The following is a 57,671-nucleotide window of genomic DNA, read 5'->3' as shown; positions in this document are numbered from 1 at the left end:
TTACCGTATAGCCTAGCCGTGATAGTATAGCCTATGTTTTGTGTTGTAATCATTAATAAAGCAGCACAACTAAAAATTAAGGAAAATTATGATTAAAACTACAGATACACAGTGCAGTACAACTAAAAATTCAGCACCACTTATTGTTCGCATTGGCGCTGAATTCATTGCTACAACTTTAGCAATGTTCACAATTTACACTTTTTATTCTTTCACTACCGTTATATGGGGTGTTAATGTTCTAACGATTGCTGCCGGCACGGGCTTTGCTTACGCTACTGCAGCATATATTACATCTAAAATTTCTGGAGGCCACCTTAACCCTGCAGTAACAGTTGCTTCAATGCTTACAGGACGCACTCCATACGCTGCAGGATTATGCTACATTGTCGCACAAGTTATTGGCTCTATCGTCGCTGCAGGATTATTTATTCTTACTATTCCTCATATGAATTCAAACGTCGATCCATCCCAACTTAATCAAGGTTCAGGCTTTGACAAAAAGAACTGGCTCACTTTAATAATAAACGGTTTTGAAAAGGGATCTCTTCTCTCGCGTCAAATAAAAGAAATAAACTTGTCCTTCGGAATAGTTTCTGCATTATTAGTTGAAGTTATTGCTGTTATTTTGATTGTTGCAACTGCATTGCGTAGCACAGACAATGAAGGTAATACTAAATGCGGTTATGCAACACACATTGGTATTGCATACGCAGCTGGATCCTTACTTACTTACCAGATTACAGGCGCTAGTTTGAATCCTGCTCGCTCTACTGGTATTGCGTTATTCGCAAACTTCTATGATTTTGAAGTTAATCCACTAACCCAACTTTGGTTATTCTGGGTTGCTCCAATTTTTGCTGCAGCAATTGTAAGTTTCGCTGTATTGCTTACTAAGTTATTACGTGAACCACATTCGCCTTCAGCTTTAACTAATAAGCATGGAAATCACAATGATTCGCGAATTTCTGCACAAAACAATAAAAGTGCAAACACAACCAATATGAATAATGCAACCAATGCGAATAATGCAGCTTATTTAACTAACTCTGTTAGAAATAAATAAAACCAATCATTATTCACAACATAACTAATAAATTTAGTTTTAATATTCTGGTTAAAATTTAAGTATTAAATGGATTGAATATTAAAACAGAAAAATAATTGAACAATATGTTATGAGCAATCCGATTCCAAGAGCTATGCTCACAAAAGAATCGAAAAATACTGTTCGAACTTTCCAAGGACTACGATCACGTAAAATAATGCGCATAACACCAATAACAATGGCCGTTGCAGATACAATAACTGTGGCGGCCATTGTGTATTCAAAGAACGCTAAAACCGCTGATATAAAAACAAGTATTGCTACAATCCACTCAGCATAAGGCTTACCCTCACGTTTTTCTGACACATAAGGATGCTCAGTTTTATTAGATTCAATCTGCTGCTCACTATTAGTCATACTTGTATCATACCTGCTTCGCGATAACTAGATAATAAGACATAAATTCTTTTAGGGCATAACGCAGAAAATGCAGCGCTTGAAGTTATCAAACACTGCATTTTAAGAATATTGATTTACTTATTTTACTTATTTCGCGGATTTACTTATTTCGCAAATTTACGAATTCCGGATTTAGTGGAAGAAGTGGCGAGTGCCGGTAGTGTACATCGTTACGCCGGCTGCGCGCGCAGCTTCAAACACTTCCTCATCGCGAATAGATCCACCAGGCTGTACGATTGCGCGAACGCCTGCATCAATCAGGATTTGTGGGCCATCAGCAAATGGGAAGAACGCGTCCGAAGCCGCAACAGCTCCGCGAGCACGCTCAACGCCATCAGCCAAAGTATTAGCACGTTCAACAGCTAAATGGCACGAATCCACGCGATTAACCTGTCCCATACCGATACCAACAGTAGCACTATTATTAGCAAGCAAAATAGCGTTAGACTTCACGCAACGAAGCGCACGCCAAGCAAATTGCAAATCTCTCATAGTGTCAACATCAGCAGGATCTCCTGAAACAAGCTTCCAATTTTCTGGACTATCCCCTTCAGCATCAATTAAATCTGCTGTTTGAACCAATGCACCACCATCAATTGGATGAAGCTGTAAACCAAAAACAGGAGGATTTGCAACTTTCAAAATCCTAAGATTCTTCTTCTTAGTGCGCAATAATTCCAAAGCTTCAGGCTCATAATCTGGGGCAACAATTACCTCAGTGAAAATTGGTCGAACACTTTCTGCCATTTCCAAAGTAACAGTAGTATTAGTTGCAATAACACCACCGTATGCACTTACTGGATCGCACGCATGAGCTTTCTTATGAGCTTCAGCAGCAGTAGCTCCAATAGCTAAACCGCATGGATTGTTATGCTTGCAAACAGCAACAGTAATTCTAGGAGCAAAATCCCAAACCGCACGCCAAGCAGCATCAGCATCAACATAATTGTTGTAGCTCATAGGTTTTCCACCAAGAAGTTCAGCCTGAGCTAGTCCACCCTTATGCAATGGGTCAACATACAAACCAGCCTGCTGATGAGGATTCTCACCATATCGCAATACTCGTTCCCTACGATAAGTACGAGTAAAATCTAATGGCATTGTTAAATCTTCTTCATGCTCCAAATCGCAATTTTGTACTTTATCTGAAGATTCCTCACATGCAGATGAGTTCAAAGACAAGCTTTCAGGTTTACTCCAATTATCACTAGTCCATTGAGAAATAGCAGCATCGTAAGCAGCAGTATGAGCAAAAGCCTTACGAGCTAAATATTTGCGCTCTTCAAGACTAAAACCTTCTCCCGAAAGAATTCTACTTGCAAGCAAACTGTAGTCATTTGGATCAGTAATAACTGCCACCGTAGCATGATTTTTAGCAGCAGCACGAATCATGGAAGGACCGCCAATATCAATTTTCTCGATAATCTGAGCTTCGTTTCCACCATTCATAACAGTGTCTACAAACGGATACAAATTTACTACTACAGCATCAAACGGAGCAATATTCAGATCTTTAAGCTGCTGAACATGCTCTGGATTATTCATATCAGCTAAAATACCAGCATGAATATGCGGATCTAGAGTTTTAACTCGTCCATCTAAACTTTCAGGGAAACCAGTAACTTCGGAAACCTCAGTAACATTTACACCTAATTTAGTAAGGAATGCTGCAGTTGAACCAGTTGATACAACTTGCGTTCCTTCCTTAATAAAAGCTTGTGCTAAAGTTTCAAGTCCTTCTTTACGAAATACTGAAACAAGCACCCTTTTAATTGACCGTTTGTCTGTGGTTATCAGCACGTTTGCACATGATTCTTGGCTCGTTGTCTGTTGCACGGCGGTCTTCCCTCCTTATAGTGGATGAGATTTATTTTTTTACTGCCTTCGATCGAATTGTTCTAGGAACATTTCGTTTCGAAGACAAAGTCTTATTTTTAGAATTCTTATCGCTAATATTTTCATCGGCGATTGATTTTCGTTCAAAAGATTCTTTATCAGGTTTTTCAGAAAATACTTCCTCAGAAAGTACTTCCTCAAAGTATTCTTCATCGTATTTATTACTATCAGAAGAATTAGCTCCAGATTTAGTAGCTACAGATCTATTAGCGCCAAATTTATTAGAAGTAGATTTATTTACAGAAGAATTATCTACAGCAGAATTATTAGCATCAGGTTTATTCGCAATTGTTCTTAACTTTGATTTACTCTTTTCAGAATCTTTATTATGAACAGAATCTTTATTATGAGCAAAATATTTATCCTTAATAACATTAAATAACCATAGAATTAAGTATGCTAAACAAATTCCAACTAATGAAACAAGCCATGCAGCTATAAAAGGCAATAACGTATAGTGCCCAACAGCCTGCACGCTCTCAACAGCTTTAACTCCAATGTTTTTAAGACGATACTGCCCCAAAGATCCATTACAACAATTAAATAGAATATTCATAACAATTGTTGAAAGTGAAGCAACACAAACTAATACAACAGCAGAAACGCCAAAATCAATAAGAGACTTCTTATAATCAATCTGCTTATCGCTAATATGAACTCTTATATTGCATCCCTTTTTAAGGAACAGTATTACAAGAGATAAAACAAACAAAGCCGCAGGAACAGCACTTAAAACTAACATTTGCTGCGAATGATTTGAAATAGCATGTGGGAATATTCCAAAAACAGGTACAGGCGGCATCTGCTTATATTTCGCTACACCAATAGCAAAATGAGCAACACTTCCTACAGAGAATCCAGCACCACAAATCCAAGACAAAGCCCATAAAGCTATATTCGGCAACCACGCTAAGCATGCAATTGTTGTTAAAATCCTGGAACCTTGTTGCATTCCTAATACAGTGAAAAACGACTCAACATTTTCATAACCAACAAACGACCAAACAATAACAGCAATACACGAAACAATCGTATAAACAATAACTGTTGATAAAGCACCAACAACCGATAGTTTTATAATTCTAGGAACAATCGGATTAATATATTGCTTGAATTTATTGTATAAAGAATTAATTAAATCACTATGAGGAATAACAGCAAAACAAATTGAAATTATGTATATTATTGATGTTTTTAAAAGAACTATCGGCAAAGAATCTAATAATTCAATAGAAGTATTTTGATAAATAATTACGTTTATAATAATCCAGCAAATAAAACCAATAATGTAAACAGGAATAGAGCCTTTAAATTTACGAATAAGATAAGCTAAAAATGCTATAAGAAGGAATGTTAACCCAAGAGGAGTAACAGTAATAACTAAACCTTCTAATCCAAGCCCAACGCCTTGTGCAAGCATTAAAGTTGCACACATAATAGACATAGCGGAATCAGAAAAACTTCCAGTTCCTTCTTCTATCGATATAACAAGCAAAGTAAGAGACAAGAACAATCCGATTGTTAATGCAAAAACGAAAATAGCAATAAGCGGAGATGCAATTCCTTTAAGGAATGTTATGACAGATTCTTTTAATCTTTTCATACATAACTCCTCATATAACTATTCGTATTATCACTAATACTTGTATCACACTTATATTTCAAAATAGAAACATAAACTCATCAATATTACCAATGCTTATTCGTACCATGTTAATACTCACAACACTCATTCGTACAAAGTTCATTCGTAATATCGATTTTGATTAGTCACGCTGGCATTGTCATCAAACTTGAGCAAGGGTATGAACTTAGTTCACTCATGCCACTTATTCCTGTAAGTTCCATAACAAAACTAAATCCGGCAACTTTTCCCTCAGAACGTTCAATTAACCGAGCAGCAGCTTTAGCAGTCCCTCCAGTAGCAATCAAATCATCTACAATCAAGACTCTCTGACCAGGCTTAATAGCACTTTTCTCGATTTCGATTTTAGCTTCGCCATATTCAAGTGAATAAGATTCACTAATAACTTCTGGAGGCAACTTACCAGCTTTGCGAACAGGAATAAATCCTTTTCCTAAGCGTTCAGCAAGAACAGGACCAAATAAGAATCCTCTTGCTTCTAGACCTGCAACTAAGTCAAAGGAATCAACTGAAACAGGCAAGCAATCAATCAGCGCATCAATAAGAATACCGAGACCGCGAGGTGAAGAGAATACTGGAAGAAAATCGCGGAATATGATATTTGGATTTGGAAATCCCGGTACGGTATTAATCAGAGAAGCTAAGTAATCAGCATCTTCTTTGCTTACTGTTTTAAATTGCTTTACTGTGATATCCGATTTTGCCATAATCCTACTATTCTTTTCTCCCGAATATTTCGACAAAACAATTGCATTTTTAATTATTCAAACATGAACACGTTGCAAGCGAATTCTTGTTTGAAATAAATAGCATTATTTTCACAACTTTCAGCATCTTCCTTCTTTTAAGCAAAGCTTAATAAGGCAAACATGAGTGAAAAATGCTATTAGATTAAATTATGCTTTTACAACTATTGTCGCGTTTATAAAATGCTGATCAACAATAGAACTGCTTTCAAAAAAGATTACTTACTATTCCTTGTTATCATCTTTATTGTCTTCAACTTTTGAAGATTCAGAAGTTTTATTTTCTTCAAGAGTTTCTGCAGACTTATCGGAATCAGATTCATTAGCTAATTCTTTAGCTTGATCCTTAGCTTGATCTTTTTCAGCATTTTCTGCTTCTTCATCGCTAATAAACGCTGGACGAATATATTCTTTACTCACAGCTCTGAAGGAAAATCGCAATAAACTTCCCTCAGAATCAATCACGATTTCTTCATACTTGGTATCTACGCTAACAACCTTACCGATAACACCACCAATAGTGATAACCTCAGTACCAGGTTTCAAAGAATCATAAAAAGAACGGACTTCAGCTTGACGCTTCTTAGCACTACGACTCTGGAAAATCATCATGAAAACCATCACTACAACGAGCACGATGAGTATGCCATATTGCTGGAAAAATTGAGGCACAATAAACTCCTTAAGTGTCCAACCCTAAGACGGCAAAACACCGTCCAAAATGAACATTTTATGCTATCTCACTGACATTACTAGGAGGCTCAAGACCCAAATGTTGCCAAGCTTTTGAAGTAGCAACACGACCTTTAGGTGTACGAATTAAGAATCCTTCACGTACTAAATAAGGCTCACAAACCGTTTCAACAGTTTCTGATTCTTCACCAACCATTGCAGCCAAATTATTAAGACCTACAGGCCCACCATTAAATTGACAAACAATAGCTTTAAGTACTGCAATATCTAATCGATCTAACCCTTGCGTATCAATTTGATACAAAGCTAATGCTTCTATTACAGATTCTTTATCTACTTCTTTAAGATTGTGAACAATAGCCCAATCTCTAACACGTCTTAACAAACGATTTGCTATACGCGGAGTACCTCTAGACCTAACAGCAAGTTCCTTAGCAGCTTGATCTACAAGTTTTATACCGAGAACATTTGATGATCTATTAACAAGTTTTTCTAGCTCTTCATGAGGATAAAAATCCAAATGAGCAGTAAAACCAAAACGCGCACGCAACGGAGAAGGTAGCATTCCCTCTCTAGTAGTAGCTCCAACTACGGTAAAACGAGGAAGAGTCAGAGGTATTGATGAAGCTCCAGGTCCCTTGCCAACCATAACATCAACTCGGAAATCTTCCATAGCGATATAAAGCAACTCTTCTGCAGCTCGAGGCAAACGATGAATCTCATCAATAAACAGTACTTCACCAGTATCAAGAGAACTCAAAATTGACGCTAAATCACCAGCATGCTGAATAGCAGGACCAGATGTAACTCTAATAGAAACACCAAGCTCGTTAGCTACAATCATCGCAAGAGTAGTCTTACCAAGACCTGGGGGACCAGCGAGAAGCATATGGTCAGGAGGAACGTCACGTAACTTTGCTGCATCCAAAAAAAGTTGTAACTGCGCTTTTAAAAGCGGCTGTCCAATAAACCCCTCTAATGCATTAGGCCTTAATTCTTCATCGCTAACCTGTTCATTTCCAATAGGTGAAGAAGACACTATTCTTAAAGAATCCTCAGATACGCCAGTATTTAAAGCTGGAATATTGTTAATAGTGCTATTAGAAGTACTGTTAAAAGCGGTATTAGTCATATTGTTAGAAGCACTATTAGAAATACCACTAGTATTAGAAATACCACTAGAAATATTTTCTTCAAAACTCATCTATATCACCTACCTCTATCAAGCGAAGACAATGCCATACGCAAAATATTCGGAATATCAGAATCGTTAATTGGCAAAGAAATATTATTTATATTGCAAACATTTTCTACAGCTTTTTGAGCATCTGACTGCTTCCATCCTAAAGACATAAGTCCTTCAATAACCTTGCTTATTCCGGAATTGTCAAAATCTTTAATATTACGATTTACACCTTTAGAAGAATCATATTCGTCTAATTTAGATATATCAATCGAACCTTTAAGCTCCAAAATAATCTTTTGAGAACCTTTTTTACCTAATCCAGGAGCAGATGATAAAGCATCAATATCGCCATCGCTAATTGCTTGAATTAAACGATTAACACTTAATGTAGATAATAATGAAAGAGCAACCTTAGGCCCAACCCCACTAACTTTTTGCTGGATTTGAAGAAAAATACGCTTAGCAGATTGGTTAGTAAAACCATAAAGAGTAATAGCCTCTTGGCTTACTTGCAAAGACGTATACACTCTAACTTCTTGCCCTTCATGCAAAGATGCTAAATCTGTAGAAGGCATATAAACTTCATATCCGACACCAGAAACACTTATAAGCGCACAACGAGAATCAACTGACTCTACTACCCCATTTAGCATGCCAATCATCAGCGCTAACCTTTCTGATTTGTAATCAAAATCTAATGTAAATACTTTATAGATAGTTTTAAAGAATTATTAAAACTATCAAATAAAATACAAACAAGTAGAACATCTGTTCTATAGATATCCTACATACCTCGGGAGACACTAGATTTGGAATGTGCCGCGCGCTGAGCTAAAGCCCACTGTTTTTGCGCTGAAGTTAAATGTTGCTCACGCTCACCGCCTTGCAGCGCGCCTTCAGGACGAAGAGCGTGACAAATAGCTTGAGCTAAGGCATCTGCAGCATCAGCAGGAGTTGGAAGAATATTAAGCGCAAGTAATCTAGCAACCATACGTTCTACTTGTGCTTTATCTGCTTTACCATTACCAGCTACAGCAAGTTTAACTTCAGTAGGAGTATGCAAAGCAACCGGAATATTGCGCTGAGCTGCTGCAAGCATGGCAAGTCCAGCAACTTGCGCAGTACCAAGAACGGTATTTCGATTTTCTTGAGCAAAAACGCGTTCAACAGATACTACATCAGGTGAAAAGCGCTCAATCTTTTCAACTAATCCGTTATAAATCTTTAAAAGTCGCAAATCTTGAGAAAGATCTGGCTCAGATCTCAATACATCGACGTGAATAAAAGAAAGCCGACGCGAAACGCCGGCTTCAATCACGCCGACCCCGCAGCGAGTAAGCCCGGGGTCAACGCCCAAAATCATCATAGAAAACTATTCTGCTTCCTCAAGCTGAGCCATAACTTCATCTGAAGCGGTCCAGTTGCTGTAGATATTCTGAACATCGTCCAAGTCGTCGAGATTATCAATTAAGCGAGAAACCTTCTGAGCATCTTCAAAACCTAATTCAATCTCATTATTTGGATGCATGATGATATCTGCAGAATCATAGTCGAAACCAGCTTCCTGCAAAGCTTTACGAACTGTTACCAAATCACTGGAACCAGTGTATACAGAATACACATCGCCATCATCAGCAACATCTTCAGCACCAGCTTCAGCTGCAACATCGAAAAGCTTATCGTAATCAACACCTTCAGATGGAACTTCAATCAAGCCCTTACGCTCAAAGTTAAAGCTCACAGAACCGCTTGTTGCCAAAGAACCATTACCCTTGGTAAGAGTTGAACGAACATCAGCAGCAGCGCGATTACGGTTATCAGTAAGGCACTCGATAATCAAACCAACACCTGCAGGAGCGTAACCTTCGTAAACAATCTCCTCGTAGTTGGCGCCGCCAGCTTCTTCACCAGAACCACGCTTTACAGCGCGCTTGATGTTATCTGCAGGCATAGAAGCCTTTTTAGCTTTAACGATGGCATCATACAACGTTGGATTACCATCAGGATCGCCACCGCCCAAACGTGCAGCGATTTCAATGTTCTTAATAAGCTTGGCAAAAAGCTTGCCGCGCTTTGCGTCTATAGCGGCCTTCTTGTGCTTTGTAGTCGCCCACTTGGAATGACCTGACATGATACTCCTAAAACGTACAGTTAATCAAACGAAACGATTTTATTGCGCTTTCACGACAAATATTACTTTACTTTTTGTTTAAGACCTTGATTTACTTCAAAAATACGCTGAATAACAGTAACGATACCGCCTATAGCAAGTAGAATCATAGCTAAACTTAACAAAATAAGTTGACGAGTTAGGCCAGCAAAAAACATAGCGATAAGAATAACAGCTACGCGATCTGCACGAGTAATTAAGCCTTTTTTAGGATCTACATCTATTGACTGACCGCGAGCGCGAGTGTATGAAGTTACGAAAGCTCCCATAAGAGCAATTAAACAACTTAACAAACCTACGTATTTTATTATGTTTCCATTCAGAGCTGGAATCCATGTGCACATTTCTTTTTCGTTAGCTTTATACAAACAAATGCATACTGATATAAATAACGACCAATCTGCAATACGATCAAGCGTTGAGTCAAGAAATGCACCAAATTTTGTGCCGCCTGTTGTTAAAGATGCAACAGAACCATCTAAGCAGTCTGCAAGCACAAAAATAGTTAAAAATATAGCACCAATAACAAGCTGATTAGTAAAAGCTGTTATAAAAGCAGTAATAACTACTGCTACTGTGCCAACAATTGTTACACAGTTAGCACTTACGCCCAGTCGCACTAGCAATTTTGCAATAGGAGAAATAACGCGCTTAAACCCAATGCGTAATGATTCCAACATTGAATGCAACCTTCCTAGCGTAATCAAGCAAGTAAAACTCTGGTTCAATAAACAATCCCATACTAGACAACCATACTAGCCAAGCGGCTGTAAGAAGATAGTAAGAAGCCCACACAAGCTAAGAAGTGTGGGCTTTTTATTTACGATTCAGCTTACATTTAGATTTAAGCTTACATTTAGATTTAGGCTAGCTAACTTAAATCACATAGCTAACTTAAATCACTTAGTGTAGCGCTCGAAATCTTCTGCAGTATTCACCTGAACACGCTGCTTAATAATGGACAAAATCCACTCTTTAGCTTGTTCAACTGGAACGCCGTTCAATTGGCTGCCATCGCGGAAGCGGAAGCTCACAGCATTGTTGTTCACATCCTCTTCGCCAGCAATCAAAGTGAAAGGCACCTTAGACTTAGAAGCGTTACGAATCTTCTTGCCAAAGCGATCGTCGGAGCTGTCCATTTCACAACGAACCATATTCTCTTCCAAATCGCTAATAAACTTTTGCAAGTGTGGAGCGAACTCGTCTGCAACAGGAACGCCAGTTACTTGAACTGGAGCCAACCATGCTGGGAACGCGCCTGCATAATGCTCAAGCAAAATAGCAAAGAAACGCTCAATAGAACCAAAGAGTGCGCGGTGAATCATCACAGGACGCTGGTGGCTACCATCAGCTGCAATGTATTCCAACTTAAAGCGCTCAGGCAAGTTGAAGTCGAGCTGAATAGTAGAAACCTGCCAAGTGCGGCCAATCGCATCGCGAGCTTGCACAGAAATCTTCGGGCCGTAGAATGCAGCTCCACCTGGATCGTCCACGAGTTCCAAACCAGACTCTTTAGCAACCTCTGCCAAAGTATTAGTTGCTTCTTCCCAAATCTCGTCGGAACCAACGAACTTGTGCTCATCCTTAGTGGAAAGCTCCAAGTAGAAGTCGTTCAAACCGAAGTCTTTAAGAAGACCAAGCACAAAGTTAAGCAAGCTCTTCAACTCATCGCGCATCTGCTCGCGAGTGCAGTAAATATGCGAATCATCCTGAGTCAATCCACGAACACGAGTTAAGCCATGAACAACGCCAGACTTTTCGTAGCGATACACTGTACCAAACTCAAACAAGCGCAAAGGAAGTTCGCGATAAGAACGCTGGCGAGACTTGAAGATCAAGTTATGCATTGGGCAATTCATTGGCTTCAAGTAGTAGTCAGCACCTTGACGAGTTACGTTACCGTTTTCGTCGCGCTCTTCGTCAAGCTTCATTGGAGGATACATGCCATCCTTGTACCACTGCAAGTGGCCAGAAGTCTCGTACAAGCCGCCCTTAGTAATGTGAGGAGTTTGTACGAAGCTGTAGTGATGCTTACGATGCTGCTCACGTGAATAATCTTCCATCGCGTTAATAATTGCAGCACCCTTTGGATGGAACACTGCTAAGCCTGGACCAATCTCATCTGGGAATGAGAACAAATCCATCTCTTGGCCAAGCTTACGATGATCGCGCTTAGCGGCCTCTTCCATGCGAGTTGTATAAGCTTTAAGCTCTTCCTTGCTAGGCCAAGCAGTGCCGTAAATGCGCTGAAGCATAGGATTATGCTCCGAACCGCGCCAGTAAGCTGCAGCCACACGCTCGAGCTTAAAAGCCTTAATATAGCGAGTGTTTGGCAAATGAGGTCCGCGGCACAAATCGCTCCAAACTTTATTGCCTTCGCGATCCAAATTGTCGTACATGCTAAGCTCATGCTTGCTAATTTCGCCAGCAGCAGCCGGATCAAGAGCAGCTTCCTTATCCCCAATCAACTCCAACTTATAAGGTTGATTTGCTTCTTCAGCACGCGCTTCATCTTCAGTTACAACGCGACGACGGAAGCTTTGAGACTCTTTAATAATGCGCTGCATATGCTTTTCGATTTGCTTCAAATCGTCTGGCGTAAATGGAGTATCAACATCGAAATCGTAGTAGAAGCCGTCTTTAATTACAGGACCTACGCCCAACTTTGCGTCTGGTCGAATTTCTTGAACAGCTTGAGCCATCACGTGAGTAGCGGAATGACGCATGATTGCGATGCCATCTTCACTATCAAGGGCTACTGATTCCACGGTATCGCCGTCATGAAGAGGCGTGTACAAATCACGCAACTCGCCATTTAAACGTACGGCAATAATATTCTTATCTTCCGCGAAAAGTTCAACGCCAGTGAAGCTTGCATCCACCTCCTTGCGTTCCTCGTTTACAGTGATGGAGATGGTATTTTCAGCCATAATTGTCCTTTTCTATCGGGGTCTTGCGTTACTAATGTGCAGACCTGGACCTGTGTGGCGTCGATAAACTTACGCGATTAAAACATAAATAAAACGCGCAAAAACGACGTCAATCGCGCGCATTTTTCACGCACAATTCATTGATACTTTATGACAACAGAGCGACTTTTAAAGCGCTTTTACTAAATAGCGTTCTCAGATGCTTTTTCGCGCTGCAATTGCAATCTTGACAAAAAATCATTAATTTTTATAAAAATACTTTCACCAATTTTAACTATTACAAAGAAGCATCCAGCTACAATCGCAATAGTTCCACCAGCCGAAAGTTTAAATATTACTGATAGCGCTAATCCTGTAATTGAAATAGCAATAGAAGAAATTACGCATGCAAGTACGAATTTATTTATAGACGCGATTCTTCCCTTTAATGCTGCAGCAGGAGCAGCGATAAGAGATACTGAAACAACAGTACCTACTGCTGGGATAATTACTGAAACTGTAATAATGATTAACGCAAGAACCATTACTTGTATAAAGCCAGATCTTCCGCCAGAAGCACGGTAATTAATAGGATCAAAAGAGCAATGCACAAGATTAGCAACATTGAAAATCCAAATTAATAAAACTAACAAAAAAGCAACAGTTGCTGAAATAACATCTGCTGGAGTGCAATTAATCAAAGATCCTGTCAAAAATCCTTCAATACGCAATGGAAGTGGAGCAAACCATCTATTTAAAAAGTATCCGCTAGCAAAACCAACAGTTAGCGTAATTCCAGCTGCAGCTTGTGAAGAAATACCTTTAATACATGAAAGCGCGTGCATTACAAAAGAAAGCACAACGCATGCAATTGCGGCTCCAATAAACAACCCGAGAGACAAAATATTTTGATCAATCGTGTACATAGAAGTACAAACTACACCTAAAACAGCACCAGGAAAAGCAGCATGAGTAATTGATTCTGTGAAGAATATACGCTGATTTAACAATGCTAAAGATCCCACAAAACCGCACAATGCTCCAACAACAATTGACTCAACTATAGGTAGAGCAATAACTTGCCAAATACTTACCATATAATTCCCCTACTTTTTAGAAGATTCTGTGATAGCTTGCATATCTGCACCATCAGCATGAGTTTTATGCACTGGAATTAGGGATGAAATAAATCGGAAACACCATCTAAGTACAAGAACTACTACAAACATTGAGCATATGCTTAAAGCAACTGCAGCTTGCGGAGAAATAGGGTGATCCAATTCAAGATTCATAACATACATTCCAAGTATTACTCCAGCAATACCAACAGCAATACCAACAGCAACCATATGGCTTATCGTACGAGACACCAACCGAGCACTAGCTCCTGGAATAATAAGATATCCAATAACAAGAAGAACACCGACAGCCGAAGATGCAGAAACTACAACGGCTGCAATTCCAACGTTTAGCACAATATCAGCGACTAAAGTATTAGCTCCCATAAGCGGAGCGCTAGCACGATCAAATGCAACAATAATTTGCTGCTTAAAAGTCGCTATCATCACAAGAATTGCAAATAAGCAGATTAACATAGCTTGAGTCATACGCTCATTAGTAACATCAGTTAATCGCCCAAACATCAAAGCTTCAAGCTGGCCAGACATATCGCCTTTTTTAAGAGATATCACTACGCCAATCGCAAAGAAAGTTGTTAGTACAGTGGCAATAACAGACTCATTAATACGAGTAGATCTAGACGCCCAAACCAATGCTGCAACTAAAAATATTGCGCAAATTGAAGCTCCTGGAATTATCTGATTTATGCCACCATATAAAGCACCAACTACTATTCCAGGAGAAATACCGTGAACAATAGCTTCAGCATTAAATTCAGCACATCTTAAATTTACGAATACGCCAACGATTCCGCTAGCTATAGAAAGTACTATAAGAAGGCAAAAAGCGCGGAAAATATTAGGAGCGGAAGCTATAAAGTCAAATCCCGGTATTGGCTCTAACTCTTGCCTTAAATCCTCGACTAATTCTGGAATCATTGATATCAATCCTCTAACAACTGCGAGCTTCCATCAGAATTGGAATCAGCATTGGAATCAGAATCAGACTTGGAATCAGACTTAGAATCCTCCTGTGCTATTTGCGAAAGCGTAAGACCAGCACTATCCGCAGGAACACTACCTCCGTAAGCAAGAGTTATATTTTCTTTAGTCATTACCTCATGAAGAGGACCAAAAGCAATCTGCTTTCCAGACAAGAGCAAAGCTTTTTCACAAATCGCATCTGCAATAACCAAATCGTGAGTAGACACAACAAATGAAATACCCTCTTTTTTAGCGGATTTCATTATATTAAGTAATTCTTTACGATTCGGCTCATCAAGACCATTAAATGGCTCGTCAAGTAATATAAGCGTTGGATGTGCAACAATAGCACGAGCAAGTAGGATTCGCTGACGCTGACCTCCAGAAAGATCACCAAATCTTACATCTGCACGATGAAGCAAACCAACATGATTAAGAGCGTCCTCAACAGCAGCTTTTTGAGATTTTTTTAAAATCCCTAAGAAACCGGTTTGTCTGCTTAAGCCCATAGCGACAACTTGCCTAGCAGTTACTGGGAAGGTCAAATCCAGATCAACTTGCTGAGGCACGTAACCAATAGAAATAGCTTTTGGCATGCGCAATTCGCCACGACTTACGCGCACAATGCCAATAATGGCTTGTAAAAACGTTGTTTTACCAGAACCATTTGGGCCAATTAAAGCCAAAGCCTCTCCAGCTTCTACACTGCCGTTAATCCCAGTCACTACAGTTTTATAACCGTATGCTAGGTCGCAATCTTTCATTGCAAGGACGCTCTTATTCACTGTTTTCTAACCTTTTTAATTATTTCATTTCTTCAATGCTGTTTTGACTGAATCAGGTAAATCAGGAACCTTACCATTCCAAGCCTTCACCAATGTTTCAACATTGTGAACGATAGAACCGATATAAGTTTCACCTGCAGATCCGACTGGTCCGAGAGAATCTCCGTAAAGCGCATCATCACCAATAATTGCCTTCACGCCTGCTGCAGATGCAACAGCCTTGATTGACTTGGAATTGTTGGAATTTTCAGCGAAAAGAGCAACAGCACCAGACTTTTTAACAGCTTCTGCAGCTTTCTTAATGTGATCCGCAGTAGCATCCTGCTGACTGTTGAAATCAGAAAGTGCAGCACCAATGAACTTCACATTGTAATCGCGAGAGAAGTAACCGAAAGCATCATGCGAAGTGAAGAGAACACGATGCTCTTGTGGCACGCTGTTCAAAGCTTCAGTAGCCCATGAATCCAAGTCCGTCAAAGCCTTAACGAATTTTTCAACATGTTCATCGAAAATAGACTTGCTTCCAGGAAGAGCTTTACCGAGGAAATTACCGATATTCTTAACCTGAATCATCGTGTTCTTAGTACTCGTCCAAATATGTGGATCATATTGGAATTCAGGCTCTTTTTCACCTTCTTCTGGAGGGAATGGCCACTTTTCAGCATGCACTTTAGCAATACCACGATCAATCTTGTATGGAAGATCCTTTTCTTTAGCAGCTTGCGCATTTGGATCCTTGATTTCATCTGCAGTTAAAATGCCAGAAGTAACACCCATAGTGCCCTTGAAGCCTGTTGCTTCCACAGCCTGATCTAAGAAGTGCTCGAGATCAACGCCAGAAACAAGCATTAAATCAGCCTTAGAAAGAGCTTTAGACTGAGCTGGCGTCATTTCATGTTCGTGAGCAGAAGCATTCGGTGCAAGTAAGCAGGTCAAATTGATTGTTGACTTTGCTTTATCTTGAGGAGCTCCGATTACAGACTTCTTGCCCTGAGAATCGGTCTTATTAAGGCTTAAACCAGAATTTGCATCAGCTGTAGAAGCAATTTGTGTTACGTAATCGCAAATTTGTGTGGTTGTTGCAACTACATTTACTTCATTACCCTTTTTGCTTTGATCAGCGCTCTTAGAATTAGATCCGCAAGCACCCAAGCATGTTGCCATCAATGCAGCAGCTGCTGCTGCGGCTATAAACTTATAAGTTTTCACTATCTTCCTTTCAGGAATTATCTCTCAGGAATATATCTGTTATCACTTATATTTCATTACTTCCCACTCGTAATTAGGAAAGATTATCGTTAGCAATAACGGTTACAGCATAGAAAAAAAGTTGCACGTGGTCAACGAAATTTTGAAAATTTATTATATTTTTCTCAAAATTGGCGTGTCGCGATTTTTTTGTTTGATATAATTCGATTTTTCTTGCATTCTGCTAATAAATGGTGTATATAGCAAATGAAAAATCAATCAATAAAAACAGCAAATAAAAACAGCAAATAACAATCCCAGATATTCACTACAATCGTAATCATGAGTGAACTTCTTAACGTAGAAGCAAAAGATGCAAGCAAATGTCTAAAAAAGCCCGAGCCTTTCTACAATAAGTATTCGCGCGGTGTTCTAGGCTTAGTCACAGGTTCTAACGAGTATCCTGGAGCTGCAATATTAAGCGCAAGTGCCGCAGCCCACGCAAATATTGGAATGGTTCGTTATGCCGGCCCTCTTCGTGCACAAAACTTAGTATTACAAACATCTCCAGAAGTAGTAGCATCGGAACAATTGAACGGAAAAATCGACGCTATAACAGTTGGATCCGGAATACCAGATGCTGATCATTGCAATACTGAAACTAGCGCAAATCAAAGAAGATACATTGCAAGTATTCTTGCGCAATACGCAAAAGAAAATAATAATTCGAAAGAAAAATCAACAAGTCAAAAAGATAATCTTCCACCAATATGCGTAGATGCTGGAGCGTTAGATTTACTGCCAAAACAGGTTTGCACAAAAGTAGTTCTCACTCCACACGCAGGAGAATTAAGCTCACTTTTTACTAGATACGATTTAGAAATAAGCGCTCAAGAAATATTGAAAAATCCTGTTGAGTACGCTCAAAAAGCAGCCGATCTTACTGGAGCAACTGTGCTAGTTAAAGGCGCAACAACAGCAGTTGCATCACCATCAGAACTACACTCTCCCATTTATATTGCAAAATGCGCTCCATCTTGGCTCGCAACTGCAGGTTCAGGAGATGTACTGGCAGGAATTCTAGGAGCATTATTAGCGCAACGCGAAAGCAATAACAATCCGGAAAATAATAAAAATAGCGCAAATTACGCGGAAAATAGCACAGAAAATTACGCAGAAAACGCAGAAAACGAAAACTATGCTTTTATTGCAGCGAGCGCAGCTGTTATCCACGGAATTTCAGCATCATTAGCATCTAGAATCAACAGCGAGAACAATTACACTCAACTAGCAAAAGACATAGTGGAATCAAATGATACTTCAACTTTAGATCATCCAATTGTAGCAAGCGATATTATTAATGCGCTCCCATATATTCTTGGGATTCTTATTAATATGAAATAACGCAAAAATACAATAAAACTTAAAAGAAAATAAAATAAAAACCATACGCACAAAAGAAAATAAACAAAAGGATAATAAATGACTAACGAACAAAATGTTGAAATCCGCGATGTTATGTTTGACTATTGCAAAGTTTTACTCGAGTGGAATTGCCGAAATTGCTTGCAAAAGCAGTTCCCAAATTTGGTTGATACAATTTGCCCTAATGGGAGCTTTGGAAAGGACGATTTAGCCGGATTCTACGAGTTTGAAGATCGCATGGACGGCGGCGAACTTTTGAAAGATCTTATGCCGGAATACGAACGCCGTTTTGGAAGCGAACTCGCTGAAGCTTTCCGCTGGTATTGTGCTCATTATGATCAAGTTTTGACGCGAATGATGCCTGGAATGGTTGATTTATTGCACGATCTACGTGAAGCTGGATACGGCGTATGGGGCTTAACGAATTGGTCAAGAGAAACTTTCCCACTTGCGTTACGTAAATTCCCAGAACTTTCTACTCTTTTGCAAGGAACTATTATTTCCGGCGTTGAGCATTTACATAAGCCAGAACCAGAAATTTTTGAACTTGCTATAAGTAGATTTGGATTGAATCCACAAACAACTGTTTTCTTCGACGATAAGACAGCAAATATTGATGGAGCTCATAACGTTGGCATGCATGGCTTTGTTTTTACGACTGCAGAGCAAGCTCGTAAAGATTTAGCATCGCTAGGCGTTAGATTATAGTTGTAATAACAACTCATGAATTACAACTTGGAAGGCATTGAATAGTATGACGCTGTTGCAATTAAAGTACATTGTGAAAATCGTTGAATGCGGATCTATGAACGAAGCTTCACATGAACTTTATATTTCCCAACCAGCTTTAAGTTCCTCAGTAAAAGAATTGGAGCGAGAATTAGGAATCGAGATTTTTACTCGTTCTTCTCAAGGTATTGCTTTAACAGTTGATGGAGCAGAATTTCTTACATACGCTCGCCAAGTTTTAGATCAAGCTGATTTATTAGAAGAACGTTATAAAAGTGTAAAGCCTAGGCGACAATTATGCAGTGTTGCAACTCAGCATTACATGTTTGCTGTTGAAGCTTTTGTGGAAATGATTCGCAGTTTAGATTCTGAAGAATATGAATTTTCTATAAGAGAAACACGCACTAAAACTATTATTAATCAAGTCACAGATATGCGTGCAGATTTAGGATTGCTTTATCTTTCAGACTATAACAAGGATGTTATTGGTAAGATGTTGCGCGAAAAGCATCTCGAATTTCATCCACTTTTCAGAGCTAATCTTCACGTATTTCTTTCACGAGACAATCCTTTGGCAAGCCGCACAAGCCTTAGTCTTGAGGATTTGAAGCCTTATCCTTTTATACAATATGAGCAAGGAGAAGATGGGAGTTTCTTCTTTGCAGAAGAAGCTGTGTTGCCAAATCATCCTCCTAAAAAAATAAACGTAACTGACCGTGCTACTATTTTGAATTTCATTATTGGCTTAAACGGATACACAGTTTGCACAGGAATAGATAATGGCGATCTTAATAATGAAAAGATTGTTACTATCCCTCTCGAATGCGATGAAACAATGCTCGTAGGTTGGATTAAGAACGAAAGAACACAACTTTCTGAAGCATCTCACGCGTATCTTTCACAGCTAAAATCTGTATTAACTCAACATGGCTACAAGGTTATCGATAGTTCAATAAAAGACTAATTTAAATATTTTGCAATCTAAATGCAAAACTCATTACGAAACGATTGTTGCCAACACTTATGAACGCGTTGGCAACAATCAAATAATATTAGTTAAAACTATCAAATAATTTTCGTAAAAAGTGGCTTGACATTAGACCAAATCCTACGCGCAACACCAGGGCGATTCATAGTATACAAGTGAATACCATCTACTCCCTCAGCAACCAAATCATTTATTTGTTGAGAAGCAAAAATAGTACCAGCATCTTGTAAACAATCTGCATTATCAGACCAATGATCCATCATCGCATACACTGGAGCAGTAATGCGAGAAGAACACATAGTTGTCATACGCTTAACCTGTGAAGCATTGGCAACAGGCATAACTCCAGCTTCAATTGGAACATCAATACCAGAAGCGCGAGCTAAATCACGAAAACGCAAGAAATCCTGATTATCGTAGAAAAGTTGAGAAATTAAATGCGTAACACCAGCATCAACTTTTCGCTTAAGATTATCAATATCTTCCTGCAAACTCTTAGCTTCTGGATGCTTTTCTGGATAGCATGCACCCAAAATAGGCAAATCCGGACGCTTGGAACGAATATAAGATACTAAATCGCTAGCATGCTCAAAAACTCCAGCATCTTCCTGACCTGCAACTGCATCTCCGCGCAATGCCAAAACCCCAGAAACACCAGCTTTATCAAACATTTCTAAGGCTTCATCAACAGCATCATAATCAAGATATCTAGCAGTTAAATGAGCAACAGCGTCAATACCGTATTCTGAGCGAATAGTATAAGCAATTCGCGCAGTAGCAGTACGATCTTTCAATTTTCCAGTACCATAAGTAACTGAAATAAAATCTGGATCAAGGCCTTTCAAACCATCTAAGGTGTCGTAAATAGTACCTATAGGAGATGTGCGTTTAGGCGGAAAAACTTCCAAAGAAAACTTTGGTCTGTAATGCATCACTCACCCCCTATTAGATATCACTTGTTTGGCTTGTTTGGCTTAATTGCTGGGATTGCTGGGATTGCTGATTTGATTGCAATTGCGCTCTAACTTCTTTAGCTGCAGCAACAAGATTTTCCAAGCTAGGCCAAGTTTCAGCATTACCGCGAGTTTTCAAACCGCAATCAGGATTAATCCACAATTTTTCCGCAGGCATCTTACGCAAAATCTCATGAATACGATCCACGAGTTCTTCTTTGCTTGGAACGCGCGGAGAATGAATATCGTAAACTCCAGGGCCAGCTTCAGTTTCAAAATGAGCATCATGAATAGCATCAAGAACAACTAAGTCGCCACGAGAAGCTTCGAAAGAAATCACATCCGCATCCATAGCATCAATATCGCGAATAATATCGTTGAACTCTGAATAGCACATATGCGTGTGAATTTGCGTAGTAGCAGATACAGCAGAATGTACTAAGCGGAAGGCAGGAATAGCCCAATCCAAATACTTCTTATGCCAATCAGACTTACGAAGAGGAAGCTTTTCACGCAAAGCAGCTTCGTCAATCTGAATTACACGAATCCCAGCTCGCTCTAAATCTAATACTTCATCACGAATAGCAAGTGCCAGCTGCTGAGTTTGCTCTTCGTGCGTAATATCTTCACGAGGCCAAGACCAGTTAAGAATCGTTACAGGACCAGTAAGCATGCCTTTAACAACGTGCTTCGTGCAGCTTTGAGCGTAAGAGCTCCATTCTACTGTAATTGGTTCCTTCCTAGAAACATCAGACCACACGATTGGAGGTTTAACGCAGCGAGTGCCATAAGATTGTACCCAAGCGTTTTTAGTAAACTTAAATCCGTTTAAATGCTGGCCAAAATACTCAACCATATCGTTGCGCTCAAATTCTCCATGGACTAGCACATCTAATCCAATTCTTTCCTGATGAGCAATGCAATATGAAATATTCTTGCGAATAAACTCATTGTATTCTTCAAGAGTAATCTCACCATTACGCAGAGAAGCTCGAGCATTACGAATATCTTTTGTTTGAGGGAATGAGCCTATAGTTGTTGTTGGCAAATCAGGCAAGCCGAGAGCTTCCTTTTGCAAACGTTGACGTTCAGATCTTTCAGGCTCACGCACAAAATCAGATTCTTTAAGATTAGCCAAACGATTTGCAACATCTGCGTCTGCTTGTACTCGAGAACCGTCAAATAAAGCTTGATTCTTAGCAAGAACACTGCTTACTCTACGATCTTCGTCGCTTGTTGAAGCAAGTTGAGAAATATCATGCAATTCTTGCAATTTTTCTACTGAGAAAGCGAAATGAGATAATACATCTTCACCCAATGCCTCTTCGCCAGAAGTACTAAAAGGCACATGCAATAACGAGCATGCAGTAGAAACAACAAGTTTATTCGTAATTTTAGCGCGCAATGCATCGATAAGACCTAAGCTAACTGCATAATCATTGCGCCAAATATTGCGTCCGTTTACAACTCCCGCAAAAAGCGTAGTTTCTTCATTAAGACCATATTTATCTAAAGCTGCAAGATTTTCTTCTTTACCTTCTACTAAATCAAGACCTATACCGTCAAAGCCAAGATTATTTACAACTTCATAAATATCAGCAATATTGCCAAAATAAGTATTAAGTAAGACTTTTGCATCTCCAGAACGAGATTTTAGAATCTGCTCATAAAGAGATTTGAAAAGTTGAATATCGCCATCTTCTTTATCAATAGACAAATATGGCTCATCAAATTGCAACCATGATGCTCCAATATGCGAAAAACGATTAACGATATCAGCGTACGCATTGCTTAAGGCATTTATAATCGAAGCATTTGCAACTAATTCTTCGGCTTTAGAATTTCTAGCTAGCTTGAAGAAAGTATAAGGGCCAATTAGCACAGGCTTAGTTTCTAAACCTTGATTACGAGCTTCTATAAACTCATCAAATGGCTTTGTACCAATCAAACGTAATTCTTCAGGATTATCAATTTCAGGAACAATATAGTGATAGTTTGTTGTAAACCACTTTTTCATTGGTAAAGCTGTTACATCGCCATGTTCACCTTGATATCCTCGTGCAATAGCAAACAATGTATCTTCAGGATTTTCAAAATCTAACTCACGATATCGCTTTGGAATAGCATTTAGCAAAATTGCGGTATCTAAAACTTGATCATAATAACTAAAGTCGTTGCTTGGGATTAAATCGATTCCAGCTTCTGCTTGTAATCTCCAATGCTTTATACGTAATTTTTTAGACTCTTCACGAACTTCATCAAGAGTTGCATCAGACTTCCAATAGCGTTCAATAATTTTTTTTAGTTCTCGATTAGCGCCAATACGCGGGAAACCGGAAACCGAAGTAAGAACCGTAGACATAAATCCTCCAAATATTTCTTTTGACTCGCTTTAGCCTAGCAAAGAAATGCCCAAATCGGTCATTGAAGAACTTGGGGTGTCGTTATAAACTAAATTTATATGCTATTTTTTAATATTATTTCGTATCTTTTACTATTTTTTTATAAATTTTATTAAATTTTATATTTGTCACTCAAAATCTTGTGGTTTAAGAACAGCAAGAGCTGTAGCTCCTCGTAGTCCGCATAAAGAAAAAGGTCTTTCCGATGCAAGAATAATAATCGAAGCATTAGAAAGACCTAAGCGCATTTCACTTAAAACATCAGGATCAGACTCAGCAGACGAAAGCCACTGTGCAGCCATTGACATAGTAGGTTCGTGACCAATAATCATTGTTATTTTTGAATCATTAGCATGCGATAATTCATCCATAACTGATTGCATACCGCCGTCATAAAGGCTTTTACGTGAAGATGCTACAGGTTTATCCCCAAAACGTTTAAGCATACGTTGCATTGTTTGCTCAGTACGATTTGCACTAGAACAAACTATATAGTTTGGAACAAGCTTCATATTTTCTAAACCTTTTGCCATTATTTTCGCTTGTTTCAAACCTTTATCAGTAAGATCGCGACCCCAATCATTACCCATAGTAGGAGATTCAGCTTTTGCATGTCGCATAAGCAATAAAATGTACTCAGAGTGTCGAGCTTTTTTTGCAATTTTCTTTATTGAAGTTGCCATCATTACCTCCCGGCAGACAAATATCCGAGTTGTATATCTAAATCGCGTAATACTTTACGAAGTTTACGATCTGAAATATCTCGCAAAGACAAGTCTTCCAACTGTTCAGCGCGCTCTTCTTCTGTCATATCGTCAATATCGCTAACAGTATCTTTAGTTCCATGCTCACGCTTCTTCAAAGCGCTAAAACCTTCTGCCATTGCGCGCGAAACAATCAAAAATCCAGTGTGGCCAATCATCGCGTGATCTGGGCGAACCGCCAAACCTTGCGCTTTCCAAGTGCGCTCCAATGTTTCCTGAATTTCCGGCTCAGTCCACACGCCACTTTCTCGCAAAGCTTCAGCCATTCGAGACATTTGCGTCGTAGTTGTCACATACGCAATAAGCACGCCTCCCGGCACAATAACGCGATGCGCTTGTTCGAGGCGATTCCAAGGGTCAAGCATGTCTAGCATAATGCGATCCACGCTATGAGCTTCTAAGGTTTTTGCAACAGAATCAAAATCGCCAGTAAGCAAATTCCACCATTCTGGGCGCTTTCCGTAGTACAAAGTTGCGTTAGATTCGGCAATTCGCGCAAAATCCGGGCGAAGCTCAATCGTAGTAAGATTTCCACTCTCCCCAACTGCATCTAAAAGACTTAAGCTCATAGCACCAGAACCAGCACCCGACTCCAAAACGCACATACCTGAGCGAATATCTCCTAAAGCTATTACTTGCGCTATATCTTTCGGATACATAATTTGCGCGCCTCTAGGCATAGAAAGCACATAGTCAACCATGCGCGGTCGCATAACTACATAATCCCAGCCACCAATAGCGCGTGCTGCCTTCCAAGGCTTATTGGACGATTTAGAAGGATCAACAATAGTTTGCTGAGCTTCACGTTTCGCGCTAACAGTAGTAATTACAACTCCTTCGCTCTTTCCAATCACGTCATCGTGACAAATAAGACCGTGCTCAGTTTGTGTAACACCGCCTGCAACAAGTTGTGCAGTAATTCGCTTACCTTTACGATCGGTGAACTGAATCTTCTCACCCACTCGTAACACACCACTACGCGAATTAACTGACTGCACAAAACACCTCACTTATTTTTAGAACGATTTTTTATCGCAACTTTTATCGCTACTTTTAGCTACTTTTTAGAGCGACTTTTATTATTTCTACTATTATAAGCTCACCGTTGTAAGCGGCATAGCAGAATCGATTGCAAAATCCGGAGCGGAAGGGCGAACCCCTGCTTCCACTAAATTCACGCCAAGCATTGCAACCATCGCACCGTTATCCGTGCAAAGCTTAAGCTCTGGCAAACGCACTTCAATTCCATGCTCCTTGCCGCAAGCCAACAAATGCTCACGAAGCTGCGAGTTAGCAGAGAATCCACCGCCAATCATCAACGTTTTAGAACCGTACTGCTCGCAACCCATCATAGCTTTGCGCGAAAGCACATCTGCCACAGAATTAGCCAAAGAAGCACACACGTCGTCAACAGGAATTTCGAGACCTTGAGCCTCGCGTGCTTCAACCCAACGAGCAACAGCAGTTTTTACACCCGAGAAGCTGAAATCGTAAGGATGCTCTTTGCCGGAACGACCTTGCGTTAAGCCTTGCGGAACTTTTAAAGTATCTGGGTTACCAAGACGACCATGCCTATCAATATGAGGACCACCCGGGTATGGGAATCCAAGCAAGCGTGCAACTTTATCAAAGCACTCGCCTGCAGCATCGTCCAAAGTCGTGCCAACAACGTCAATACTTCTAGCAATATCGTTCACGTGAAGAAGCGAAGTGTGACCGCCGGAAACAATTAAAGCCAGCACATCTTCCGGCACGTCACCGAATTGCAATTGCGTTACTGCAATATGCCCTATTACGTGATTAATACCATAAATTGGCTTATTTGCAGCCCAAGCCAAGGCTTTAGCTCCTGAAACTCCCACAGCTAAGCAGCCAGCAAGACCAGGACCTGCGCTTACTGCAATCGCGTCAACATCGCTTAAATCCATGTTTGCGTCTGCTAAAGCTTTAGAAACAACCGGCACAAAAGCTTCAGCGTGAGCGCGAGAAGCAATTTCTGGAATCACACCGCCGTAGCGCGCATGCTCCTGCATTGAAGATGCCACCACATTTGACACCAGCGTACGTCCACGCACAATAGCGGCGGCAGTTTCATCACAAGTTGATTCAATTCCCAATACGATTGCTTCGCTCATTGCTATTCCTCGTTATTCCTCATTATTCCTTAGTTGCATTATTTTTTGCGGAAGTTAAGTTATTCTCGTTTAAAATTTCATTTAAAGTGTCATTTAAAGTCTCGTTTAAGTCAGCACACATCGTGTACGCATCCACGCCTTCTGGCTGATAGTAACGTTTTCGCAAACCCATTTTCACAAAACCAAAACGTTCATACAGTGCGAGCGCAGGAACATTATCAACGCGTACTTCTAGCAGCATGCGTTTAGCACCAATCTGCTTTGCGGTTTTAATAATGGTTGATAAAAGCTTAGATGCTATGCCTTTTCGTTGATATTGTTTTGCAACGCCAATTGTCATTATTTGCGCATCGTCGCCGTCAAACCAGTAGCCAGCATACCCGCATAACGTATGCGTATTTTCGTCTATTTGAGCGTAATACGCACGCATAGGAGCTTGCAATTCTTGCGAAATCATGCTCTCATTCCATGAGCCTTTGCCAAATAAGTCGGCTTCAATAGGAGCTATTTTTTGCGCTAACTCATCGCATGTAAAATCGCATTTAGGCACTATATTGCAATCTTCTGCTATTGCAGGAAATTTAGAACGCGTTATATCAACAATCATAATTACTCAAATCGTTAAAAACGCTTCTATTTTTCTTTTGCTTTATTCGCTTCGCCAGATCCAAGCACATGCTTAAGTGGATTTGGTACAGACACATCCGGACGGCGCAAATAAAGCGGTTCAACAGCTTTTACGTGCTCATCTTTATTCGCACATTCCAAAGAGCACTGTTCGAAAATTTGCAAGCCTTGCACGCCCAAGTCAAGCGCAGAAACTTCTGCAATAACGCCAACATGCGCAATATTTCGCCAATCTTCAACGTACTTTTTAGCACCGTGTCCGAGCACATCCACGCAATAATTTTCGCTAGTTTCGCTCGCTAAATACTCGTTTACACGAGTCACAACATTTTGCGGATAGTCAATATCCATATTGATTAGCGCATTGCCTTCATCGTCGTATAAAGACATGTACACTTGGCGGCGGCGCGCATCGTTTAGTGAAAGCACGTAGTGACGAATATTAGAGTCGCAAGAATCCACATAATCCACAGGATCCGGAATATTTAGCAGCAAATCCTTCTCTATAACACCATTTTTAATCGCTTCTTCAAACGCACCAGAGCGCATCATCAAACTTTGAGGAAGAAGACTATCACACCCCAAAATTTGAGCATTTTTAGCGAACGCGATTGCTTTCGCAGCAACTAATCCTGCACGAAGACCAGTAAAAGGAGCAGGACCCACTCCCACAACCACACGATTAATGTCGGAAGGCTGAAGACCAGCAGCCTCAACAACTTTCGCAATATTTACCTGTAAACGCTCCACGTGAGTGCGTGAGTCAGTTTCAACAATCGGCTCATGACCAACAATTCCAACAGTAGAACCAAATGAAGTGTCAATAATCAGCGTATTACTCATGTTTATTCCTCAAAATCACGTACCAGACTAGCTTACTCGCTTAGCACAACTTGCGTTATTTGCTGCGATATTTATTGCATTCTCGATATTTACTCGCGTATTTATATCGATATTTCTCGCCTATTTCTTAATTACAATTTTGCAAGTCGATTAAGCCAATCCTTGCCAACAGCTTTCAAAGTTACGATTCGCTCGCCATCGCTAGTAAAATCGTCTACTTGTGAAGAGTCAATAGGCCTTTCAATATGAACCTCTAAGCGCTCAGCAGCAAGTACTCCAGCCATTTGCTCGCCCCACTCCATAAGCACAACAGTGCCATCTCCTGGCTCCTCCAAAGCTTCGTCAAGTCCCAAAGATTCAAGCTCGTCAAGCAAACGCGAAACAGTATCTTGGCCTGGAGCAAAATCTTCGCCACCCAAACGGTAGGCGTCAACGTGAATTAAAGTTGCAGGATTACCATCAGAGAAAGTTCCATGCAATTCACGCGCAATCGTAAAAGTTGGAGACACAATCGGCTCACTAATTGAAAGCCCTGCGCCAAAACCTTGAGCGAACGTTGTTTTACCAGCCCCAAGAGGACCAGAAAGCAGCAAAACGTCTCCCTCTTTAACCAGTGACGCTACAGATTTACCCAATTCACGCATATCAGAATCTGTCGGTACGCGCAGAATTACATTTTTTTCTTCATCTAATACCATCGTATTATTCTTCCTTATTTACCGCGAGACGCAATAAGCATAATACACTTTTCTAAAGCATAATTCGCATCGCTAGATCCGCCTTTGCACTGCTCATCTGCCCATGCTAAACATTTCACACACTCACAAACTCCATCGCTATACCAACCAGCTAATTGTTTCATAGCGATATTCAATGCCCACGGATTCACTTTTGCTTCAGCTTGAGAAATCTCACCATTTCTTACAGCAATAGCTTTGGATATAATGCGCATTTTGGCAGCAAGAGAACCTATAAGAGCAATTGGATCAACGCCCTGATTAATAGCAGTACGAGCGGCTAAAACAGCTTCACCAGTACGACCTGCAACAGCTTTATCTGCCACAAAAAATCCAGTTACTTGAGGATCTGAAACTAAATATTTGTCAACAGTTTTCAAACTAATAGGATTCTCATCAAAGTCATAGCATAACTGAGAACACAACGAAGCTAATTCATCTGTTTTATTCCCTAACACTGCAACTAAACGCTGAGATGCTTGAGGCTCAATACTTCTAGACGATCTTTCAAAAATACTCATTACAAAATTCAATTGCGCTGCAGGCTTTTTCATATCGGGAACGTTAATAACATGAGCACCAGCACGAGTTAAACGTGTTATAACAGATTTACCTTTTAGACCACCTTCATGACGAGCAATAACCCAACGATTATTTTGAGAAGACGAATCATTAATAGAATAAGATTTAGCAAACGACTCAATAGCTTCAACAAGCGAATCGTCTGCATTTTGAATATCATTAACAACTACTATTGTCTCGTCGCCTAAAAGCGAAGGCCCAATAGCTTCATCAAAAGCATAACTATTTGCAACACTTGCATCTAAAGTTAATATTTCTGCCTCAGGATATTTTAAGCGAATACTATCTCGCACATCTTTAGCATTTAATTCATTAAGATATGCATCACCTCCAACAACAAGTGTCAGAGGATCAATCACATGACTAGACGCCATAAATCCCCCATATTTCGCTAATTATATTTACTCGCTAAAATATCACGATATTGTCTAAGAAAATCAAGCAATAACGCATAGACTATGTTACTATGAAGCAAATAATTTTAATGAATCATCAATAATTCTTCTAGCTTTACAGAAAACTAATTGCATTGATAAATAACACTCACTTCTAATATCGCACTTTTTTGATAATCGAGATAAAGCAGATAAAGATACAAACACGCTTAATTCAACAGCAAAAATAAGCCAAGATCCTAAAGATCCTTTTAGCCAAGGAAATACTGCCCATTCGCATTGACTACAGAACTGAGCACACCTGGAAATAATATCCGTACCAATACAAGCAGCTCGAGCAAAAAATAATCCTAAAGTTGAATTAAAAATAGAACATGCTAGTGAAATTAGACCACATACAGTAGCCCAATCCACGAATGGCGAAACCATAAGATTCGCAAAAGTTGCCATAAAAGATATTTCAGGCTGTATCAATATTTGAATTGGCAAAGTAAAACATTGAGCAGCAATAGTCATACTTAAAGCAGAAGATAAACATTTAGGCATGATCATATTAAAACAATTACTTAAAGGAATTCCCATAACAATAATTCCTAAAGTTGCCGAACAAGAAAGAGCAAAAGCGTAATCCCACGCAAAACTTGGATTAGCTAGTAATACAAAGCAAACAGTCAAGCTTAAAGCACTAATAGATTGATAAGGCCTTCCAATCGCAAAAGCTAAAGCGGAAATTAATCCCATAATAAGCGCTCGCAAAACTGAAGCAGACGGGTAAACAATTCCAGCAAGAGCAACACAAGCTAACATTTCAAAAGAAGCAGTAATACGCCTAGAAATAAGAAAATAAGAGAAGACTTTACGTATAAATGCAGAAAGAAGCAAAAAATGGCCTCCTGATACCGCCATTAAATGCATAATGCCAGCATGCTGAAAATTATCTTTAACACAATCAGCATAAGTAGAATCAACCTTGAGATTACTATTACTACTATCTTTAGAATCAGTTAGCACATATTCTTGCCCAAGCAAACCAACAGTAAGCCCTGGAACCAATATTTTCCCCTGATCATCAAGATTTTCAGCAACTTTATAAAAAGATTTCCATAACGAATTAAACGCAGAATGATACAAACTTGGATTCTTAAATGAAAGAATATTACTAATATTTTTTGGAATACTTAATTCAACAATATCTGGATTAAATTTCGAAATTCCAATCGTTACTTCAGAGCGAAAAGATGATCCATAAGACAAACTTGAACACAAAGGCTTATACGCATACAATCTTGCGCTCGCATATGATTTATAAGCAAAATTCTTTGAACCAACTTCATTATGAAGATTATGAAGATTATGAATATTATGAATATTATGAACAGCATCCGATTGACTATTCTCAAATCTTAAATAAGACACAGAAACATTCGCATAGCAATCTGCGCGAAAAGATTTTGAAACCTTAGGCGGAGAAATAACAGTCAAATCTGCAATAATCTTAGAACTTGGATTCTTCTGCAAATACAAACTCGCATTATTACTTAACGTACGAGAATAAGAATTCTCATTATTTGCATTGCCATAAGCTATTTTCCTAACTATATCTGCGGATTCAACGCGAGAATACGCAAAACTAACTACGCAAGATAACATAACTGCGTAAATTACAAGAAGAAAAAGTAGGTTATAGCGTCTAACAAAAATTTGTAAATTACTAATACAAACTTTAAAAACAGATTGTATAGTTTTCAGCTTTTTCGGATTTAAGCTCGTCCTACTACTACTTTTTGAAACTACAACATAGATTATTAAGCATAATAAAAGTACTGTAAACACAATCAAACATACGAATAAAGTAAAATTCGTAGCATATTTGGAATTATTAGAGAAAGTTTTAAATGGCTTTTTAAATGAATACCCTAAAGCGTCACTTAAATACTTTCCGCAAAAGCACCCAATCCATATGCTTACAGCAATAGGCAACATTCTAAAATCTTTATTTCCATTTTCTAAGAATATAGCTTCTTCTATTTTTAATTTTTTCGCTACAACTAATCTCGATACATCTTCCATAATTAACGCCTTTACAAATACGCACGAAAACACAGAATTTCTAAAGCCAAAACAAAAGAAAGAAAACTAAAATCACTAACTCAAACAACTAAAGCAAAATGCCCGCGAATCCAACACAAATAAATCCAACACAACTAAAGCAATCACTAAAGCAAAAATAAATATTTATTTAAAACATACTTTTTCGCGGAATTTAGCTAAAGTTTTAGCACCTATGCCTTTGACATTCATCAAATCGTTAATTCGTTTAAAACTACCAAAACGCTTTCTATGCGCAATAATGCGTTCAGCCATCTTAGGACCAACTCCGCGTAATTGTTGCAATTTTTCAACACTAGCAGTATTTAAATTTATACAAGATGATTTTTCGGCACTACTTTCAGAATTTACTTTATTTTTTGACTTACTTTCTGACTTACTTTTTGATTTACCTTCCGACCTATTTTCTGATTTCGATGCTGATTTATTTTCTGACTTCTCTACTGAAGCATTTTCTGAAACATTTTCTGAAACATTAGATTTTTTACTATCAACACGCTTACCATTCACACGCTCAACGCCAACACGATCAACGCCAACACTTTTAGCATCATCATCTTCGGCTTCTTTATTACTTTCACTTGCCGATTCATGCTCATCGTAATGCAAATAAGACGAATCGTCATGAGAAGGTGATTTTAAAGAATTAATTCTATAAGTTTCAGCTCGAGAATAATTCACAGATTGCGTAATAAGAAGCGTAAGACTAGCACATAAAGCGGCAACTAAAACAAGAAGTAACGAAAGAGCATGAATTGGCTTAAAACGTAATCTAACTCCTGAAACGCGATTAATATCACTATCTTCATCTTCTCTGTTTCTTTTTAATACGCAAGAATCGCTTGTCATAAGCTCATTAAGAGATTGAACTTTGTTTACTTGCATATACACCCCCAACTTGTTTATATCCCCTATAAATTCCCCAACTTTCGCTTTAATAAATACAAAAGTGCCCATTCCAACTATGCATGAAGGAATGAGCACTTTCAAGAAAAATCGTGCTATGTGGTCAGAAGTTCCAAGCTATTGCCAAAACAAAACCACATTGCAACTACAGCTTTGTTTTTTAGTCTCAAAGAAACTAAAAAACATTGCAAATAAAACTTAAATTATCTTTCAACTTCCGTCAATTTCAACTTTCGTCAGGAACTATAGAAACAATCTTAGGAGCTTTTACAATCACCTTTCGAGGAGCTTTACCACCCAAACGATCAGCAACAGCCTCTAACGCAAGCTTTTCAAGCTCGCTAGCCTCTATATTCGGATCAACTTCAAGTTTTGCGCGAACTTTGCCCTTTACTTGCACAACAGCAGTTACAGTATCCTCACCAACATATCTGGAATCAGCTACAGGCCACTTTGCGTGTGCAATAGACGTGTTGTGCCCGAGCTTGCTCCACATTTCCTCACAAATATGAGGAGCAATAGGAGAAAGCATCAGCACTAGCGGCTCTACAGCAGCGCGTGGAACATGCGGCAAAGAAGTAATATGATTGTTGAGCACAATAAGCTTAGCAATTGCTGTATTAGGACGCATAGCTTCCATCTCTACAGTTACTTCCGCAATAGTGTTGTTAAGAAGCTTCAAAGTTTTATCGTCAAGAGCATCTTCAGTTACTGCCAAAGCTCCTGTTTCTTCATTTACAACATTTCTCCACAAGCGTTGCAAGAATCTCATACCACCAACAACATTACGAGTATTCCATGGTCGAGATTCAGCAAGAGGTCCCATACTCATTTCATACAAGCGGAACGTATCTGCTCCATAATTCTCGTACATGTCATCTGGGGTAATAATATTCTTCAAGCTCTTACCCATTTTGCCAAATTCACGATTAACATGCTCTCCGTGCCAAGTGAAAGTTGGTTCACCATTAGAATCTGGAGCACCTTCTTCAACTTCAGCTGCTGGTACATATTGACCACGATCATCTGTGTAAGCATAAGCCTGAATCATACCTTGATTAAATAAGCGATGGAAAGGCTCTGGAGTGCCAACATAGCCTAAATCATATAAAGCTTTATGCCAGAATCTTGCGTAAAGCAAATGCAAAACAGCATGTTCTACACCGCCGATATATAAATCAACACCACCGGCTTTAGAATTCTGTCCATCCTTAACACCCATCCAATACTTGTATTCTTCCGAATCAACCATATTTTCAGAGTTATTAGGATCAAGATAACGCATGTAATACCAGCAAGATCCAGCCCAATTAGGCATAGTATTTGTATCTCGATAATAGGTTTTTACACCATCACCAAGATCCAGCTGTACTTTAACCCAATCCTCATTGCGACTTAACGGAGCTTCTGGCTCAGAATTAGCATCGTCAGGAGCATAAGTCTTAGGCTGGTAATCAGGAACATCTGGAAGCGCAATTGGAAGACTAGAATCAGGAAGCAAATAAGCAACCGAATCCTCATCGTAAACAATTGGGAATGGCTCTCCCCAATAACGTTGGCGAGAGAACAGCCAATCGCGAAGTCTATAAGAAACTCTACCCTTGCCAACTCCTGCAGATTCAAGCCATTCGTTTACTTTTTCAATAGCATCATCCACACGCAAACCATCGATAGACAACGCGTCATCGCGCTTGTAAGTCTTATCTACAGAGGAATTAATAACAATTCCATCGTGCGAAACAAATGGTGCTTTTCCTTCATAATCCGAAAGTTTCTCATCAGATTCAGGCAAAGGCTTAACTGTATAAATTACAGGAAGTCCGAAGGCTGCAGCGAAGTCATAATCTCGCTGATCTCCTCCAGGAACCGCCATAATTGCACCAGTACCATAATCCATAAGCACATAGTCAGCGGCAAAAATTGGCAACTTTGCACCTGTTACAGGATTAATTGCATATAAGCCTGTGAATAAACCAGTTTTAGATCCAGCGTCTTCTGTACGATCCTTAGCTGTTTTTGCACGAGTCTGAGCTTGATACTTAACCAAACCTTCTTTAAGATTTTCGTAGCCACCCTTCCAGCTTTCAGGAACGTCAGATTCCCAAGAATCTGGAATATGTTCAAGAAGAGGATGGTCAACAGAAACTACAGCAAAAGTGGTTCCAAAAAGCGTATCTGGACGAGTAGTATAAACTTCCAAATCACGAGTTTTTCCATCAGAGCATTCAACATCAAAATGAACTGAAGCACCGTGAGATTCGCCAATCCAATTTCGCTGCATAAGCTTAACTTTTTCTGGCCAATCAATAGTGTCAAGATCTTCAACTAAACGATGACCATAAGCAGTAATTCGCATAGACCACTGACGAAGATGACGCTGGAATACAGGGAAATTACCGCGCTCAGAACGACCTTCTGCAGTAACTTCCTCGTTAGCAAGCACTGTACCTAAACCTGGGCACCAATTAACAGGAGATTTAGAAATATAAGCGATTCTGAAATCATTAAGCACATCAGCTTTTTCAATCTTGCTTAAATCTTCCCAATTCTTTCCAGCAAAACCTGGAATTTCGCGCTTACCGCTCTTAAACTCGTCAACCAACTCACTAATAGGACGAGCTGAACCCTTACCGCCGTCTTTACGCGTAAACTCAGGATCATACCAAGCGTCATAAAGCCTTGAGAAAATCCATTGCGTCCAACGCACATAATTCGTATCAATCGTTGCGAAAGAACGACGATCATCAAAACTCAAACCCATGCGATGCAACTGGCGACGCATATTAGCAATATTTGCCTCAGTAGTGATGCGCGGATGCTGTCCTGTTTGCACTGCGTATTGTTCTGCAGGAAGACCAAAAGCGTCATAACCCATCGCATGCAGTACATTTTCGCCCTTCATGCGATGATATCGGCTTACAACATCTGTTGCTAAATATCCCAAAGGATGTCCAACATGCAAACCTTTACCAGATGGATACGGGAACATATCCATAGCGAAGAAAGCTGGACGGCCATTAGCATTATTACCATCGCCATCTTTTAAATCGCCTTTAACATTTGCGGCCCAGAATGTACCCTGGTCATCCCAAAGTTTTTGCCAACGCTTTTCAATATCTTGAGCCAAGCGTGCATTATAACGAAAAGCTGGCTCACTAATTGCAGGCTTATTTTCAGCTGTTGCATATTGTTTAATGTTGTCGTTCATAAATAAGGACTATAGCGACTCATATCGTCATTATGCAACATTTTTTACAACTTTAGCAAAGAAAAAACATTAATAAATAAAAATTTTACTATTCTTTTAACTAAATTTATTTTAATAATCTTTCCTAATTATACTATTGCTAAAATATATAAATTAAATATAAAAAATATTGCTAAAAATTGTTTATAGCTTGAATTTAAGGAAAGAATCATGAAAGTATCAAAAAATACTCTTTTAGCAATAGCATGCTTAGTTTGGGCAGCAGCAGGATTTAACATATTGCGCATAGGAGTTTTAGCATACCCAAATTATTTATCCATAATTAATTACGGTTTATCTTTAATCGTTTTTGCAATATTCTATATATTCATTTTCAGTAAGCTTGTTAAAAAACATACTTCAAGGATTATCGCATATACAGAAAAACAATTTTTCCTCAAATTCTTTGATGTGAAATCATTTGCAATTATGGCGTTTATGATGACAGGCGGAATACTTTTACGAACAAGCAATCTTGCACCGGAACAATTTATAGCAGTATTTTACACAGGATTAGGTGGAGCGCTATTTTTAGCTGGCATACTTTTCGGATACAACTTTTTAAAATCTTGCTTCTCCACTAAAAACAAAAGCGATAACTAACTAATCTCTTAAAATAGAAGAAAAGAAGAAATAGAAAAATACATATCTAAAAGACATACATAAATCGTGCTATTTAGCAAAAGTACCTATATAAGTAATGCAAAATACAAATAATACAAAATACAAATAATACAAATAGTATTTATAGCAAAATAGCATTAATAAAATCTTTAGACGTAGAATAGTATAAAGGTATTAAAAGGCATAATCACGCATAGAATTGCTATGAATAATGAGGTTGCTATGAATAATGATGTGTATAAGAAAAGCAGGTTATACGCGCCAAATCGATTTTTTGAGTGCGAAGGCAAAGGTTTGCAATGGTTACAAGAAGCTCACGATCATGGCGGACCTAGAGTTGCAAAAGTATACGATTGGGGCGCTAACTATTTAAATATTGAGCGCATAAACATGTCATCAAGGCCTACACCATTAGCAGCATATCGTTTTGGTGCCGCTTTAGCGCATATGCACGATTATGGTGCAAAATATTTTGGAGAACCACCAGCAGATTATGATGGAACATGCTATTTTGGGCCACTTTCAGATCCAGTAAAAATGGATACAGGTAAATGGGATAACGTCATAGATTATTTAGCTGAAGGCAGATTAAAACCTATGGTAAATCTCGCAATTGAGCGTGGCGAACTATCAAAAGCTGATTTAGAACTTACTAATCAAGTTATTGACGCTCTTCCTGATTTACTTGGTAAAGCTAGCGAAGATAAGCCTGCGCGCGTTCATGGAGATTTATGGAGCGGAAACGTGCTTTGGACTTCAACTCCAAGCGAATCGCAGAGCCAAAACAATACGCAAACTGTAGATAAAGAATATACAGAAGCAGTTCTAATTGATCCAGCTGCTCATGGAGGTCATCGAGAAGAAGATTTATCTATGTTGCACTTGTTTGGAATAAGCTATTTTGAACAAATACTAAATGGATATCAATCTGTTCATCCTCTTAAATCTGGTTTCGAAAAGCGCATGACTATCTGGCAGTTATATCCAATTGCTGGCCATTGTGTATTCTTTGGCGGAGGCTACGTTGGAGAATATAGAGATATGTGTGTGAGTTTATTGCAAAATTTGTGATAAAACAAAACATTTTCGTATTGCATTGAAATCTAGTGCTAAGAATTACGTTTAATTACTTATATGACACGCCAATTGCATTAATAAACATACAAGTGATACGTATAAAATAGCATGAGTTGTAAAAAATATTTATTGATTTGTAAACTGATGGAAGGCATTGTACTATGATTCGTTTGCGAACACGATTACGTCATGTTGTAGCTGTATTTACTGTTATTTCTACACTTTTAGCGATTGCAGGATGCTCAACTTCAACATCGCAAATAAGCTCAAACGCAAACAAATCTGGAAAGCCTATTGGCAATGTTGCTATTTTTTCTCCTTCAGACGGACTTTCATTAAATAGACACACTCCACTGAGCACATGGAATTTATTAATACCTGAAATAGTAAAATCTTTGAAATCGCATGGTTTTAGCGATTCAAATATTGAAACACATTCTTACTCAAACTTAGAAGAACAAAGCCAAGCAATCCAAGATTATGTGGTATCAAAAATTTCTTCGCAAAAGAACAAGAATAATGATTCTGAAAAATCCAACAATAAAGGCAATAGCGTAAAAGATTCCAAAAAATCTGAAACAACTATTGTTGTTGCTCCATGGACGGATAAAAACGGAAGCAATAATTATGGCGATTACGTTACTCAGCCAGAATACGCATCATATTTAAATTCTAAAAATAATGATTCTTCAAAAAATAAGTCTGCAAATAAGTCTGCAAAGAAATCTAACGCCAAAAAAGACGAAAAAACAGACAACAAAGCAGACAGTAAAAACGCTGATAATACTTCTAATGACAACGATCAAGATACTCAAAATAATGCGAACAAACATGTAGATAACGCTGCAGAAAAACGTTTAGCATCAGCATTGAAATTAGCTCAAAAGTACGGAATGCACGTAGTACTTTTGTCTCGCATGATTGAAAACTTTGAGCCAGACGCTATATTTAATTTCTCTACTGCTGAAGAAATAGGCGAAATGCAAGCGGCAACACTTGTTGAAAAACTTGCGCTATACAAAGCAAGTAAAGACCATCCTAAGTCTATTGAAGTGCTTTTGCCGTGCCACATTCAGCCTAAATCCTCAAACGATTCAAATAAATCAGATGGAACAAGTTCAAGCGCCAATAATACAGAAGACGAATCATACTCTGACGAATTTGCTCGACATGCTTTTATAGGTATTTGGAAAGTATTACAGCCTTATTTTGAAGCTGGAACCTTAATTTCACCATCTGGAAAATTACATGCGCAAGTAGAAGAAAAAGATTGGAAAAACGTTGCTTTTTACGCTAATGACGCTGAATCGTTTAAAAAAGAGCTTACTAAGCGTTTAATCTCACAGGAAAATATTTTAGGTAATAAGTATTCACATATTGATGGAATTATTGCCTTGAACGATAACGCTGCTTCTAAGATAGTCAAAGCACTATCTGACTTTGGATACAAAGGTAGCGCTGCAGATATTAATCCTTCTATTAGCGTTCAAGATATTATTGGAAATATTATTGGCAAGCGAAATCTTAATAAAGAAGCAGTTCCTTCGCCTAACCTAAATAATAAAAAAGATAATAAATCTAAAGATAAAGATAACGTAAGCGATAATTCAACTGTTAAAGATTCGAAAACAGACAATAATCGCACTAATGAAGAAAACGATTCATTGATGAAATGGCCAATCGTAACAGGTTACGGTGCCTACAAGGATTCATTGCCTAATATCGTTGAGGGCAAACAATGGATTACAACTATTGAAAATATGCAAGATTCTTCAAAAGACGTAGCACATGTTTGCCAACAATTAAATCAAACAGGCAAACTAACTCCAGACGCTCAAATGACAACTGTTACGATAAATAACAAGAAAGTAGCTATTTATTCCGAAAAGGTTATTGCCGTAAGCGCTACAAATCTAAAGGCAATGCTGATCGATCCTGGATACGTAAGCCTCGCAGATGCAGGATTATAAAAGTCCCATAACTTACGAAAATTTATAATAAGATTCTGCTAAAGGTTTGCTATATAACTTATAACAAACTTTTAGCAGAATTTATTTATCTATTTATCTATCTATCTATCTATTTATCGACGTTTGCGCGGAGCATAAATAACTTGCTCAATCAAATTACTATAACGCTCTACTACTGCTTGTCTTTTAGCTTTCATACTTGGCGTAATCAACCCGTTTTTCTGAGTAAATTCTTCTGCAACGATTTCAAAACGTCTTATGGATTCAGCTCTAGAAACCATCGTATTTGCCCTAGAAACAGCACGCTCAACTTCTGCCCTAACAATAGAATTACGCGATGCTTCAGCAAGAGAAGACACTTTACGAGCACCCTTTTGTTCTAGCCAAGAATTAACTTCAGCTAAATCAAGCGCAATAATAGCTGCTATAAACGGCTTCCTATCCCCTATAACAACGCATTGGGAAATAACTGGAGAAGTCATAATAGATGCTTCTAAAGGACCAGGAGATAAATTCTTTCCTCCTGCTGTAATAATAAGATCCTTCTTACGACCAGTGATTCGCACAAACCCATCTTTATCTAATGAAGCAAAATCACCTGTATGAAGCCAGCCATTTACAATCTGCTTTTCAGTAATTTCAGGATGATTATGATAGCCATTGCAAACTGCACGGCTTTTAATGCATAATTCGCCTTCATCGTCAATAGCAACAGAAACACCTTTAACAGGTAATCCAACTGTACCAATGCGATATCCGACTGTAGGATTTACCATAGCAGGCGCACAAGTTTCAGTCATGCCATATCCTTCAAGCAAAGGAAGACCAACACCGTTAAAGAAGTGTGCTATAGATAAATCAAGTGGAGCTCCGCCAGATACTGCATACTCAACCGATCCACCAAAAACTTGCATAATTGAGCTATACACTAACTTGTTAAATATTGAGTGCATAAGCGAAAGCATAGGAGGGATAGCACCACCGGACTGTTGCGCTCTAGACCACTGAATAGCGACTTTAGTAGCGCGAGCAAAAATAAATCCTTTAACGCCGCGACCAGCTTTTTGAGAAGCAGCATTATAAATCTTTTCAAAAATACGAGGAACAGCGAGTATAAATGTAGGCTTAAATTTCTGGAAATCAGAAAGTATAGTCTTTAAATTACTTGTTAAACCGAGAGTGACATTTCCTGCGAAGCAGAAGAATTGCATAAAGCGTGCAAAAACATGAGCTAATGGCAAAAACAGCAATAATCTAGCGTTCGGCTTCATTGCAATATCTGGCATAGAAATAACACCACTTTTAGCGATAAAAACAAAATTACTATGTGTTAGCTCTACGCCTTTAGGTTCGCCAGTAGATCCTGAAGTATAAACGATTGTTGCTAAGTCATCTCCTCGAACAGACTGCTCACGCTCATAGAATTCAGCATCTGTAACAGCCTTGCCGTATTCAATGCACGCATCTATTGCATCACGAGAAATAACATATATGTCTTTCAAAGAAGGACAATCATCTTTAACATTAAGAACTTTATCTTGTAATTCAGGAGATTCTACAAATACAGTACCAACATTGGAATCATTAAAAATATTCATAATCTGTATCTGAGAATTAGTTTCATAAACAGGTACAGTTAAAGCACCAATAGACATAATTGCTAAATCCAACACTGTCCATTGCCAAGAAGTGTGAGCAATAATAGACACAGAATCTCCTGGCATAACACCACGAGCAATCAATCCCTTTGCAACAGCAATTACCTTATCTCGAAATTCTTTAGCAGTGAAAGATTCCCAATTACCGTTGTCATTAACGTATTCAACTAAAGAATCATCCGGTTTGCGTTCAACACGATTTTCAAGAATTGAAAATATATTAGCATCATATTCAATATGCTCATCAAGCGGACGAGAAAACTCCTGCATAACGCTCCCTTTGTTATGTGAACGAAACAGTACTTTAGTAGATCTAATTAGAATCTACACGTATTCTTATGATTCCACATTCTATACTTTCGTAAGTATCTTCATGCACAAATAAGTTGCCAAATTAAAACTTGAATGTGATTTATATGATTTATATGATTTATGTGATTTATTCGAATACGCTTATTTTCACCACGAAATGCTTATTTTATTGGTTTCCATACAATCCTCCTCATAGAAGCTTTAATAGCAGGGTCTTCATAGTGACGCTTATCTTTTTTAAGACCCCATTGAACACACGAGTTATCGCAATGATCAGATCCGCGAGAAACAGATCCTATAAGTTGTCCGCGCTTTACGGATTCACCTACTGAAAGAAAGGTTTTAGCAGGTTCAAAAGTGGACGTTATGGATCCATGCTTTATGCTGACTACATTTTTATGAGCTACAACGCCAGCAAAACTTATAATTCCGTTAGCTGGAGCAAATAATTTGGTCCCCTCTTTTGCTTCTAAATCAACCCCTCGATGGCCAGCCATCCAAGGTTTTTCAGGAGGATCAAAAGGCCTTAATATTCTTACATGCTTTACAGGCCACAACATACTAGCTTCACAAATACTTTTCGAAGAAGCTTTTGAATCACTAACTAGCATCACGCGGTAACAATCAGATTTACTTGAATTTAGAATCTTTTTATTAGAGTCATATGAAGAATAATAGTTGTAATTATTGGATATTAAATTACTTGATATTAAATTACTTGATATTAAATTGCCTATAGCAACAATAACTAAAGTAAGTACAATAGCAAAATATAAAATATATGAAGATTTGCTTGTTTTATCACTTTTTTCTGAATTATTTAAAGAATCCGATTTTTTAAAAAGCAAGTTAAAAGAAAACAAGTTGCATAGAGAATCCCTAAGCGAAAAATTACGTGAAACCATGCGCGAAACCTTACGCGAAAACATCTTAGAAAAATTACGCGAAACCTTACGCAAAAACATAAATAACCCCTTCCCCCACAATTTTTACTTTGGCTTATTAGCAGTTCGTAAAAAGCTAAAAAATAACTCTTTCATATGAAAATCACATGTATAAATACAAATAAATTTCATATTTTATTCTCATTATTTGAAGCTCTAACTTAATGAAAATAATTTATATAATTATGATTTATATAAATTATGAAACTTGCATTAAGCAAAAAGAAGTATTTTTTATAAATGTGGTCAGAAGTTCATAAGACTATGCACAAATAGGAAAAACCTTGTTTTTATTGAGTTTTATTGAATTTTGATATTGTTTTAAGATTTTACGACACGCCAAAACTAAGAAAATTTGCATATCTTAAAAATCCGTGTAATATAAATGTCTTGTGCACAGCACACAGCTAAACACAAAGGATATTCCTGCGTAGCTCAGTTGGCAGAGCGTTCGACTGTTAATCGAATGGTCGCTGGTTCAAGCCCAGCCGCAGGAGCCATTAACCACCGGTTCGCCGGTGGTTTTTTTGTATGACAATAGAGGTTTTGAATTTAACCGAAATTTTGTGAATTAACGCCTAGCTTTGGGAAATAACCCTAGTTTTGTGAATTAAACTTTAGAATCACTTCTAAACATATATAAAATAGCGTAAAATATGTGGCACGTATTACTTGCAATACACTAAAAATGATTACCACAAGTAAGGAAATACATATGCCAACAAAAGTTTTACTAGGCGAAAATGTAAAGAAAAAGAAGCTTATTGCTCTTATATCATGCATTGTTGTATTAGCACTTGCATTAACTGGATTAGGTTCGTATTGGTATTTTAAACAATCCGAAGAGACTAATGAAGCGCGTAAACAATGCCAAGAAGAAGTAGCAAAAATTTCAAAACCAAATAAAACTTGGAAAAAACTTGTAGGGAATTCCTTTTTAGTTACTTTAACGCAACAAGATAGCGAAAATAGTAAAAAATTAGCAAGTTTACTTGCAGAAAAAGCTCCTGAACCAATTACATGCAATGCTAATTCAGCTGAAGAATTAGGAAAACAAAGCGCTCAAGCAATAGCTGCATCGCAATGGTATAAAGATGAATCTACTAAGATACGCTCTCTTGCAGTTTCATTGGTTAACGAAATGAAAGAAAAGCAAGATAAAGACAAGGATAAAGATAAAGACAAGGACGATAAGAACGCGGATAAAAACAAGGATACAAGCGTAAACAAAAAAGAAGAAACTAAGCGTACGCCTAATCCTGTTGTAAAACATCCAGTTAAACAAAATAATCAAACCAAGACCGGCAAGACTACTCCTAATAAGAACACTCCTAAGACAAACAAAGGCAAGACCGGCAAGACAGACAAGACAGACAAGACTGATAAGACAGATAAGACCAACAAGGACAAAGACAAGGACAAAGACAAGGACAAAGACAAGGACAAAGACAAGGACAAAGACAAGGACAAGGACAAGGACAAGGACAAAAACAAAAGCAAAACAGAAACCGGGAACGACGAAGAAAACAAAACAGATCCCAAAAAAAATAATAACGGGGAACCAGATGCTGGAACAGTAAATACAAATGATCCAGCTAAGGGAAACAGTGAACAAAGACCATAAAATTGGTATCTTATAAAACAAATAACTAAAAATAGAAAATAAAATGGTTGAGGCTCAACAGTTTTTCTGCTGAGCCTCAACCATTTGTGTATGAATTAGAAACCTAATTCATACACAACTTTTAATAACATCTTAATAACAACTAAATAATCACTTCCCAAGATCTACTTCTTTAAGAGGAATTACTTTAGTACGATTCTTAATCTTGTACCCAACGTACAGAATTATGAATAACGGAACAGACATGTAAGTAATACCAATACCTTCCCAATTAAGCGTTGCAAACGAGCGCAAATCCTGACCAACAATAACCAGAACACACAAAAGGAACGCCACAATCGGACCAAACGGATACCACTTTGCACGATACACTAAATTGTTCAAAGAATGACCCTGAGCCACATAAGCCTTACGGAAACGGTAGTGAGAAGCAGCAATACGCCGAATTACTGCGACAGTATTTGACTTATTCAGTCAAATCCCAACTTATGACTTAGAAAGTATCGTCATAAATTTCGGCATTATCCCCTTTCACCAATAATCTTCGCTACTTTCAAGCTCATATTGGCTACTATTGTCAAATGCAACCTCTGGTCGATGTGTTTCATTATTAGCATAACGTGCGACAAAATCACAAAGACCAGAGTAAAACAGTGTAAAACCTATAAAACTTAATTCCAAAAATCTAAATCATTTTGAAATAAGCCTCTTCTTTTTAAGAACTAATTTTATATCTGCAGCAGATGCAACTTCAGAAGAATGAGTTACAACAATTACGCACTTTCCACGTTTATGAGCAGCATCACGAAGCAAAGAAATAACGTCAGAAGTAGTATCAGGATCTAAACTTCCTGTAGGCTCATCAGCCAAAATAACAGGAGAAGAAGAAACAAGCGCACGAGCAATCGCAACACGCTGCTGCTGACCACCTGAAAGTTGCATAATATTACGAGTTGATTCCTGCTCATTAAGACCAAGTTCATACAAAATATCAACTTTCGCTTTAGAATCTACAAGTCTCACATTTTCTATCGGAGTTAAATAATCAATAAGATTAAAATTCTGGAAAACTAAAGAAACATGCTTCTTCCTGTGATTTGCATAACCAGTACTTGCAATATTTTCCCCATTGAAAAGAACAGTGCCCTTGGTAGGAGAATCTAAGCCAGCTAATAAAGATAGTATTGTTGACTTTCCTGAACCAGATGGACCTGTTATGCTATACATTTTCCCTGATTCGAATACAGCATTAACTTCACGAAGAACAGCTATATTTGCAGGACCATAAGAATATTCAACATTATTTAACTCTAATAAATTTGTCATAATCATTCCTTTTACAATAACTCTTTTCAAAATTTTTCTATAAAATAATTATTTAACTTAAAATACTTCTGATTTATCCAAATATCTAAAACGCTAACTCATAGCACTTAAAACAGCACGAGGTCGCGAAGTAAATAACGGAATTAATGCAAGTAATAGCGCAACTATTGCCATAGCAAATCCTATAAGCAAAGCAAATACAGTCTGACTAAGAGGCAACATAGGAATATGCAACGATGAAATAGAAGAATCAGCAATGCTTGAAAACATAAAATTCCCTACTACTCGCGACACAGAAGCACCGAATATAAGAGATAAACATGCTGAAATTGCAGAAATAATAATGATTTCAGCAATCATTTGAGCAGCTATAGAGATTTTATTAATACCAAGCGCCATGAATACTCCAACTTCATGAATGCGACTGCGCACAAAGAAAACAAGCACTAATCCTAAAATCAATATGCCAACTAATCCAAGAACTACAAAAATCATAGTTATCATTGATTTAACTGATTTCACAGATTGTAATACTCCACTAAAACGAGCTGAATTATCTTCAATATCGAATTTTCCGTTTGATAATTCTTTAGCTTTAATAAGAGCATTATTCAATAAATCTTCACTATTCAAAACGCATCTAACGGCATTTACTAATTTAGCTCCACTAAGCGTAAAAGCTGTATAAATATCTGTTACAATGCGATTTTCTGAAGAATCAGATGGCAAAATCCCTTTTGTTTGCATTTTCCCGGAAAATATGCCAACTATCGATACTTTTGCATGATGATTGCCTTGATAAAGAGTAATCTCAGATCCTATGTGAAGTTTATTTTTATCAGCAAAAGCTTTATGTACTATTGCACTATGAGAACTTTTAGTATCGATATGTTTACCAGAATCAAGGTTATATAAACCTTCTTGGAATCCAGACGCTAACCGAGAAGATGTTGTTCCAGTAACACCTACATATGATGCCATTTTGTCGTTATCTAATCTAGGACCAGATGTTGCAGCTACAATTTGCATACCACGAGCAGAAGCAAGCGTTTCAGACTCATAAGAACTTGTTTTTACACCAGCTATTGAAGAAAACTTTTTAGCTTGTTCTAAACTCATTCCAGATTGAGAATAATCTACAAAACCATTGGATTTGTCGGAATTACTTGTATTATCAACAGCTTTATCTGTAACAGTATTTTGAGAGTTTGACTGTGCTTGTTGAGTTATATTATCAACATTATTTCGAGAATAAACATTGAATCCTAGTCCAATATTATTATTTATATTCTCTTGCACACTTTGCACAGCTGCAATCACACCAGCCTGAGAAACTAAAGAAGTTAACACTAAAGTAATAATCAGCATCAACATAGCGCTTCTTCGTGGCTTCCTTACAACAGCAATCCACGATCTATATAAAATATCTTTTATTGATTGATTCATTTGATTCCTTGAAAATACACTGTTTTAAGTAATTTATAAAATGTTATTTTTGCATTCCCAATAACTCTCTAGGAGTTTTCTTTAACATTGGCAAGCTTGAAATAAGCACAGAGATTACAATTACGAAAACAATAATAAGAGTTGTATATGCGAGACAATTCAAATCAACATTAACAACAAGCTTATCTAAGGTTCTTGTCGCCATGCTTGATTCAAGATTCCCACCTGCTTGACCCATAGAACTAAGTTCGCGCGCAGCAGAACTATTTACTGAACTCAACGCAGAACTACCCATCCAAGGAGAAACAAACAATGAAATGCAGTATCCAAGTATTATTGAGAAAATAGAAACAAGGAAAATTTCGCTAATATACTGTAAAATCATTGAACTTTTTTTAACGCCAATAGAAGTCAAAACTCCCATTTCTCTGCGTCGCTCGTTAAACCATAAAAGCAAAACCAATCCTAATGCAATAATTGCAAACAAAATAACAATTACAGACGTAACGCTCATCATAGAACGAACACCTTTAGCAGCATTTATAAGACCTGAGACAAATTGATCATTCCTAGTTAATTGATACGATTGCAAATCGATATTTAAGGAAGAAGCTTCTTTTATAATTTGATCTGCATCATAATTTCGCTTAACAAAGAACGTCGCGTCCTGATATATTTCTTTCCCAGGCTCATATTTATAAAGTTCCCTGGTAGTTTTCAAATCTGTATAAATAGTATTCGCAGTAAGCTCTGCTCTAGTTGCAACACTGCGATTATTAGCACCACCAAATATTCCAACAATGGTAGTTGTCACACTGGCTTTGGATTGACGAACATTATCCGCATCATATGGATTAGCTTTTAAAATAAGCTTATCCCCAACTTTTAAATTATTTAATTTAGCTAAGTCCTCATGAATAAAAGAAACATGAGTGTCTTTTGAATTTATATGCTTACCTTTAACTAAATTAATCGTTTTAGTCACAAAAGCATTTAGAGATGCAGAATCATTCGTGCCTTCTAAATTCACAGCATTACCGAATTGCTTTTCACGACGCTCATCATAGTCTTGTACGCCTGGAATACGCGCAGCTTTTGCATTAACTAAATCCGCTGTCACGTTTTGGCGAACAACATATGAAGATATTCCTTGAATCTTAGAAATTTTAGAAACGTCTTTAGGATTTACAGTTCCTGCTCCCCTAGGCGTTCCAGGATTAAATTGAGGATTATTAGAAAGAACAAAACTAGATGAAGCTTGACTTTCTACCTTTTCACTTTCTTTTTGGGCAGCAAAGCCAACAGCTTGAGAAGCCAATAAAAGTGTAGAAATCAAAGTAAGAATAGTAAAAATTATTAAACTTTTAATACGCTTCCTTACAATATAGCGAAATGCACGCGAAATAAATGTCATAGAACGCCTTTCATCACCGAAATACCTGACAAAAAATATTCGTTATTTTATTTAAATACTCTTTTATTATCTATAACGTAATCCACATCGTAATTTAAAAAATAAATTACTAGCTCATTAAATATTTAAAAAATGAGTATTGCTTAACTGTATCACAAGCCAAGGTCTTAAATGATATATAAAATCATTATCAATAAATATGAATGGCGGCATAACCAAGCAATACTATTAAAATTTTGCTTCTACTTGTATTAGAAGTATCAGCAGTCTTAGCGCTTTCAGCAGTTTCAGAAGCTTCAGCAGCTATGAAATATAACTACAAAACGTAGCTAAAAAATCATTGCATTACAACGACGTACCATGCTCATCAAGACGAGGATTACGTCTAGCGTTGCCAATAGTGAAGAACAATCCAACAACACCTAAAGCAAAAAGCACAGAAGAAATGATAGTTAATACGATAGGAGTATTTGGTAACCACATAAACACAAATAAAGCGAATGCAGAAATAAGAATAACAGCCCATGAAACGATGCTTATCACTTTACGAACTTTATTCCAAGTTTCATCCCCAGCTTCAGCACGAAGAATATTGCGATTAAACTTATCTTCTTGGGAAGTAACACTAGAAGAAGGTTTCCACTCCCCATCTTTATGTTCTGCAAGACGACGAGAACGATCCTGAAGAGCGTACTCATCAATCATTCCACTTCTAGCGCGACCTTTTGTATCATCGTACTGTGAAGGAATTCCCCTGCGGCTCTGCCTTTCCTTCGCACGACGCTCTTTACGATTTGCCATGATTATTCCTTTCTACATTGAATTTTCACATATAACGTATTTACGACACAATACGCACTATTTTAGCGCACAGTCAGACCGTCTTCACACGCGTCAACGATTTTTTCTATCAATAAATCGTTGAGCAACCTACCTTTGCGCGTTGCGATAATGCGATCTTCATGCAACACTGCCAAATCTTCCTTACACACTTCAAGTAACACTTTTTGCAAATGCGAATCATTGAAGGCTTTATTAGTTTCGCGCATCTTTCCGCACAATTGCGAAATATTAAGACCTTCTTTAATACGAAGCCCCAACATTACTTCTTCAATAAGAGCATCTTCTGCGTTTATGCACTCGTAGTTTTGCCAAGGAACATTCCCAGAATTAATTGCATGAGCCCAATGTTTTGGATGCAAAATATCCCATGAGCGAAGATTATAAAACTCGTTTGGATTAGCTAAAGAAGCGTCATCATCCATACTTTGTTTACTAATGTGATTTGCAGAATTGTAGTGAGAATGCGCACCAGGACCAATTCCAGCCCAATCAATATTCTTCCAATATCCAAGATTGTGACGAGACTCAAAACCGGGGCGCGCCCAATTAGAAATCTCGTACCATTCTAAGCCAGCAGAATTAAAAAGTTCGTCTGCCAACTCGTATTTTGCTGCCTCATCATCATCATTTGGCGCTTGAATAGTGCCAGCAGCGATTTGACGACCCATTTTTGTACGCGGCTCTACCGTTAGCGCGTATGCAGAAATATGGTTAACGCCCAGACTTAAAGCCATTTCTACTGACTTTCGCCAATCGTCTAAACTCTCCCCCGGAGCTCCATAAATCAAGTCAACGCTTGAGCGCAAGCCGCAAGCATTCGCAGCTTTTACACCGCGAGTTACGTTTTCTGGAGTATGAGTACGGTCAAGAGTTTTAAGAACATGCGCAACAGCCGATTGCATTCCAAAAGATATTCGTGTAAATCCGCCTTCTGCAAGCGTCTCAATATACTTTTCATCTGCAGTGTCTGGATTTGCTTCAGTCGTTATTTCAGCGTCTTTATTGAATCCCCACAAGTTACGTATTTCTTGCAAAATTCGCACTAAATCTTGCGCTTTAAGAACTGTTGGAGTTCCTCCGCCGAAGAAAACAGATTGCGCTTTAGGCTCGAAAATTCCGTGATATTCCTGCCATTTTTTTACAAGTTGCATTTCACGAATCGCAACATCAGCATAACCTTCACGACTCGCACCCTCTCCTAAATCAATCGCAGTATACGTATTAAAATCGCAATAACCGCAGCGACGCAAGCAAAACGGCACGTGCACGTACACTTCAAAAGGCATGATTGAACGCGAATCTTCACTTGTCATGTTCGATTCAAAATTCAATATAAGCCTCAGCCTTCAGACTTTTGTGCTGCACGAATCTTATCTTTAGTATCGCGATCGTTTGCGCTCTCATCCGTAGCTAATGCAGCAACGAATGCCTCTTGAGGCACTTCAACATGGCCGAGCATCTTCATGCGCTTCTTACCAGCCTTCTGCTTTTCAAGAAGCTTACGTTTACGCGTAATATCACCGCCGTAGCATTTGGCAAGCACGTCTTTTCGAAGAGCGCTAATAGTTTCGCGAGCAATAATTCTAGAGCCAATTGCAGCCTGAATTGGAATTTCAAACTGCTGGCGAGGAATAAGTCCACGAAGCTTCTTAGTCATCATAACGCCGTAAGAATAAGCCTTATCACGATGCACGATTGCACTAAAAGCGTCAACCTTTTCTCCCTGAATAAGAATATCAACTTTCACTAAATCGGCAGATTGCTCGCCATCCTCGTGGTAGTCAAGAGAAGCATAACCCTTTGTGCGGCTCTTAAGCTGATCGAAGAAGTCAAAAACGATTTCTGCAAGAGGAATCCTGTAATGCATTTCCACGCGGTCTGCACTAATGTATTCCATTGTGCCCATTTCTCCGCGATGATCCTGGCACAAATCCATTACAGCACCAATAAATTCTTTCGGCGTAATAATATCGGCAGCAACCATTGGCTCAATAATGCGCTTAATTTTACCTTCTGGAAACTCGCTAGGATTTGTTACGTGATGCTCTTTACCATCTTCGCTAGTAACGTCGTAAGTTACGTTAGGAGCAGTGGAAATAAGATCCAAGCCAAACTCGCGGCTTAAGCGCTCGGAAACAATCTCCATATGAAGAAGACCTAAGAATCCGCAACGGAAACCAAAGCCCAATGCAACAGACGTTTCTGGCTCGTAGATAAGAGCTGCATCATTAAGTTTTAACTTATCAAGAGCATCTCGAAGATCTGGGAATTGCGCGTTGTCAATTGGGAAAAGACCTGCGTAAACCATAGGCTTCGGATCTCTATATCCTTCCAAAGGTTCGGATGCAGGATTTGCAGCACTAGTAATAGTGTCACCAACTTTAGATTGGCTCACGTCTTTTGCGCCTGTAATTACGTATCCTACTTCTCCAGCTCCAAGAGCCTTAGTTGGAGTCATATCTGGGCTAATAACGCCGATTTCAATAGGATCATGCGTCATACCAATACCCATCATATGCAATTTTTCACGCGATTTAAGCTCGCCATCAACCATACGAATATATGTGACGATTCCGCGATACGAATCGTATACTGAATCAAAAATAAGAGCACGAGCAGGAGAATCAGGATTTCCTGTTGGAGCTGGAACTTCCAACACAATTTGGTCAAGAAGATCTTTTACACCTTCGCCAGTTTTACCAGAAACACGCAATACGTCCTCCGGCTTGCAGCCAATTAATCCAGCTATTTCTTCAGCATGCTTATCTGGTTCAGCACTTGGCAAATCGATTTTGTTAAGAACAGGAATAATTGTTAAATCGTGGTCGATTGCCATATAAAGATTAGAAAGAGTTTGCGCTTCAATTCCTTGAGTAGCATCTACTAACAGCACAGCACCCTCGCATGCTGCTAACGCGCGCGAAACTTCATAAGTAAAATCAACGTGACCAGGAGTATCAATCATGCCAAGAGAATACTCTTTGCCTTCAAAAGTCCAAGGAACACGAACAGCCTGAGATTTAATAGTAATACCGCGTTCCTGCTCAATATCCATGCGATCCAAAAAACGATCTCGCATTTCACGCTCTGGCACAATTCCTGAAAGCTGCAAGATACGGTCTGCCACAGTGGACTTGCCATGATCTATATGCGCAATAATGCAGAAATTGCGTATCAACGATTGATCCGTAAATCCTGGCTGGTTATGCGGTGTAATCAAAGCAAATATCTCCTTTGCATGTTGTAACAAGGCAATTCGTATGCAACACAAGTAATCGCAATAGATAAATTCGCGCAATACACAGAATTGTAGTGTATTTGCATTGCGTTTATACTAAAAATTAACATTCTGCTGCAAATAAGCCATTTTACATTAATTTTAGAAAATTTGCGAATCGTATGCGATTATATGCACTAATTAATTTGAAAAATGATTTATCCAACAATCATGCTATGCTTGCCCGCTGTATGTCCTTATATAGCAAACGTCGTTTGGAGTAACAGTGGCAAACATCAAGTCGCAGAAGAAGCGCGTGCTCACTAACGAGAAAGCGCACAAGCGTAACGTAGCCGTTAAGTCGGCTTTGAAAACCGCTATCCGCGCTACTCGTGAAGCTATCGCTGCCGGTGATAAAGTTGCAGCTGAGGCTGCATATGCAGTCGCCGCTCAGAAGCTTGACAAGGCTGCAGGTCGTGGCGTGATTCATAAGAATCAGGCTGCTAACCGTAAGTCTGGTCTCGCCCTCGCGATTAACGCTCTGTGAGGTTCGTGCAGTTAACTGCATATGGACTAGAGTTTTAACAAATCCTCATTACTTTTCGGTAGTGAGGATTTGTTTTTAGGGTTATTCCCCAAAATGTCAAAATTTTGTTAAAAACAAAGATTTTATATATCTTTTAGTTTTACTTTGTGTATACTTTTTTAATGCTGTTAGATTTAAATACTAATTTCGTTTAAGGTAACATTAGTGAAGAATTTCTTCAAAGGTATATCATTTACGCAAGTACTTGCTGGTTCACTTGCAGCTGTGACGTCATTTTTATTATCGTCAAAGATCGGCATAGCCGGCTCTGTAATTGGCGTTGCCATAGGTTCGATTGTATCGGCAGTAGCATCGCAAATTTATCAAAACGTAATTCGCGCGTCAAAAGAAAAAATTCAAAATCCTCGCACGCAATCTCATGAAACCAACAATAAAGAGATAGCGCAAGCAACAGGAGATGATATTAAAATGTCTAACGTTCCAGTTTCTGGCAATTTTAATAACGCAAATAATTTTGATTACAGTTTAGATACTGATAACTTCAACGATACAATCAATTACGAAAAACCTGGGAACGATAACAATATAAATATTCCTAGAACACGCACTATTAGTTCTAATGCTAACGACGAAAGCATTAATAATACTCGAGTTATGGAGCTTGCTGCAATTCGTGAACAACGAGAAGAAGATATGCAACTTTCTAATGGCTCGGACGAGAATCCTATACCGCTTTCAAAAGCATTACGAAACTCTAATAGATCATATAGTCAAGAAAATATAAGTAATGACCATATGGAAAGTAGATATAAAAAATTAGTAATACTAGTATCAGTATTAAGCGCTTTAGCAGCTGTGGTTATAACAGCAGGAGCAATATTACTTTTCACACAAGGTAAAGGAACAGATAATATAAATTATCCTCAACAAGAACAAAATACTAACAATCAAGAGCAGCCAAATCAGCTAAAACAGCAAAATAAGAATGAGCAATCTGAGAATAACACGAAAGAGGATAATTCCGATAAAGATTCCGATGATTCTAACGCGGATGATAACGAAGATTCTAAAACAAATAATAACGATGACGAAGCTGGCAATAGCGGAGATGATTTGTCTCAAAGCTCGCAGCCTGGCACAAGCGATCAAAATAATACTGATGGGAGCTCAGGATATGAATCTCCATCCGATTCTTCTAATAGCTCGTCATCCGGCTCCTCTGGCTCTGATACATCTTCAGGATCATCTTCTGGATCACAATCGCATACTGGCTCTAACGCTGGCTCAGGATCGTCTAAAAGCGTAGATAAAAGCTACAAAAAAGGATCTGGATCTGGAGAAGCAGGTAGAGGCAACTAATTATTAGCGAACTCGCTGAAAAAGCGATTATGTAATACTTTATGCGAGCAAGTTAAGCTAGCAAATTCAGTAAAGGACTTAAGTAAGCGTATTCGCTAAGCGGATTCAGTAAACAACTTCAGTAAGCGGATTAATCAGGCGGATTCACTAAGCGACACGCCGAGATTTTGATAATTGCTCAAAATGTTGTATTCTATCAAAGGTTCGAATGAACCGGACAATTGAAAAACGGGGCTATGGCGCAGCTGGTAGCGCATCTCCATGGCATGGAGGGGGTCGGGGGTTCGAATCCCCCTAGCTCCACGATTTAAATCTTAGCGGAATATATGATATATACGCTAAGATTTTTTGTTTCCCGTAAGATGTCTTAAGCTCTTATGTCCTCATATTCCGCTGAGATTTTTTATTTTCCATCACAGACTTAAGCGCCTATATCCGCTTTCGCGATGAAACTTTTATCCATACTCATAGTCTTAAGTATTAAGCGCATACATTCAAAAAGAAGATTATTTAAGAGGAATATAAATTAAGAGCTGAATTCCCCTTACACTTAACCCATAACTAGGTAAGTAAGAACAACCAGCTCTTTTGTAATCGCAAAGCGTTCAATAGCAAAGCGTTCAATAGCAAAGCGTTCAATAGTAGAGTGTGTAATAGTAAAGCGCGTAATCGCAAAACTTGCAATACTAAAACTTGGAAATTAACTTTTAAATGCGCTTCAAGCTAAAAATCATTCACTTGTTGAATGCAAGTGGAATTTGATATCTCCATAACTTGGAGAATACACAGCTATGCCGAAAGCAACAATAGAACCAAATTTATCTTTAACAGTTGATTGTGCTACAAGAACAGGAGTTCCTTCTTGAACCTCAAGAACAGCAGCCATTCTACTGCAAACTTTTTCAACATGTATTGAAATCTCATTTTCAGTAAGAGACACAGCATACGTTTTAAAAAGAAAACTAGATAAAGATCCGGTTGAAAAATCATTTGTTAAGATCTTTGGAAAACGTGAAGCATTAAGATATATTGCACTATAACGAGATAATACGCCATCCATATAGCATATTCGTTTCAAACAAATAAGATCAGTATCGGAATCTAATCCTAATCTAGAAGCCGCATCAGCATCGTTAACTACATCATTTTCTAAAACTTTATAAGTAGCAGAGTTATTATCTTCCCCGCTTTGACGATAGAATCCTTGAACTCTATCCGAAATGACTTCACGATTATGACTATATATAATGCCTTTTGCGCGGAATGTACCTCTACCCTGTTCCCTAACAAGCAAGCCTTCTAATATGAGATTATCAACCGCATGTCTTAATGTTATACGACTCACATTGTATTGCTTGCAAAGCTCAACTTCAGGTGGCAATTGTTCATCCGGAGCCATTGAATCAATGCGCTGACGAAGATTATCACGAACGGCTATATACTTTGGAACTCCATCAGCCATTAATATCACTCTCCAATCTAGATATATTCACAAAAATATATGAGCAAATAGCAATAACGACATAAATATGCAAAACAGTTAAATTAAAATCACAAGCGAACAAGCAAATTTTAACTACCGATAGTCTCGCAAATATCTCACTACATCGAAACAAACCGTTGCTACAATTTACTTAACAGAGCAATATACCTCTGCCAAGTAAAAGTAACAACGGTTCGGTTTACTACCTTAATTATTCTATACTATTGCATATATAAATAACTTATTTCATAAATATTGTAGTTTTCAGAAATTATTACGCTTCTACCTGTGTTTCTACAATATTATTTTTTGCTTCTCTTCGTGTCAGAATAAATGACGCAAGATAGAACATAACCAACAAAGATATTACTGACACAATTAGCACAGTTTGACCGCCAGCTACATTAGCATATCCAAGTGCGACGCCCGCAACACCATAATCAGCATCAGAGTATGTTGAATTTGCAGAACCAAGATTTCCTAACACAGGCAAAATTAACAGCGGCAAGAATGTTATAACAAGACCATTAATAAACGAAGCTATTATGCATCCTCTGCGGCCACCTTGTCCGTTTCCGAATACGCCAGCAACGCCGCCAGACATAAAGTGTGCAACAATTCCAGGAATTATTACAGTTGTTCCAGCAAATACCATAGCTGTCATGCCAAGAAGACCGCCAAAGAAGCTTGACAAGAAACCTATAAGAACAGCATTTGGAGCAAATCCAAAAGTCATAGGTGCATCTAATGCTGGTCGCGCATTCTTAACAAGCTTTTCAGAAATACCCTTAAAAGCAGGTACAATCTCATCCAAAACAACCTGAACGCCAGCAAGAATAACGAATACACCTGCAGAGAAAGTAGAAGCTTTAAGAATTACGAATATAATGAAGTTTTGACCATGAGACAATTGACTTTCAATATATTGAGAACCTGCAAACAAAGCAACTACAACATAAATTATTGCCATTGAGATCGTTATAAGCACTGTTGTGTCGCGCAAGAAACCTAAAGCAGAAGGGAACTTAATATCTTCAGTAGACTTCGATGGCTTTTTTCTAGAAGATGTAAGTCGAGCTACTAAAGCTCCTAAAGCAACACCAGCAGATGCAGGATGACCTAAAGCAACATCATCTTTACCGGCGGCTTTTGTCATGAACGGCTGAACAATTGCAGGAGAAATCGTAATAAGCAAGCCTTGAGCAAGAGAACCCCACAGCAGCACTCCCCACATTGGGAATCCTGCAACATTAAATATAACAGCTAGCATGCTTGCCATATAAAATGCCACGTGACCGGTTAGATAAATAAACTTAAAACGAGAAGTAATAGAAAGAATAATATTGACAATCATGCCAAAGAAGAAAATAAGAGCAGACTCTGAGCCATATTTTAATAGGACGGTGCCAATAATTGCTTCATTATTCGGCACAACTCCTTGCACACGAAATGCGTGCTGGAACATGCTTCCAAATGGAGCTAAAGCATCAGTAACAACCCCTGAGCCAGCTGCTAAAACAAGAAAACCAACTAACGTACGAACAGAACCCTGTAAAATATCAGAAATCTTTTTGCGCTGGGCAATAAGACCAATCATAGATATTAAGGCAACAATTACTGCAGGCTGACGAAAAACGTCAAGCAGTACAGACAGAACACCGTTCACGGTTCACTCCTTAAATAAAGGTTGAGCCTGGTAACAATAACGAAGCTGAACGAAACTCTGCAGCATCAATCACAATCCATCCGAGCAGCAAATCACACACTGCACAGAAGCAATAAAGTGCATTAAACGCAAGTCTGCAAAGCAAGCGAACATGACAAGTTAGATAGGACTACTCTATCTTTAATATCTACCTTCAATATCGTAAAGCTCACATGTATTTTAATGTACTTTTTAATAATATCGTTTTCTTGTTATAAAAATCTATATAACGGCATTTTTTTAATAAAAATTTAAGGTTTTTACATTATTTGATGGAAAAAATACAGGTTCGACACGCCGTAAAAACGCAAAAAAATAAAGCTTAAAACTTAAATTGCTTAAATTGTCAATTTATTTTACATTTTTTTGAAAAAATCAACATATGTTTTATAGTCTAAACATTTGTTGGTTTTATATATATTTAATACCTGATATAGCTAACTAAAGACTAAA

Annotated in this window: 47 protein-coding genes, 2 tRNA genes, 1 pseudogene and 1 riboswitch; of the genes and pseudogenes, 12 read left to right on the top strand and 38 right to left on the bottom strand. The window is 38.3% G+C overall.

All coding sequences use genetic code 11. The features are described from left to right. Positions 1 to 88 precede the first annotated feature (88 nt). Positions 89 to 1,066 carry an MIP/aquaporin family protein gene (locus BFS05_RS05705; RefSeq protein WP_103085007.1) on the top strand — a complete coding sequence of 326 codons (978 nt, stop codon included), beginning with the start codon at positions 89 to 91 and terminating at the stop codon, positions 1,064 to 1,066. A gap of 81 nt (positions 1,067 to 1,147) precedes the next feature. Here BFS05_RS05705 and BFS05_RS05700 read toward each other — a convergent pair whose 3' ends face one another. The 15 genes from BFS05_RS05700 to BFS05_RS05630 form a co-directional block, all read right to left on the bottom strand. After that, positions 1,148 to 1,465: a DUF3017 domain-containing protein gene (locus BFS05_RS05700; RefSeq protein ID WP_103085006.1), complete on the bottom strand. Its 318-nt coding sequence runs from the start codon at positions 1,463 to 1,465 to the stop codon at positions 1,148 to 1,150. 174 nt (positions 1,466 to 1,639) lie between these two features. Continuing rightward, positions 1,640 to 3,301, bottom strand: coding sequence for a bifunctional phosphoribosylaminoimidazolecarboxamide formyltransferase/IMP cyclohydrolase (gene purH / locus BFS05_RS05695; RefSeq protein ID WP_374703775.1), 1,662 nt, complete (start codon positions 3,299 to 3,301; stop codon positions 1,640 to 1,642). 73 nt (positions 3,302 to 3,374) lie between these two features. Beyond that, complete coding sequence (locus BFS05_RS05690; protein ID WP_103085004.1) at positions 3,375 to 5,006, bottom strand: cell division protein PerM; 1,632 nt, start codon at positions 5,004 to 5,006, stop codon at positions 3,375 to 3,377. Positions 5,007 to 5,173: 167 nt separating this feature from the next. Then, a complete protein-coding gene (locus BFS05_RS05685) occupies positions 5,174 to 5,755 on the bottom strand; it encodes an adenine phosphoribosyltransferase (protein ID WP_103085003.1) in 582 nt (193 codons plus the stop codon). Positions 5,756 to 6,019: 264 nt separating this feature from the next. Beyond that, positions 6,020 to 6,466: a preprotein translocase subunit YajC gene (gene yajC / locus BFS05_RS05680; RefSeq protein ID WP_103085002.1), complete on the bottom strand. Its 447-nt coding sequence runs from the start codon at positions 6,464 to 6,466 to the stop codon at positions 6,020 to 6,022. Positions 6,467 to 6,524: 58 nt separating this feature from the next. After that, positions 6,525 to 7,619, bottom strand: coding sequence for a Holliday junction branch migration DNA helicase RuvB (gene ruvB, locus BFS05_RS05675; protein ID WP_103085015.1), 1,095 nt, complete (start codon positions 7,617 to 7,619; stop codon positions 6,525 to 6,527). A 77-nt stretch (positions 7,620 to 7,696) separates the two neighbouring features. Continuing rightward, complete coding sequence (gene ruvA, locus BFS05_RS05670) at positions 7,697 to 8,335, bottom strand: Holliday junction branch migration protein RuvA (protein WP_103085001.1); 639 nt, start codon at positions 8,333 to 8,335, stop codon at positions 7,697 to 7,699. Between the two features lie 122 nt (positions 8,336 to 8,457). Continuing rightward, on the bottom strand, positions 8,458 to 9,039 hold the full coding sequence (gene ruvC / locus BFS05_RS05665) for a crossover junction endodeoxyribonuclease RuvC (protein WP_103085000.1): 582 nt from the start codon (positions 9,037 to 9,039) through the stop codon (positions 8,458 to 8,460). 6 nt (positions 9,040 to 9,045) lie between these two features. Continuing rightward, positions 9,046 to 9,804 carry a YebC/PmpR family DNA-binding transcriptional regulator gene (locus BFS05_RS05660; RefSeq protein ID WP_103084999.1) on the bottom strand — a complete coding sequence of 253 codons (759 nt, stop codon included), beginning with the start codon at positions 9,802 to 9,804 and terminating at the stop codon, positions 9,046 to 9,048. A gap of 62 nt (positions 9,805 to 9,866) precedes the next feature. After that, positions 9,867 to 10,523 carry a CDP-alcohol phosphatidyltransferase family protein gene (locus BFS05_RS05655; RefSeq protein ID WP_103084998.1) on the bottom strand — a complete coding sequence of 219 codons (657 nt, stop codon included), beginning with the start codon at positions 10,521 to 10,523 and terminating at the stop codon, positions 9,867 to 9,869. A 219-nt stretch (positions 10,524 to 10,742) separates the two neighbouring features. Beyond that, a complete protein-coding gene (gene thrS, locus BFS05_RS05650) occupies positions 10,743 to 12,773 on the bottom strand; it encodes a threonine--tRNA ligase (protein ID WP_103084997.1) in 2,031 nt (676 codons plus the stop codon). 182 nt (positions 12,774 to 12,955) lie between these two features. Continuing rightward, a complete protein-coding gene (locus BFS05_RS05645) occupies positions 12,956 to 13,849 on the bottom strand; it encodes a metal ABC transporter permease (RefSeq protein WP_103084996.1) in 894 nt (297 codons plus the stop codon). 9 nt (positions 13,850 to 13,858) lie between these two features. Beyond that, on the bottom strand, positions 13,859 to 14,809 hold the full coding sequence (locus BFS05_RS05640) for a metal ABC transporter permease (RefSeq protein WP_103084995.1): 951 nt from the start codon (positions 14,807 to 14,809) through the stop codon (positions 13,859 to 13,861). Between the two features lie 5 nt (positions 14,810 to 14,814). Beyond that, positions 14,815 to 15,618, bottom strand: a complete 804-nt coding sequence (locus BFS05_RS05635; protein WP_103084994.1) for a metal ABC transporter ATP-binding protein — start codon at positions 15,616 to 15,618, stop codon at positions 14,815 to 14,817. A gap of 45 nt (positions 15,619 to 15,663) precedes the next feature. Continuing rightward, positions 15,664 to 16,803 carry a metal ABC transporter substrate-binding protein gene (locus tag BFS05_RS05630; RefSeq protein ID WP_374703774.1) on the bottom strand — a complete coding sequence of 380 codons (1,140 nt, stop codon included), beginning with the start codon at positions 16,801 to 16,803 and terminating at the stop codon, positions 15,664 to 15,666. A gap of 366 nt (positions 16,804 to 17,169) precedes the next feature. Here BFS05_RS05630 and BFS05_RS05625 point away from each other — a divergent pair, with 366 nt between their 5' ends. The 3 genes from BFS05_RS05625 (at position 17,170) to BFS05_RS05615 (ending at position 19,945) form a co-directional block, all read left to right on the top strand. Next, the gene (locus tag BFS05_RS05625) at positions 17,170 to 18,231 is read left to right on the top strand and encodes an ADP-dependent NAD(P)H-hydrate dehydratase (RefSeq protein WP_103084992.1); all 1,062 of its coding nucleotides are present in this window, start codon (positions 17,170 to 17,172) and stop codon (positions 18,229 to 18,231) included. Positions 18,232 to 18,309: 78 nt separating this feature from the next. Further along, the gene (locus BFS05_RS05620) at positions 18,310 to 18,960 is read left to right on the top strand and encodes an HAD family hydrolase (protein WP_103084991.1); all 651 of its coding nucleotides are present in this window, start codon (positions 18,310 to 18,312) and stop codon (positions 18,958 to 18,960) included. A gap of 46 nt (positions 18,961 to 19,006) precedes the next feature. Beyond that, positions 19,007 to 19,945 carry a LysR family transcriptional regulator gene (locus BFS05_RS05615; RefSeq protein ID WP_103084990.1) on the top strand — a complete coding sequence of 313 codons (939 nt, stop codon included), beginning with the start codon at positions 19,007 to 19,009 and terminating at the stop codon, positions 19,943 to 19,945. A 101-nt stretch (positions 19,946 to 20,046) separates the two neighbouring features. Here BFS05_RS05615 and metF read toward each other — a convergent pair whose 3' ends face one another. The 12 genes from metF to leuS all read right to left on the bottom strand — a co-directional run bounded on the left by metF (position 20,047) and on the right by leuS (position 35,630). After that, a complete protein-coding gene (metF, locus tag BFS05_RS05610) occupies positions 20,047 to 20,901 on the bottom strand; it encodes a methylenetetrahydrofolate reductase [NAD(P)H] (protein ID WP_103084989.1) in 855 nt (284 codons plus the stop codon). A gap of 13 nt (positions 20,902 to 20,914) precedes the next feature. Further along, positions 20,915 to 23,284 carry a 5-methyltetrahydropteroyltriglutamate--homocysteine S-methyltransferase gene (metE, locus tag BFS05_RS05605; RefSeq protein ID WP_103084988.1) on the bottom strand — a complete coding sequence of 790 codons (2,370 nt, stop codon included), beginning with the start codon at positions 23,282 to 23,284 and terminating at the stop codon, positions 20,915 to 20,917. Between the two features lie 168 nt (positions 23,285 to 23,452). Beyond that, complete coding sequence (locus BFS05_RS05600; RefSeq protein WP_103084987.1) at positions 23,453 to 24,007, bottom strand: SixA phosphatase family protein; 555 nt, start codon at positions 24,005 to 24,007, stop codon at positions 23,453 to 23,455. Between the two features lie 2 nt (positions 24,008 to 24,009). Beyond that, a complete protein-coding gene (locus BFS05_RS05595) occupies positions 24,010 to 25,086 on the bottom strand; it encodes a tRNA (adenine-N1)-methyltransferase (RefSeq protein WP_103084986.1) in 1,077 nt (358 codons plus the stop codon). A 93-nt stretch (positions 25,087 to 25,179) separates the two neighbouring features. Then, on the bottom strand, positions 25,180 to 26,223 hold the full coding sequence (gene tsaD / locus BFS05_RS05590; RefSeq protein WP_004127109.1) for a tRNA (adenosine(37)-N6)-threonylcarbamoyltransferase complex transferase subunit TsaD: 1,044 nt from the start codon (positions 26,221 to 26,223) through the stop codon (positions 25,180 to 25,182). A gap of 22 nt (positions 26,224 to 26,245) precedes the next feature. Next, complete coding sequence (rimI, locus tag BFS05_RS05585) at positions 26,246 to 26,830, bottom strand: ribosomal protein S18-alanine N-acetyltransferase (protein ID WP_103084985.1); 585 nt, start codon at positions 26,828 to 26,830, stop codon at positions 26,246 to 26,248. A 26-nt stretch (positions 26,831 to 26,856) separates the two neighbouring features. After that, positions 26,857 to 27,693, bottom strand: coding sequence for a tRNA (adenosine(37)-N6)-threonylcarbamoyltransferase complex dimerization subunit type 1 TsaB (gene tsaB / locus BFS05_RS05580; protein ID WP_103084984.1), 837 nt, complete (start codon positions 27,691 to 27,693; stop codon positions 26,857 to 26,859). Positions 27,694 to 27,824: 131 nt separating this feature from the next. Further along, positions 27,825 to 28,391 carry a tRNA (adenosine(37)-N6)-threonylcarbamoyltransferase complex ATPase subunit type 1 TsaE gene (gene tsaE / locus BFS05_RS05575; RefSeq protein WP_103084983.1) on the bottom strand — a complete coding sequence of 189 codons (567 nt, stop codon included), beginning with the start codon at positions 28,389 to 28,391 and terminating at the stop codon, positions 27,825 to 27,827. Positions 28,392 to 28,405: 14 nt separating this feature from the next. Then, positions 28,406 to 29,386: a DNA polymerase III subunit delta gene (holA, locus tag BFS05_RS05570; RefSeq protein ID WP_103084982.1), complete on the bottom strand. Its 981-nt coding sequence runs from the start codon at positions 29,384 to 29,386 to the stop codon at positions 28,406 to 28,408. Between the two features lie 90 nt (positions 29,387 to 29,476). Then, entirely contained in the window at positions 29,477 to 31,477 is a 2,001-nt protein-coding gene (locus BFS05_RS05565) for a ComEC/Rec2 family competence protein (RefSeq protein WP_103084981.1), read from the bottom strand. Between the two features lie 165 nt (positions 31,478 to 31,642). Continuing rightward, complete coding sequence (locus BFS05_RS05560) at positions 31,643 to 32,401, bottom strand: ComEA family DNA-binding protein (RefSeq protein WP_180978616.1); 759 nt, start codon at positions 32,399 to 32,401, stop codon at positions 31,643 to 31,645. A 247-nt stretch (positions 32,402 to 32,648) separates the two neighbouring features. Beyond that, complete coding sequence (gene leuS, locus BFS05_RS05555) at positions 32,649 to 35,630, bottom strand: leucine--tRNA ligase (protein WP_103084979.1); 2,982 nt, start codon at positions 35,628 to 35,630, stop codon at positions 32,649 to 32,651. A gap of 210 nt (positions 35,631 to 35,840) precedes the next feature. Between leuS and BFS05_RS05550 the strand changes: the two genes are divergently transcribed. The 3 genes from BFS05_RS05550 to BFS05_RS05540 all read left to right on the top strand — a co-directional run bounded on the left by BFS05_RS05550 (position 35,841) and on the right by BFS05_RS05540 (position 39,340). Then, positions 35,841 to 36,272, top strand: a complete 432-nt coding sequence (locus tag BFS05_RS05550) for a hypothetical protein (RefSeq protein WP_103084978.1) — start codon at positions 35,841 to 35,843, stop codon at positions 36,270 to 36,272. A gap of 243 nt (positions 36,273 to 36,515) precedes the next feature. Next, complete coding sequence (locus BFS05_RS05545; protein WP_103085014.1) at positions 36,516 to 37,364, top strand: fructosamine kinase family protein; 849 nt, start codon at positions 36,516 to 36,518, stop codon at positions 37,362 to 37,364. Between the two features lie 167 nt (positions 37,365 to 37,531). Then, positions 37,532 to 39,340: a type 1 periplasmic-binding domain-containing protein gene (locus BFS05_RS05540; RefSeq protein ID WP_103084977.1), complete on the top strand. Its 1,809-nt coding sequence runs from the start codon at positions 37,532 to 37,534 to the stop codon at positions 39,338 to 39,340. Between the two features lie 113 nt (positions 39,341 to 39,453). On the opposite strand, the gene BFS05_RS05535 is transcribed toward BFS05_RS05540, so the two are convergent. Next, entirely contained in the window at positions 39,454 to 41,268 is a 1,815-nt protein-coding gene (locus tag BFS05_RS05535; RefSeq protein ID WP_103084976.1) for an AMP-dependent synthetase/ligase, read from the bottom strand. A gap of 203 nt (positions 41,269 to 41,471) precedes the next feature. Further along, on the bottom strand, positions 41,472 to 42,275 hold the full coding sequence (locus tag BFS05_RS07020) for a M23 family metallopeptidase (protein WP_258004271.1): 804 nt from the start codon (positions 42,273 to 42,275) through the stop codon (positions 41,472 to 41,474). Between the two features lie 403 nt (positions 42,276 to 42,678). On the opposite strand from BFS05_RS07020, the gene BFS05_RS05525 reads away from it, so the two are divergent. Beyond that, positions 42,679 to 42,754 (top strand) — tRNA-Asn (locus BFS05_RS05525). A 215-nt stretch (positions 42,755 to 42,969) separates the two neighbouring features. Beyond that, positions 42,970 to 43,878 carry a flagellar basal body-associated FliL family protein gene (locus BFS05_RS05520; protein ID WP_103084975.1) on the top strand — a complete coding sequence of 303 codons (909 nt, stop codon included), beginning with the start codon at positions 42,970 to 42,972 and terminating at the stop codon, positions 43,876 to 43,878. 150 nt (positions 43,879 to 44,028) lie between these two features. Here BFS05_RS05520 and BFS05_RS05515 read toward each other — a convergent pair. The 7 genes and pseudogenes from BFS05_RS05515 to lepA form a co-directional block, all read right to left on the bottom strand. Then, positions 44,029 to 44,316 (bottom strand): annotated as a pseudogene (locus BFS05_RS05515) (amino acid permease); the annotation flags it as partial. After that, a riboswitch (Lysine riboswitch) is annotated at positions 44,302 to 44,479 on the bottom strand. It overlaps the preceding pseudogene by 15 nt. An 89-nt stretch (positions 44,480 to 44,568) precedes the next feature. Continuing rightward, on the bottom strand, positions 44,569 to 45,204 hold the full coding sequence (locus BFS05_RS05510) for an ABC transporter ATP-binding protein (RefSeq protein ID WP_103084974.1): 636 nt from the start codon (positions 45,202 to 45,204) through the stop codon (positions 44,569 to 44,571). Positions 45,205 to 45,297: 93 nt separating this feature from the next. Further along, entirely contained in the window at positions 45,298 to 46,650 is a 1,353-nt protein-coding gene (locus tag BFS05_RS05505) for an ABC transporter permease (protein ID WP_103084973.1), read from the bottom strand. Positions 46,651 to 46,693: 43 nt separating this feature from the next. Continuing rightward, positions 46,694 to 48,064, bottom strand: a complete 1,371-nt coding sequence (locus tag BFS05_RS05500) for an ABC transporter permease (RefSeq protein WP_103084972.1) — start codon at positions 48,062 to 48,064, stop codon at positions 46,694 to 46,696. 345 nt (positions 48,065 to 48,409) lie between these two features. Continuing rightward, positions 48,410 to 48,865 carry a hypothetical protein gene (locus BFS05_RS05495; protein WP_103084971.1) on the bottom strand — a complete coding sequence of 152 codons (456 nt, stop codon included), beginning with the start codon at positions 48,863 to 48,865 and terminating at the stop codon, positions 48,410 to 48,412. Between the two features lie 62 nt (positions 48,866 to 48,927). Continuing rightward, on the bottom strand, positions 48,928 to 50,220 hold the full coding sequence (hemW, locus tag BFS05_RS05490; RefSeq protein WP_103084970.1) for a radical SAM family heme chaperone HemW: 1,293 nt from the start codon (positions 50,218 to 50,220) through the stop codon (positions 48,928 to 48,930). A gap of 26 nt (positions 50,221 to 50,246) precedes the next feature. Further along, on the bottom strand, positions 50,247 to 52,127 hold the full coding sequence (gene lepA, locus BFS05_RS05485; RefSeq protein ID WP_103084969.1) for a translation elongation factor 4: 1,881 nt from the start codon (positions 52,125 to 52,127) through the stop codon (positions 50,247 to 50,249). A 283-nt stretch (positions 52,128 to 52,410) separates the two neighbouring features. On the opposite strand from lepA, the gene rpsT reads away from it, so the two are divergent. From rpsT to BFS05_RS05470, 3 genes are all read left to right on the top strand, one after another. Then, positions 52,411 to 52,671, top strand: a complete 261-nt coding sequence (gene rpsT / locus BFS05_RS05480) for a 30S ribosomal protein S20 (protein WP_103084968.1) — start codon at positions 52,411 to 52,413, stop codon at positions 52,669 to 52,671. A 204-nt stretch (positions 52,672 to 52,875) separates the two neighbouring features. Continuing rightward, entirely contained in the window at positions 52,876 to 54,030 is a 1,155-nt protein-coding gene (locus tag BFS05_RS05475; RefSeq protein ID WP_103084967.1) for a hypothetical protein, read from the top strand. A gap of 230 nt (positions 54,031 to 54,260) precedes the next feature. Beyond that, positions 54,261 to 54,333 (top strand) — tRNA-Ala (locus BFS05_RS05470). 427 nt (positions 54,334 to 54,760) lie between these two features. On the opposite strand, the gene BFS05_RS05465 is transcribed toward BFS05_RS05470, so the two are convergent. Then, a complete protein-coding gene (locus tag BFS05_RS05465) occupies positions 54,761 to 55,492 on the bottom strand; it encodes a GntR family transcriptional regulator (RefSeq protein WP_103084966.1) in 732 nt (243 codons plus the stop codon). Between the two features lie 295 nt (positions 55,493 to 55,787). Continuing rightward, the gene (locus BFS05_RS05460; protein ID WP_103084965.1) at positions 55,788 to 57,179 is read right to left on the bottom strand and encodes a PTS ascorbate transporter subunit IIC; all 1,392 of its coding nucleotides are present in this window, start codon (positions 57,177 to 57,179) and stop codon (positions 55,788 to 55,790) included. Between the last annotated feature and the right edge of the window lie 492 nt (positions 57,180 to 57,671).

Source organism: Gardnerella coleohominis (assembly GCF_002896555.1).
Taxonomy (GTDB): domain Bacteria; phylum Actinomycetota; class Actinomycetes; order Actinomycetales; family Bifidobacteriaceae; genus Bifidobacterium; species Bifidobacterium vaginale_F.
Note: the sequence above shows the minus strand (reverse complement) of the source record. Positions and strands in the feature narration are given on the sequence as shown.

What these genes read in the sequence shown, in the direction of transcription:
- BFS05_RS07020 (WP_258004271.1), bottom strand. Translation starts at nt 42,275, where the DNA reads ATGTTTTTGCGTAAGGTTTCGCGTAATTTTTCTAAGATGTTTTCGCGT.
- BFS05_RS05565 (WP_103084981.1), bottom strand. Translation starts at nt 31,477, where the DNA reads ATGGAAGATGTATCGAGATTAGTTGTAGCGAAAAAATTAAAAATAGAA.
- tsaB (WP_103084984.1), bottom strand. Translation starts at nt 27,693, where the DNA reads ATGAGTAATACGCTGATTATTGACACTTCATTTGGTTCTACTGTTGGA.
- BFS05_RS05545 (WP_103085014.1), top strand. Translation starts at nt 36,516, where the DNA reads ATGAATAATGATGTGTATAAGAAAAGCAGGTTATACGCGCCAAATCGA.
- BFS05_RS05500 (WP_103084972.1), bottom strand. Translation starts at nt 48,064, where the DNA reads ATGACATTTATTTCGCGTGCATTTCGCTATATTGTAAGGAAGCGTATT.
- hemW (WP_103084970.1), bottom strand. Translation starts at nt 50,220, where the DNA reads ATGACAAGTGAAGATTCGCGTTCAATCATGCCTTTTGAAGTGTACGTG.
- BFS05_RS05645 (WP_103084996.1), bottom strand. Translation starts at nt 13,849, where the DNA reads ATGGTAAGTATTTGGCAAGTTATTGCTCTACCTATAGTTGAGTCAATT.
- ruvB (WP_103085015.1), bottom strand. Translation starts at nt 7,619, where the DNA reads ATGACTAATACCGCTTTTAACAGTACTTCTAATAGCACTATTAACAAT.
- BFS05_RS05635 (WP_103084994.1), bottom strand. Translation starts at nt 15,618, where the DNA reads ATGAAAGATTGCGACCTAGCATACGGTTATAAAACTGTAGTGACTGGG.
- tsaE (WP_103084983.1), bottom strand. Translation starts at nt 28,391, where the DNA reads ATGGTATTAGATGAAGAAAAAAATGTAATTCTGCGCGTACCGACAGAT.
- leuS (WP_103084979.1), bottom strand. Translation starts at nt 35,630, where the DNA reads ATGAACGACAACATTAAACAATATGCAACAGCTGAAAATAAGCCTGCA.
- BFS05_RS05615 (WP_103084990.1), top strand. Translation starts at nt 19,007, where the DNA reads ATGACGCTGTTGCAATTAAAGTACATTGTGAAAATCGTTGAATGCGGA.
- BFS05_RS05495 (WP_103084971.1), bottom strand. Translation starts at nt 48,865, where the DNA reads ATGGCAAATCGTAAAGAGCGTCGTGCGAAGGAAAGGCAGAGCCGCAGG.
- tsaD (WP_004127109.1), bottom strand. Translation starts at nt 26,223, where the DNA reads ATGAGCGAAGCAATCGTATTGGGAATTGAATCAACTTGTGATGAAACT.
- BFS05_RS05660 (WP_103084999.1), bottom strand. Translation starts at nt 9,804, where the DNA reads ATGTCAGGTCATTCCAAGTGGGCGACTACAAAGCACAAGAAGGCCGCT.
- metF (WP_103084989.1), bottom strand. Translation starts at nt 20,901, where the DNA reads ATGCATTACAGACCAAAGTTTTCTTTGGAAGTTTTTCCGCCTAAACGC.
- BFS05_RS05685 (WP_103085003.1), bottom strand. Translation starts at nt 5,755, where the DNA reads ATGGCAAAATCGGATATCACAGTAAAGCAATTTAAAACAGTAAGCAAA.
- BFS05_RS05655 (WP_103084998.1), bottom strand. Translation starts at nt 10,523, where the DNA reads ATGTTGGAATCATTACGCATTGGGTTTAAGCGCGTTATTTCTCCTATT.
- BFS05_RS05520 (WP_103084975.1), top strand. Translation starts at nt 42,970, where the DNA reads ATGCCAACAAAAGTTTTACTAGGCGAAAATGTAAAGAAAAAGAAGCTT.
- BFS05_RS05620 (WP_103084991.1), top strand. Translation starts at nt 18,310, where the DNA reads ATGACTAACGAACAAAATGTTGAAATCCGCGATGTTATGTTTGACTAT.
- BFS05_RS05510 (WP_103084974.1), bottom strand. Translation starts at nt 45,204, where the DNA reads ATGACAAATTTATTAGAGTTAAATAATGTTGAATATTCTTATGGTCCT.
- ruvA (WP_103085001.1), bottom strand. Translation starts at nt 8,335, where the DNA reads ATGATTGGCATGCTAAATGGGGTAGTAGAGTCAGTTGATTCTCGTTGT.
- BFS05_RS05550 (WP_103084978.1), top strand. Translation starts at nt 35,841, where the DNA reads ATGAAAGTATCAAAAAATACTCTTTTAGCAATAGCATGCTTAGTTTGG.
- BFS05_RS05690 (WP_103085004.1), bottom strand. Translation starts at nt 5,006, where the DNA reads ATGAAAAGATTAAAAGAATCTGTCATAACATTCCTTAAAGGAATTGCA.
- metE (WP_103084988.1), bottom strand. Translation starts at nt 23,284, where the DNA reads ATGTCTACGGTTCTTACTTCGGTTTCCGGTTTCCCGCGTATTGGCGCT.
- BFS05_RS05465 (WP_103084966.1), bottom strand. Translation starts at nt 55,492, where the DNA reads ATGGCTGATGGAGTTCCAAAGTATATAGCCGTTCGTGATAATCTTCGT.
- BFS05_RS05640 (WP_103084995.1), bottom strand. Translation starts at nt 14,809, where the DNA reads ATGATTCCAGAATTAGTCGAGGATTTAAGGCAAGAGTTAGAGCCAATA.
- BFS05_RS05600 (WP_103084987.1), bottom strand. Translation starts at nt 24,007, where the DNA reads ATGGCAACTTCAATAAAGAAAATTGCAAAAAAAGCTCGACACTCTGAG.
- BFS05_RS05700 (WP_103085006.1), bottom strand. Translation starts at nt 1,465, where the DNA reads ATGACTAATAGTGAGCAGCAGATTGAATCTAATAAAACTGAGCATCCT.
- holA (WP_103084982.1), bottom strand. Translation starts at nt 29,386, where the DNA reads ATGGCGTCTAGTCATGTGATTGATCCTCTGACACTTGTTGTTGGAGGT.
- BFS05_RS05535 (WP_103084976.1), bottom strand. Translation starts at nt 41,268, where the DNA reads ATGCAGGAGTTTTCTCGTCCGCTTGATGAGCATATTGAATATGATGCT.
- rimI (WP_103084985.1), bottom strand. Translation starts at nt 26,830, where the DNA reads ATGATTGTTGATATAACGCGTTCTAAATTTCCTGCAATAGCAGAAGAT.
- BFS05_RS05630 (WP_374703774.1), bottom strand. Translation starts at nt 16,803, where the DNA reads ATGGCAACATGCTTGGGTGCTTGCGGATCTAATTCTAAGAGCGCTGAT.
- ruvC (WP_103085000.1), bottom strand. Translation starts at nt 9,039, where the DNA reads ATGATGATTTTGGGCGTTGACCCCGGGCTTACTCGCTGCGGGGTCGGC.
- BFS05_RS05505 (WP_103084973.1), bottom strand. Translation starts at nt 46,650, where the DNA reads ATGAATCAATCAATAAAAGATATTTTATATAGATCGTGGATTGCTGTT.
- BFS05_RS05560 (WP_180978616.1), bottom strand. Translation starts at nt 32,401, where the DNA reads ATGCAAGTAAACAAAGTTCAATCTCTTAATGAGCTTATGACAAGCGAT.
- BFS05_RS05540 (WP_103084977.1), top strand. Translation starts at nt 37,532, where the DNA reads ATGATTCGTTTGCGAACACGATTACGTCATGTTGTAGCTGTATTTACT.
- BFS05_RS05705 (WP_103085007.1), top strand. Translation starts at nt 89, where the DNA reads ATGATTAAAACTACAGATACACAGTGCAGTACAACTAAAAATTCAGCA.
- BFS05_RS05625 (WP_103084992.1), top strand. Translation starts at nt 17,170, where the DNA reads ATGAGTGAACTTCTTAACGTAGAAGCAAAAGATGCAAGCAAATGTCTA.
- thrS (WP_103084997.1), bottom strand. Translation starts at nt 12,773, where the DNA reads ATGGCTGAAAATACCATCTCCATCACTGTAAACGAGGAACGCAAGGAG.